The 57,671-nt window shown below is 38.4% G+C and carries 50 protein-coding genes (2 of these 50 cut by a window edge); 24 read left to right on the top strand and 26 right to left on the bottom strand.

The features are described 5' to 3' along the window. The 3 genes from clpB to rluD form a co-directional block, all read right to left on the bottom strand. On the bottom strand, window positions 1-1,437 hold the 5' portion of the coding sequence (gene clpB / locus H5087_RS01280) for an ATP-dependent chaperone ClpB (protein WP_182670902.1). Its footprint begins 1,140 nt before the window's first position; the window shows 1,437 of its 2,577 coding nt (coding positions 1-1,437); its start codon is at window positions 1,435-1,437; its stop codon lies beyond the left edge, outside the window. Window positions 1,438-1,533: 96 nt separating this feature from the next. Beyond that, the gene (pgeF, locus tag H5087_RS01275) at window positions 1,534-2,265 is read right to left on the bottom strand and encodes a peptidoglycan editing factor PgeF (RefSeq protein WP_182670901.1); all 732 of its coding nucleotides are present in this window, start codon (window positions 2,263-2,265) and stop codon (window positions 1,534-1,536) included. Beyond that, complete coding sequence (gene rluD / locus H5087_RS01270) at window positions 2,265-3,242, bottom strand: 23S rRNA pseudouridine(1911/1915/1917) synthase RluD (protein WP_149594281.1); 978 nt, start codon at window positions 3,240-3,242, stop codon at window positions 2,265-2,267. The genes pgeF and rluD overlap by 1 nt, the downstream gene beginning before the upstream one ends. A 141-nt stretch (window positions 3,243-3,383) precedes the next feature. Between rluD and H5087_RS01265 the strand changes: the two genes are divergently transcribed. Then, on the top strand, window positions 3,384-4,148 hold the full coding sequence (locus tag H5087_RS01265; RefSeq protein ID WP_002962210.1) for an outer membrane protein assembly factor BamD: 765 nt from the start codon (window positions 3,384-3,386) through the stop codon (window positions 4,146-4,148). 49 nt (window positions 4,149-4,197) lie between these two features. On the opposite strand, the gene glnB is transcribed toward H5087_RS01265, so the two are convergent. Further along, window positions 4,198-4,536 (bottom strand): nitrogen regulatory protein P-II, encoded by a 339-nt coding sequence (gene glnB / locus H5087_RS01260; RefSeq protein WP_002962211.1) that lies wholly within the window; start codon window positions 4,534-4,536, stop codon window positions 4,198-4,200. A 160-nt stretch (window positions 4,537-4,696) separates the two neighbouring features. On the opposite strand from glnB, the gene H5087_RS01255 reads away from it, so the two are divergent. Together H5087_RS01255 and H5087_RS01250 are read left to right on the top strand one after the other, a co-directional pair. Further along, entirely contained in the window at window positions 4,697-5,248 is a 552-nt protein-coding gene (locus H5087_RS01255; RefSeq protein WP_182670900.1) for a GspH/FimT family pseudopilin, read from the top strand. 79 nt (window positions 5,249-5,327) lie between these two features. Then, entirely contained in the window at window positions 5,328-5,858 is a 531-nt protein-coding gene (locus tag H5087_RS01250; protein WP_182670899.1) for a GspH/FimT family pseudopilin, read from the top strand. 9 nt (window positions 5,859-5,867) lie between these two features. Here H5087_RS01250 and H5087_RS01245 read toward each other — a convergent pair whose 3' ends face one another. From H5087_RS01245 to murJ, 13 genes are all read right to left on the bottom strand, one after another. After that, window positions 5,868-6,284: a type IV pilin protein gene (locus tag H5087_RS01245; protein WP_182670898.1), complete on the bottom strand. Its 417-nt coding sequence runs from the start codon at window positions 6,282-6,284 to the stop codon at window positions 5,868-5,870. A gap of 9 nt (window positions 6,285-6,293) precedes the next feature. Then, window positions 6,294-9,476, bottom strand: a complete 3,183-nt coding sequence (locus H5087_RS01240; RefSeq protein ID WP_182670897.1) for a pilus assembly protein — start codon at window positions 9,474-9,476, stop codon at window positions 6,294-6,296. 1 nt (window position 9,477) lies between these two features. After that, window positions 9,478-9,981 carry a pilus assembly protein PilX gene (locus H5087_RS01235; RefSeq protein WP_182670896.1) on the bottom strand — a complete coding sequence of 168 codons (504 nt, stop codon included), beginning with the start codon at window positions 9,979-9,981 and terminating at the stop codon, window positions 9,478-9,480. Beyond that, window positions 9,969-10,964: a PilW family protein gene (locus tag H5087_RS01230; protein ID WP_182670895.1), complete on the bottom strand. Its 996-nt coding sequence runs from the start codon at window positions 10,962-10,964 to the stop codon at window positions 9,969-9,971. Before H5087_RS01230 ends, H5087_RS01235 begins: the two co-directional genes overlap by 13 nt. A 1-nt stretch (window position 10,965) precedes the next feature. Next, window positions 10,966-11,526 carry a type IV pilus modification protein PilV gene (pilV, locus tag H5087_RS01225; RefSeq protein ID WP_182670894.1) on the bottom strand — a complete coding sequence of 187 codons (561 nt, stop codon included), beginning with the start codon at window positions 11,524-11,526 and terminating at the stop codon, window positions 10,966-10,968. A 185-nt stretch (window positions 11,527-11,711) separates the two neighbouring features. Further along, window positions 11,712-12,413 (bottom strand): LytTR family DNA-binding domain-containing protein, encoded by a 702-nt coding sequence (locus H5087_RS01220; RefSeq protein WP_182670893.1) that lies wholly within the window; start codon window positions 12,411-12,413, stop codon window positions 11,712-11,714. Beyond that, the gene (locus H5087_RS01215) at window positions 12,410-13,444 is read right to left on the bottom strand and encodes a sensor histidine kinase (RefSeq protein WP_182670892.1); all 1,035 of its coding nucleotides are present in this window, start codon (window positions 13,442-13,444) and stop codon (window positions 12,410-12,412) included. The genes H5087_RS01220 and H5087_RS01215 overlap by 4 nt, the downstream gene beginning before the upstream one ends. 29 nt (window positions 13,445-13,473) lie before the next feature. Next, window positions 13,474-14,403, bottom strand: a complete 930-nt coding sequence (gene ispH / locus H5087_RS01210; protein WP_002958232.1) for a 4-hydroxy-3-methylbut-2-enyl diphosphate reductase — start codon at window positions 14,401-14,403, stop codon at window positions 13,474-13,476. Continuing rightward, entirely contained in the window at window positions 14,403-14,843 is a 441-nt protein-coding gene (gene fkpB, locus H5087_RS01205; protein WP_002958231.1) for an FKBP-type peptidyl-prolyl cis-trans isomerase, read from the bottom strand. Before fkpB ends, ispH begins: the two co-directional genes overlap by 1 nt. After that, window positions 14,840-15,340, bottom strand: coding sequence for a signal peptidase II (gene lspA, locus H5087_RS01200; protein WP_182670891.1), 501 nt, complete (start codon window positions 15,338-15,340; stop codon window positions 14,840-14,842). The genes fkpB and lspA overlap by 4 nt, the downstream gene beginning before the upstream one ends. 12 nt (window positions 15,341-15,352) lie before the next feature. Then, on the bottom strand, window positions 15,353-18,181 hold the full coding sequence (gene ileS / locus H5087_RS01195) for an isoleucine--tRNA ligase (protein WP_182670890.1): 2,829 nt from the start codon (window positions 18,179-18,181) through the stop codon (window positions 15,353-15,355). Between the two features lie 5 nt (window positions 18,182-18,186). Beyond that, entirely contained in the window at window positions 18,187-19,137 is a 951-nt protein-coding gene (gene ribF, locus H5087_RS01190) for a bifunctional riboflavin kinase/FAD synthetase (RefSeq protein ID WP_182670889.1), read from the bottom strand. An 84-nt stretch (window positions 19,138-19,221) separates the two neighbouring features. Beyond that, on the bottom strand, window positions 19,222-20,760 hold the full coding sequence (murJ, locus tag H5087_RS01185) for a murein biosynthesis integral membrane protein MurJ (RefSeq protein ID WP_404936089.1): 1,539 nt from the start codon (window positions 20,758-20,760) through the stop codon (window positions 19,222-19,224). A gap of 295 nt (window positions 20,761-21,055) precedes the next feature. Between murJ and rpsT the strand changes: the two genes are divergently transcribed. Beyond that, entirely contained in the window at window positions 21,056-21,316 is a 261-nt protein-coding gene (gene rpsT / locus H5087_RS01180; RefSeq protein WP_002958225.1) for a 30S ribosomal protein S20, read from the top strand. Between the two features lie 108 nt (window positions 21,317-21,424). Here rpsT and H5087_RS01175 read toward each other — a convergent pair whose 3' ends face one another. Continuing rightward, the gene (locus tag H5087_RS01175; protein ID WP_002958224.1) at window positions 21,425-21,808 is read right to left on the bottom strand and encodes a response regulator; all 384 of its coding nucleotides are present in this window, start codon (window positions 21,806-21,808) and stop codon (window positions 21,425-21,427) included. Window positions 21,809-21,921: 113 nt separating this feature from the next. Between H5087_RS01175 and H5087_RS01170 the strand changes: the two genes are divergently transcribed. Both H5087_RS01170 and H5087_RS01165 read left to right on the top strand, forming a co-directional pair. Then, window positions 21,922-22,365 (top strand): hypothetical protein, encoded by a 444-nt coding sequence (locus H5087_RS01170; RefSeq protein WP_182670888.1) that lies wholly within the window; start codon window positions 21,922-21,924, stop codon window positions 22,363-22,365. Window positions 22,366-22,471: 106 nt separating this feature from the next. After that, the gene (locus H5087_RS01165) at window positions 22,472-22,717 is read left to right on the top strand and encodes a hypothetical protein (RefSeq protein ID WP_002958222.1); all 246 of its coding nucleotides are present in this window, start codon (window positions 22,472-22,474) and stop codon (window positions 22,715-22,717) included. 187 nt (window positions 22,718-22,904) lie between these two features. On the opposite strand, the gene H5087_RS01160 is transcribed toward H5087_RS01165, so the two are convergent. Together H5087_RS01160 and H5087_RS01155 are read right to left on the bottom strand one after the other, a co-directional pair. Then, window positions 22,905-23,051 (bottom strand): hypothetical protein, encoded by a 147-nt coding sequence (locus H5087_RS01160; RefSeq protein ID WP_182670887.1) that lies wholly within the window; start codon window positions 23,049-23,051, stop codon window positions 22,905-22,907. Window positions 23,052-23,147: 96 nt separating this feature from the next. Further along, complete coding sequence (locus H5087_RS01155; RefSeq protein WP_182670886.1) at window positions 23,148-24,068, bottom strand: glyoxylate/hydroxypyruvate reductase A; 921 nt, start codon at window positions 24,066-24,068, stop codon at window positions 23,148-23,150. A gap of 129 nt (window positions 24,069-24,197) precedes the next feature. Between H5087_RS01155 and H5087_RS01150 the strand changes: the two genes are divergently transcribed. Together H5087_RS01150 and H5087_RS01145 are read left to right on the top strand one after the other, a co-directional pair. Then, the gene (locus tag H5087_RS01150; protein ID WP_182670885.1) at window positions 24,198-25,904 is read left to right on the top strand and encodes a lysophospholipid acyltransferase family protein; all 1,707 of its coding nucleotides are present in this window, start codon (window positions 24,198-24,200) and stop codon (window positions 25,902-25,904) included. 411 nt (window positions 25,905-26,315) lie between these two features. After that, window positions 26,316-26,969 carry an OmpW family protein gene (locus H5087_RS01145; RefSeq protein WP_002958218.1) on the top strand — a complete coding sequence of 218 codons (654 nt, stop codon included), beginning with the start codon at window positions 26,316-26,318 and terminating at the stop codon, window positions 26,967-26,969. 80 nt (window positions 26,970-27,049) lie between these two features. Here H5087_RS01145 and H5087_RS01140 read toward each other — a convergent pair whose 3' ends face one another. After that, window positions 27,050-27,583: a thioesterase family protein gene (locus H5087_RS01140; protein ID WP_002958217.1), complete on the bottom strand. Its 534-nt coding sequence runs from the start codon at window positions 27,581-27,583 to the stop codon at window positions 27,050-27,052. 106 nt (window positions 27,584-27,689) lie between these two features. Here H5087_RS01140 and H5087_RS01135 point away from each other — a divergent pair, with 106 nt between their 5' ends. Then, window positions 27,690-28,184: a hypothetical protein gene (locus H5087_RS01135; protein ID WP_024596632.1), complete on the top strand. Its 495-nt coding sequence runs from the start codon at window positions 27,690-27,692 to the stop codon at window positions 28,182-28,184. A gap of 28 nt (window positions 28,185-28,212) precedes the next feature. Here the strand turns inward: H5087_RS01135 and tyrR are convergent, their stop codons facing one another. The 3 genes from tyrR to bcsE all read right to left on the bottom strand — a co-directional run bounded on the left by tyrR (window position 28,213) and on the right by bcsE (window position 33,330). Further along, a complete protein-coding gene (gene tyrR, locus H5087_RS01130) occupies window positions 28,213-29,769 on the bottom strand; it encodes a transcriptional regulator TyrR (protein WP_002958215.1) in 1,557 nt (518 codons plus the stop codon). Between the two features lie 188 nt (window positions 29,770-29,957). Beyond that, the gene (gene bcsG, locus H5087_RS01125) at window positions 29,958-31,538 is read right to left on the bottom strand and encodes a cellulose biosynthesis protein BcsG (protein ID WP_182670884.1); all 1,581 of its coding nucleotides are present in this window, start codon (window positions 31,536-31,538) and stop codon (window positions 29,958-29,960) included. Window positions 31,539-31,707: 169 nt separating this feature from the next. Further along, window positions 31,708-33,330 (bottom strand): cellulose biosynthesis protein BcsE, encoded by a 1,623-nt coding sequence (gene bcsE, locus H5087_RS01120; protein WP_182670883.1) that lies wholly within the window; start codon window positions 33,328-33,330, stop codon window positions 31,708-31,710. Window positions 33,331-33,444: 114 nt separating this feature from the next. Here bcsE and bcsR point away from each other — a divergent pair, with 114 nt between their 5' ends. The 12 genes from bcsR to H5087_RS01060 all read left to right on the top strand — a co-directional run bounded on the left by bcsR (window position 33,445) and on the right by H5087_RS01060 (window position 53,431). Then, window positions 33,445-33,624 (top strand): BcsR/BcsP family cellulose biosynthesis protein, encoded by a 180-nt coding sequence (gene bcsR, locus H5087_RS01115; RefSeq protein WP_182670882.1) that lies wholly within the window; start codon window positions 33,445-33,447, stop codon window positions 33,622-33,624. A 32-nt stretch (window positions 33,625-33,656) separates the two neighbouring features. Beyond that, window positions 33,657-34,373, top strand: coding sequence for a cellulose biosynthesis protein BcsQ (bcsQ, locus tag H5087_RS01110; protein WP_182670881.1), 717 nt, complete (start codon window positions 33,657-33,659; stop codon window positions 34,371-34,373). Between the two features lies 1 nt (window position 34,374). After that, window positions 34,375-37,044, top strand: coding sequence for a UDP-forming cellulose synthase catalytic subunit (bcsA, locus tag H5087_RS01105; RefSeq protein WP_182670880.1), 2,670 nt, complete (start codon window positions 34,375-34,377; stop codon window positions 37,042-37,044). Continuing rightward, window positions 37,037-39,283 carry a cellulose biosynthesis cyclic di-GMP-binding regulatory protein BcsB gene (gene bcsB / locus H5087_RS01100; protein ID WP_182670879.1) on the top strand — a complete coding sequence of 749 codons (2,247 nt, stop codon included), beginning with the start codon at window positions 37,037-37,039 and terminating at the stop codon, window positions 39,281-39,283. Before bcsA ends, bcsB begins: the two co-directional genes overlap by 8 nt. Beyond that, a complete protein-coding gene (gene bcsZ / locus H5087_RS01095; protein WP_182670878.1) occupies window positions 39,283-40,413 on the top strand; it encodes a cellulose synthase complex periplasmic endoglucanase BcsZ in 1,131 nt (376 codons plus the stop codon). Before bcsB ends, bcsZ begins: the two co-directional genes overlap by 1 nt. Further along, complete coding sequence (locus tag H5087_RS01090; protein ID WP_182670877.1) at window positions 40,404-44,222, top strand: cellulose synthase subunit BcsC-related outer membrane protein; 3,819 nt, start codon at window positions 40,404-40,406, stop codon at window positions 44,220-44,222. The genes bcsZ and H5087_RS01090 overlap by 10 nt, the downstream gene beginning before the upstream one ends. Before the next feature lie 246 nt (window positions 44,223-44,468). Next, complete coding sequence (locus H5087_RS01085) at window positions 44,469-45,962, top strand: peptide MFS transporter (protein ID WP_149594253.1); 1,494 nt, start codon at window positions 44,469-44,471, stop codon at window positions 45,960-45,962. A 146-nt stretch (window positions 45,963-46,108) separates the two neighbouring features. After that, window positions 46,109-48,853 carry a metallophosphoesterase gene (locus H5087_RS01080; RefSeq protein WP_182670876.1) on the top strand — a complete coding sequence of 915 codons (2,745 nt, stop codon included), beginning with the start codon at window positions 46,109-46,111 and terminating at the stop codon, window positions 48,851-48,853. 303 nt (window positions 48,854-49,156) lie between these two features. After that, window positions 49,157-50,203, top strand: a complete 1,047-nt coding sequence (gene hppD / locus H5087_RS01075; protein ID WP_149594251.1) for a 4-hydroxyphenylpyruvate dioxygenase — start codon at window positions 49,157-49,159, stop codon at window positions 50,201-50,203. Window positions 50,204-50,338: 135 nt separating this feature from the next. Continuing rightward, on the top strand, window positions 50,339-51,652 hold the full coding sequence (fahA, locus tag H5087_RS01070) for a fumarylacetoacetase (RefSeq protein WP_182670875.1): 1,314 nt from the start codon (window positions 50,339-50,341) through the stop codon (window positions 51,650-51,652). A gap of 143 nt (window positions 51,653-51,795) precedes the next feature. Beyond that, window positions 51,796-52,959, top strand: a complete 1,164-nt coding sequence (locus tag H5087_RS01065) for a M23 family metallopeptidase (protein ID WP_182670874.1) — start codon at window positions 51,796-51,798, stop codon at window positions 52,957-52,959. Further along, window positions 52,949-53,431 (top strand): polymer-forming cytoskeletal protein, encoded by a 483-nt coding sequence (locus H5087_RS01060; protein ID WP_002958196.1) that lies wholly within the window; start codon window positions 52,949-52,951, stop codon window positions 53,429-53,431. The genes H5087_RS01065 and H5087_RS01060 overlap by 11 nt, the downstream gene beginning before the upstream one ends. 21 nt (window positions 53,432-53,452) lie before the next feature. Here H5087_RS01060 and H5087_RS01055 read toward each other — a convergent pair whose 3' ends face one another. Then, window positions 53,453-53,926, bottom strand: a complete 474-nt coding sequence (locus H5087_RS01055; protein ID WP_182670873.1) for a hotdog fold domain-containing protein — start codon at window positions 53,924-53,926, stop codon at window positions 53,453-53,455. A gap of 183 nt (window positions 53,927-54,109) precedes the next feature. Here H5087_RS01055 and H5087_RS01050 point away from each other — a divergent pair, with 183 nt between their 5' ends. From H5087_RS01050 to H5087_RS01040, 3 genes are all read left to right on the top strand, one after another. After that, the gene (locus H5087_RS01050) at window positions 54,110-55,309 is read left to right on the top strand and encodes a multidrug effflux MFS transporter (protein ID WP_182670872.1); all 1,200 of its coding nucleotides are present in this window, start codon (window positions 54,110-54,112) and stop codon (window positions 55,307-55,309) included. Continuing rightward, window positions 55,306-55,950, top strand: coding sequence for a LysE family translocator (locus H5087_RS01045; RefSeq protein WP_182670871.1), 645 nt, complete (start codon window positions 55,306-55,308; stop codon window positions 55,948-55,950). The genes H5087_RS01050 and H5087_RS01045 overlap by 4 nt, the downstream gene beginning before the upstream one ends. A gap of 66 nt (window positions 55,951-56,016) precedes the next feature. After that, window positions 56,017-56,481 (top strand): methylglyoxal synthase, encoded by a 465-nt coding sequence (locus H5087_RS01040; protein ID WP_149594245.1) that lies wholly within the window; start codon window positions 56,017-56,019, stop codon window positions 56,479-56,481. Between the two features lie 19 nt (window positions 56,482-56,500). Here the strand turns inward: H5087_RS01040 and yegD are convergent, their stop codons facing one another. Then, window positions 56,501-57,671 carry the 3' portion of a molecular chaperone gene (yegD, locus tag H5087_RS01035; RefSeq protein ID WP_182670870.1) on the bottom strand. 194 nt of this gene lie beyond the right edge of the window, so the window shows 1,171 of its 1,365 coding nt (coding positions 195-1,365); its start codon lies off the right edge, out of view — the gene reads right to left on this strand; it ends in the stop codon at window positions 56,501-56,503.

Here is a 57,671-nt window from a genome sequence, read left to right as displayed (position 1 = left end):
AAGCTCGGCTTTAATTACTTGTGTACCTTGAAGCGATGCTTTTTCAGCATTCCAAATTTCGTCTAGCTCACGATATTGCCCATCAAGGTCGGTGATCAACTCTTGCATTTCGGTGCGACGTTTTTGACTCGCCTCATCTTTTTCTTTAGCAAGTGCATTATCTTCTAATTTTAATTGGATAATACGACGCTCAAGCTTATCTAACGACTCTGGTTTTGAATCAATTTGTAATCGAATCGAAGATCCAGCTTCGTCTATTAAATCAATTGCTTTATCTGGTAACTGACGATCGCTAATGTAGCGGTGAGATAACTGCGCCGCAGCAACAATCGCGGGATCAGTAATTTCTACTGAATGATGTAGCTCATATCGCTCTTTTAAGCCACGCAATATTGCAATGGTATCTTCAACCGACGGCTCTTCAATGAGTACCTTTTGGAATCGACGCTCAAGTGCTGCGTCTTTCTCTATATATTTACGGTATTCATCAAGCGTGGTTGCGCCAACACAGTGTAACTCACCGCGTGCTAAAGCAGGTTTTAGCATATTACCCGCATCCATTGCGCCATCACTTTTGCCTGCACCCACAATAGTGTGTATTTCATCAATAAATAAAATGACTTGGCCTTCTTCTTTAGCCAATTCGTTTAACACTGATTTTAAACGCTCTTCAAATTCACCGCGATATTTAGCGCCTGCAACTAGTGCTCCTAAATCAAGCGATAAAACACGTTTGTTTTTTAATCCTTCAGGTACTTCACCATTAATAATACGCTGTGCTAAACCTTCTGCTATTGCTGTTTTACCAACACCTGGCTCACCGATTAATACAGGGTTATTTTTAGTACGGCGTTGTAGTACTTGAATCGTGCGGCGAATTTCGTCATCACGACCAATAACAGGGTCAAGCTTACCTTGCTCCGCTCGCTCAGTTAGATCAATCGTGTACTTTTCAAGCGCTTGGCGTGTTTCTTCGGCATTTGGGTCATCAACTTTTTGACCACCACGAATCGCTTTAATCGCTGTTTCAATTTTAGTGGAGGTAATATTTAACGATCTGAATATATCGCCAAGTGGACCTTTATCGTCGCATGCTGCCAGTACAAACAATTCACTTGAAATGTATTTGTCTTTGCGTTTTTGTGCATACTTGTCACATAGGTTAATAAGTGAAGCCATATTATTTGATAGCTGTACGTCGCCACCTACGCCTTCTACTTTAAATAGTTTTTCTATTTCTTGAGAAAGCTTGGTGTTAAGTTCATCTGCGCTAACCCCCGTTTGTGCAAATAACGCGCGCACACTGGAGCCGCTTTGCTGCAGTAATGAATACATTAAATGTACGGGTTCAATAAATTGATGATCGCGGCCAAGGGCTAGCGATTGCGCATCAGAAAGCGCAGATTGAAATTTACTTGTAAATCTATCTAAACGCATGGTGTTACCTATTAAATAATCTAATTGCTTAATTAATGGGTATGTTTAGGTGTTTGTTCAAGGTATAGAGAGAAATATAATAGCTAAAGGTGCTAATTACTTGCGCCAGATCAAACTTGCCATGCGTCCGGTTTGTCCATCTCGCCGGTAAGAAAAAAATAAGTCACTTTGAGAGACTGTACAATAGTCGCCGCCTGTAATATTTTTAACGCCTTGCTGGGTAAGTAAAGTACGCGCAATGCCATAAATATCAGCAAGATATTTGCCATTAGCTTGTGGTGTAAATGCTTGAACAAATGAAGAAGACCTTTTTTGAAATAACTCAAGCACTTCAGCCCCAACCTCAAATTGAGTTGGCCCAATTGCAGGCCCTAGCCAAGCATTTATATTTTCATACTTTGAGCTAAAACATTCTAAAGTATTTTTAATAATTCCCTGCTCAAGCCCTCGCCAGCCACCATGTATAGCTGCAACTTCATTCTCATCATCACTCACTAATAAAATAGGTAAGCAATCGGCAGTCATTATAGCCAAAGGTTGGTTTAATAACTGAGTATAAAGCGCATCAGCATTATGTAACTTTTTAGAGTCAAAATATTCATCAACAATAACAACATCAGAGCTATGAACTTGATTTAGCCACACGGCAGGTTTAGGTAAGAGCTTGGTTAATAGTGAGCGGTTTTTTGATACATCACTTTTATTATCACCAACATGGTATCCCAAATTAAAACTTTTAAATGGGGTTTTTGAAACACCACCTCCACAAGTAGTACTTAACGTTCCTACTTTATGAAGGTTTTGCCATGTCGCTGACAATAAGTGCATTATCTATCGATATCAGGATTAGCTTTAGTATCTTCACGTAGTGCATGTGTCATAGCAACCATATCGTCAGGGATAGGAGCTTGCCATGTCATCATTTCACCGGTGATTGGGTGCGCAATACTTAATTTTACAGCATGCAGTGCTTGGCGTCTAAAGCTACGGAGTAACTCAAATAACTCAGGTGTTGCACCTTTAGGTGGACGCGGACGGCCGCCATAAGATTGATCGCCAATTAGCGGATGATTTAAATGTGCCATATGCACACGAATTTGGTGAGTACGACCTGTTTCTAAACGCAAACGTAAACGAGTATGAGCACGAAATTTTTCAGCAACACGGTAATGTGTAATTGCCGGCTTACCCATTTCATGTACGGCCATATGCGTACGCTGCGTAGGATGGCGGCCAATTGCTTTTTCAACCATACCACCAGCAGTCATGGTGCCATTACACAGTGCTTCATATTCACGAGTGAAATTTTCGCGCTTTTGTAGTGCTTTTACCAAATGCGTTTGGGCCTGAATCGTTTTAGCTACAACCATTAAACCGGTCGTGTCTTTATCTAAACGATGCACAATACCTGCGCGAGGCACGTTAATTATTTCAGGGTAGTAATGTAGCAATGCGTTTAGCACTGTTCCATTAGGGTTACCCGCACCAGGATGAACCACTAGGCCCATTGGTTTATTAATTACCAAAATATCATCGTCTTCATAAACAATGTTTAATTTGATATCTTGTGCTTCGTATTCGCGTGGTGCTTCAATTGTTGTTTCAACACTTACAACTTCACCGCCTAGTAGTTTTTCGCGTGGAGTGTTGAAAATTTCACCGTCTACAGTGATTTTATCATCCAAAATCCACGTTTTTATACGAGAACGTGAATAATCAGGGAACAATTGTGCTAATACTTGGTCTAGACGTTTACCACCTAATTCGGTTGGAACGTCGGCTTGAAGAGAAATTTGCTCTGACATTAGTAACTTTACCCAATTTACCAGTGCAAGCTTTGCTCGACTGGGTTAGAATCGCTTTTAATAAAAGCATAATATAATACGCATAGTTTACTCGGTTTTACCGACTTGGCCTAGCCGAAGACATCGAAGGTAACAAATAAAATGATAAATAAAATAGGGAAACGTGCATTTGCCATTGTTTTTTCAGTTTCTGTACTTAGTTTAGGCGCTTGTTCGTCTGCTCCAGACCAAGAAGACATTCAACGTGTACCGAATAAGTCTGCACACGCTTTATATGAAGATGCAAAAGAAACGCTAGATTCTGGTTTATATGCTCGTGCAATTGAACTTTTGAGTGCAATAGACTCTCGCTACCCGTTTGGCCCATTCTCTAAGCAAGTACAAATGGACTTAGTCTATGCACATTATCAATCAGGTAATACTGAACAAGCACTTGCAACCATTGACCGCTTTATTCGCTTAAACCCAAATCATAAAGATTTAGACTACATGTATTACATGCGTGGTTTAGTAAACATTAAAGCAGATAAAAATGCGTTCCAAGAGTACTTTGGTGTAGATAGAGCCGACCGTGATGCTAACCGTACTCGTGTTGCATTTACAGATTTATCGACATTAGTAAAACGTTTTCCTAAAAGTGATTACGCGCCTGAAGCTAAGCGTCGTTTAGTTTGGCTTTTAAACCGTATGGCACGTTATGAATTAAAAGTAGCAACTTACTATTACGAACGTGAAGCTTATTTAGCTGCTGCTAATAGAGGTAAGTTTGTTGTTGAGCATTATTCACAAAGCAGTTACTTAGATCCCGCGCTTGAAATGATGGAAAAAAGTTACGACCAATTAGGTTTAACTGAGCTTAGTGAGCACGCAAAGCAAACACGAAAACTAAATAAAAGAACTAAATAAATAAAAAAGGCGCTTACTAAGCGCCTTTTTACTACATAGAAAAACAAGCTTAAATCGCTTCTTCATCTTCCTCTGCAGTACGAATACGTATTACACGCTCAACATCTGTGACAAATATTTTACCATCACCGATTTTTCCTGTTTGCGCCGTTTTTACAATAACTTCAATTGCACGGTCTACATCTTCATCAGTCAATACAATATCAAGTTTTACTTTAGGTAAAAAATCTACCATATACTCTGCGCCACGATATAGCTCAGTGTGACCTTTTTGACGCCCAAAGCCTTTAACTTCGCTTACCGTCATCCCCGTAATACCTACATCAGACAACGCTTCACGCACATCATCTAACTTAAAAGGTTTAATAATTGCTTCTATTTTTTTCATATTGATTACTTTTGAAAGCTCCAGTTGCCTCGATTTTAGACAATCATAGTGTTCATAGCAAACAAAGCAATTGAATTACGGTGATAAAACAACCGATCATGGTATAATTTATTATATAAAAATAGCTATACTTAAATGACTAGCAGTAAATGAGATTAATATGAAAAACAAACAAAACGGGTTCACCCTTTTAGAACTCATGGTAACCGTTGCTATCGTTGGCATTATTGCATCAATTGCGATTTGGAATAGCAGCGATATGCTAGAAGAAAATAGAGCTGAGAATTTTTTGTTGGAATTAAAAAGAAATATTAGCTACGCACGCTCTCAAGCAGCGAGTACAGATGAAATAGTCGTTATATGCGCCGCGCAGCATGGTGAAGTAAAAAATCAAAATGATACAATGCAATGTCGTAATCGATGGGACAGAAATAAAATTATCATTGTATTCATTGATGGTGATAATAGTGGTCAATACAACAGCTCTACAGACTCTTTACTACGTGTCATGGAAAAAATAAGCCTTAATGACAAAATAAAATATACTGGTAATGATAGGAGATTACGATTTAATACCAGTGGTCGAATAACAACGAAACCCGGTGATTTTGTATTTTGTCCTAATAATGGCAGTGAAAATAATAAAGCTTTAACAGTATCTCAATCTGGTACTTCTTTTTATACTGGTGATACAGCTCAGACTTGCGGTTAAAAAACATACAAATTCATCTTGTCATATTTGTATCATTTACTAGACTCAGTTAATCATTTATTAACTCAGGTCTTCAAGGATGAGATTATCAATATCAAAAAACAAGGGAGTGACACTTCTTGAATTAATGGTATCGATGGCTGTTGTCAGTATTATCAGTCAATTGTCGATGTGGTTTTATCCAGATTTCTTGGCTAAAAACCGATTAGATAACCATGTGAATCTGCTACACCGAAATATAAATTATGGCCGCCTTTACGCAATTGAAAATGGGACTTACGTCACACTTTGCGCACTAAAAGGCAGTCAATGTACAAAGGACGAGTGGGATGGTCAAATGTCACTCTTTATCGACAAAGATAAATCAACGACTCTAGATGATGATGAGTTACTCTTAAGCACTTTCGAGGATGCTCATGACGCTGATACTTTAGAGTATCCGCGCAACGCCATTACGTTTCGTCCAGATGGTTCTTTAAATGGCTTTCAAAATGGGACTTTTATATATTGTCCCAATAGCAATAAAGCCAATCTCGAAGGATTGGCTTTATCTGTAAGTCAAACGGGTAGAATTCGCATCAAATCAACTGATAAGTGTCAAAAGAAGTAATCTAGGCTATTATCGACCCCAACAATAATCAATATCAGAGTTACCTTTACTTCCTTTTGCACCTTTAAGACCTGTGTCAGTAATTGTAAGCTCTTTACAGTCATTATCCCCCTTTACAGGACCATCTATAGGCTTAGCTGTAATAGTGAAGGTATTGCTATCGACTACCTTTATAGATAGCTCAAAGTGACCATTTTCGGTCTTACTTTGCAATCCTAAATCAGTAAATGTCTCTGTATATTCCCTATTATCGACAAAATACTGCTCCTCCTTATTTGCAGCATCTAGCAATGCTGCAGCCGCTTCAGCGCGCGAAGCACGCTTTACATATTCAGTATAGTTAGGCAGCGCAATTGAAGCGAGTATGCCGACGATAGCAACAGCTATCATCAGCTCAATTAAGGTAAACCCGTATTGTTTCTTCATTTAATTTCCTTAATTATTAACTTCGTCATTTTCTTCACGTTTATAGATATATGTTTGTTGGGTTTTGAAGCCAAACCCTACTGCATTGTCATTAACCAATACAACTTTACCATCGACAACAGTTAAACCAGGACCTTTTATTTCTACAGGTTTCATTGGATTTTCCGCATTTTCACCTTTAATACCAGGGCCAATTAAATAAAACTGACTTTCTTGTATTACGTCAACTGTTGGGTCGTCATCACATTTACCATCGCCATTACCATCTACACATGAAGCGCCTTCACCAAAGTATAACTGAGGTGTATCTGGTACATCGTAGCTGGTTGTAAATTTAAGCTCGTCATACACTTTAGTACCGTAATGTAAGTGAAAAGCGTATAAAGAACCTCCACCACCACTTAATGAACATTGGTTTTCAGTCGATGTATCTGATGCAGGTGTGAAACTTGTAAAATAAGCAACACCGCCAACAACTGTAGCAGCAGCTAGTGATTTTTCACCCGTTCCTAACTCATATCTCCAGCCATTAAATTTAGCCAAGTCGACTTCTAAGTCAACAAAATCATCAACGTCATCTAGAGCATTACCAAATGGGTCTGAATTCATTTGCATCAAATCGGCAGGTACAATAGTATCTGGTGCATTCGTTTTATACGATTTAGTAACTGTATTTTCATCTCTGATCATAAACAGTTGATCTTTCTCATTGGTACCGGTTGGTTTTGAGCGGTTACCACTACCAATAACTATTGCATCATACGGCGTATCTAAGCGTGTTATAACGGTACTACCATCAATTGTTGTCTCGCTTACTTTACTATAAATAGTTCGTGCAACGAGTGGTTTGTAAAAAAAGCGTCGGTCTTCAGTTGCTTTATTACTGCCAAGTTCAGCTAATTTAAAGTGACTAAATTCGCTAGTACTAGTGCCTGGCATATCTATACGCCAAATATCTCCACCAGTATCTGCCGCATAAATTCGGTCTATATACCCATCATAATCCGAGTCAAGCGTGGTAACATCTGCAGCAATGCTATGCTTACCTTTAAAGCCATTAATATCGGGTGTTAATGCCCATACTCTTTTACCTGTTTCGGCTTCAACAATATAAATACCTCGCCCTATATTATCCTCACTACGAATAGCTGCATCTTTATTTGTATCGTATCCAGCACCAAAAATTAATAAAGGCTTATCACCAAATGCTTTAATATAGGCTATTTGTGGCTTTGACCATGTTTGCGCAAGCTCTTTAAAATCGCCTTTTCCGCCCTCTATTGGTGCGTCCCATAATTTTTTTGGTATGTTTGGGTTTGTTATATCAAGTCCGTAATAATTTTTACCACCGCGACGCATTCCTGCAAAAGCCCACACTCTATCGTCGCCACTCGCATCAATAATACCGTCGTTTAAACCATCACTATTTAAGTTTTTATTATCAAAATAAATACTAATAGGGCCATCCATACCATATACTTTCGTATCGGCCTGATTTTTACGTAGAGGTTCAATAATGTCGTATAAAGCAGACGGTATAAATGCCCAACTTTCACTTACGCTATCATCAGAATCCTTGAACATATGCAAAAAGCCTGCATTAGTTCCTATTAAAACTCGAATATCATCATTACCATAATCGATTGCGACAGGTTTAGAATGCAGAGGATCACCAAAAATATCTTGACGCTGGTCAACGTTAGACCCATCAGCATCATCATCATCAACATCAACACCCATCGCCCATTTAATATCATCGCTCGATAAGCTCAGAGGATTATTATCGACTAAATTAAGAATATCACTGACAACTGAGGTATTAAAATTTACTATTGCTCCTTGATTGTCAGTGTATAAATTACGGCTATCTGAATCTAATGTAGTTAAATGAAGATTTACACCACCTTGTGCAACTAAGTTACCATCAGCTGGCTCCCCGCTTGGCAACCAAAATGTTTCTGCATTTTCGTCAATCAAGCCATTTTCATCAAGTGCCGATAATCCTTTTGAGTCAACAATTTGACTCCCTGATACTTTCAGCTTTTTTAGGTTTCCACGCCAACGAGCACCTGTTTCTGGGTAAAACATGGCAAAATAAACAGCATCTCGACTACGAGTTTGATCTACATTATTACTTGCAACTGAAGGTGATGAAAAACTATCATTTACTTCTCTGATTCTTGAAATCGTATTTTTTAATGCCTCTGATAAAGCCTCTGAAGTTCGCGCCTCTAAGTACTGCCCTCCACCAACCGATGCCGCTTTCTCTAGTAAGTCAATACCGCCATCACTCATTCCTGTGCCAAAGCCAATGGTAAAAACTCTACCCGTATCTAGCACATCGCTTGTCTCAGAGTATAAATCTACTTTTGTATTATTTGTTCCATGTATTATTTTTGATAGAGCAACTAAATAGCTATTAGAATAATCACCACTCACAAAAGGGATTGAATCATTAAATAAATTATTATGTACACTTTTAATCTGATCATCACGGCCATCATCGTTAGTGGGATCTCCATCAGTCATCAAAATAATATTAATTGAGTTATCGCACCTGAGAGGATCTCCTGACTCCTTTTTAAATGGTGACTTATAAGTTCCATTAGCATCAGCTGCTTTATCTCTATTGTTAATACCATAACCATAGTAAAGACTTTGCCCAGTAATATATCTATACGCCTCCCATAAGGTTTCTGTTAAGGGAGTTGCTCCACTTGCAGGCAAATCATCAATTTCATTAAGTAAGGTATTTTTGTTAGAACCAAGCCTTGCTAATACATAGCCACCTGAACTTTCTCTAAATCTCATTAAACCAAAATCAATATCATCATTATCAGTAACTAGTTGGCTAACGGCGTTTTTTGCTACTAATAATCGGCTATCTTCACAAATAGCTTGTGCATATCCATTTACAGACTTGTAACACTGCTGTGTGTAATTAAAGTAAGTCTGACTTTTAAAACAATCAGATTCATAGAACTGTCCATTTTGATAACGACGATAACACCTGCCTCCATCTACAACATCCCAAGCCATACTTCCTGAAGTATCAAATATCATTAACACTCTTGGATTTTCGTCTGTCTCTACATCATGATTTACATAAAGCTCAATATCCTCTGCAAATACCGACATACTTATTGTTAAGCCAAGCAAAGAGGCTAACACTTTGTTTAATTTAAATTTCATCTTAAATCCCCTTGCTTACGCTGGCCATTTCTTGTGCTATACCTGTAACAATAGTTAGTTCATGCTTACTTTTAGAACCATATTCTATCGTAGTGGCGACCTGTAACATATTGCACGATATACCTGCTGTAAAATTAAAGCGTCGAGGGCATTCTAAATCTAGCTCCCCCTTGTTCAGGTTAGTCATTTTGCTTTGCATATCTGCATGATTTGCAATCACCATACCTTTGTCATCACCATCCGCGATTGCAGTTACTTCATCGGGAGTCAGGAAGAAATGATTATCAGCGCCTTGATTTGCCTCATCAGAGATCATGCGTTGCACTTCACCAATGAGTTCATTTTCGGCTACTTCGCGCTCTTGTGCTGCATTGGTAATTTTAATATCAATACTACTACTGCTCATAAGTGTCACAGCAATACCGGTCACTGCAATAACCATTATTAAAGCTGTAATTAGAACTACACCTTGCTGTTTTTTTTGTAATTGTTTTAAATACGCCATAAATTTGATCCAACATTATTTAATCGAATAGTCGTGGTAAACACTGTGCGTCTGAAACTATCGGTAAATTTCAATTCACGCTTGTCTTCATCTTCACCTAATGTGTAAGTTTGGTTTTTAATTTTAACTCCTGGGTCTGGCTGCAATGCGCGTATTAATAAAAAAACCTGAACAGTTAAAATACCTTTACGATTTTCCCAATCTGTATGCTTCATATCTTGAATACTTCGGTAGGTATCTACGCGATTATCACTGTTAGTATCAAGACCAAAAACAAACCGCATATTCTCAACACCTTCCATAATAGTTTCTGTGTTGATATTTCCACCAACAAGGCGCTTTCTCATTAATGCAGGTACAGTTAAATTCTTATTATTAACTTTATAAGTTTGTTCTGATAGATAATAAACATGATGGCTATAAGGCCAAACAGTTGCATTAACATTAAGAGAAGCAGCGTTAACCGTTCCACGGAAAAATTGAGCTTTCTCTTGCTCAGCTACAAAGTAGTTTTCATCGGCCTGAGTCTCATTAGTTACTGCATTAACTGTTAAACTCTTGCCTTGTAAAAATTTTAATTGAATAATGTCAGTGCTTTTAATCGGATTATTTAGACAGTTAAGCTCTTTTGATTCGCCTGCAACCTTTGCGTAAATAGTTCTAAAATTACTAGCTGTAGCAAAATCAGGGAAACTCCCATTATTTAATCCTTCAAAGCAGTCTGTTCCAGGGTTTGCTAGTGTATCTGTGTTTATTGCGGTGAACGAATCGTCATAATAAGTTCCCCAAAAGCCAATTTGTTCAATATCACGTTGCATAATGTTAATTGCAAGGCGCCCTGATTCTTGAAGCTCACCAATAGTCATCGTATCTTTAGTGGTTACTTTCATTCCTATATAGGTAAACATAACGCCACCTAGTATTAATCCACCAATAAATAATGAAATCATCATTTCTACAAGTGTAAAACCTTTTTGCTTCATGTTAGCTCCTAAGGTAAATATAACTAGTTAAAACAACTAAGCGGCGCTTTTTGTCAGCCGTTCCACACTTTATAGCGCCAGTAGCATCATTTGCATTGAACTCTTGTCGACCTTGCCACGAAACAATTACTTCTAAATTAAATGCTTTACCACCCGAACCAGCAACTGCGGTAGGTGCAATACATACGGTAGCACCATCTAAAGTTCCCGTATTTTCTCGAGCTCTTATAGCTCTTTTCCACTGCTCAAGATCTAACGCCGCAACTTGCGCTGCGCTACAAGTGTTTGTAAAGCACGCCTGCGAGGTTGTAGTAGCAGTTTCACTATCAAATGTCTGTGTGTACAGTCCGGCTATTTGCGGGGTATCGTTAGCACGGATACGCTGCACAATATCATTACCAAGTGCAACTGCAGCAGCACGCTGCATAGAATCAAAGCTTGCTTGCTTTGCTTTTGCTTGCAAAGCAACTGCGCCTAGAAGGCCAAAACTAAGAATAATAAATGCAATTAGCACTTCAATCAGAGTGAAGCCTCTTTGCACTTTTATGTGAGGTGATTGCATAATAAAACCAAATAAAAATTATCTGATTATAAGTTTATGTTATTTATTTGAGGAATCAATGAGGACTAAGACAAGCGGTTATATTTGTTGATAAACGGTTAATTAAATCTGTTTATTCAATAACACCGTTGATAATTAAAGCTCAAATGTATTTAAATCAGGGGGGAGTTAATTGCAAGGTAAGCCTAAAGCGAATTTTTAACTAATTTAAGCTCACGGCGGCTCACTGGCAATAGCTCACAGCCCCCTTGTAGCTCAATCATATGATTGCCATTCGCTTTTGAATGCAAAGCAATTACTTTTTGTTTATTAACCAATGTATTGCGATGAATTCGCAAAATATGTGTAGGATATTGTAACTCTAATTGTTTTAGACTTTGTTCAAGTAAAGCTTCTCCACCACAGAATATCATTTTGGTATACTTTTCTTCGGCACTAAAATACAAAACATCATTTATATCAACACTGCGTAGAGTACCAGCGAGCTGATAAGAGATTTTTGCATTTTGTTGTTTTTGAATATGTACTTTATTTAAGCGCCCAACTTGCTTAAGCACCTTTTGCAATGATTGCTCTGAAATAGGTTTAACTAAATAGCCTGCAGCGCTTAATTGTAAAGCATCGAAGGCATGCTCAGGGTGAGCAGTTATAAAAACAATAGCAGGAGGTAGAGTTAAACTATTGAGCTCATTAGCAACTTGCAAACCATTCATACCAGGCATATCAACATCTAAAAAAATCAGATCCGGCGTTTGCTTTTTAGCAAGTACTAGGGCTTCATTACCATTACTTGCCTCGCCTTGTACAACTATACTTTTATCATGAGCCAACAAACGAATTAAGCGCGATCTCGCAAGAGGTTCATCGTCAACAATGAGTACGTTCATACACTACCCTCAATAAGCTTAGGGATCACGACCTTGACCCTAAACACATCATTTTTATTAGTAATTGTTAGCTGCGCTTTATTTTTATAATAAATATTTAATCGCTGGCGGATATTTTCAAGCGCCATGCCGTTATTAGGCCTAGTTTGAGCATTAGAAATTGTTATTGGGTTAGAAACAATCATGGTTATATAGCCGGTAGTAATATGTAGCTCTACTTTTATTTCTGCACCACGCTCACTTGTTTCAACACCGTGGCATACTGCATTTTCAATTAATGGCTGCAGGGTTAAACAAGGAATGCTCAATGCAGGTAGTTCATTGGGTATTTGCCAATTAACTCTTAAGCGATTACCGAAACGCCATGTTTCAAGTGCTATATATTGCTTACTCAGCGTTATTTCATCGTCAAGAGATACATTTTTTCCTGAGTGCATTGCAGCCTGCGATAAGGCGGCTAATGCTAAAATAGCCTGCTCTGCCGCATCGGCATCATGATGAGTAAGCTCTGCAGCAGTGTTTAAACTATTATATAAAAAATGAGGACGTATTCTAGCTTGCAAGGCATCAAGTTCAGCTCGAGAAAGCGCTTTAGTTTGCTGCTCTTTTTCAAAATGAATTAATAAAAATTGGACGAATAAAGCCGCCAGCAAAGCCACTATAATGCAATTGCGAAGTGTGAAATAAATTAAGTTATCTGTATCATCTATATCAAAAGCAAAATGGGAAAATAAAATACTAAAAATGCACGTAGATAATAAAAAAAAGATAAAAAACAAACTTAACTGAAAAGTTTGAGTGCGCGTTTGTAAGAAAAATCTACAAAAATATAAAGAAGAGGTACCGACTAAAACAATTAAATGAATAAACAAACTAATGATCCCAAGTCGAAGCCAAATATCGCCTTCTACATTGGGTGCAAAGGCTAAAACAATAGCAATAACTTGAGAAACAATAAGCGAAGCTAGTACGCCTCGCTCATTAAAAAGAGCCGAAAAAAGCAAACCATCATCTTTTAGTGACTTGCTCATAACGACTCTCCTATAATCTAAATTTTAAATTAACGTAGCTCTACAGGAACAGCAAATACGATATTCTCTTCTTCGCCTGGGTTTTCAACAACCTGCGTACCACCAAGATCTTTTAATCGGCTTATAACTTGTTGTACAAGTACTTCTGGCGCAGATGCACCCGCAGTTACACCCACTGATTTAGAACCTGAAACCCACTGCTCTTGCACATCAGTTGCATCATCAATTAAATAAGCAACAGTGCCCATTTTATCTGCAAGTTCACGTAAGCGATTAGAGTTAGAGCTGTTTTTAGCGCCAACAACTAATAGCACATCAACTTTGTCAGCTAAGTCACGAACAGCATCCTGACGATTTTGCGTTGCATAACAAATATCATCTTTACGAGGTCCGTCAATTGATGGAAACTTATTGCGTAGTGCATCAATAACATCAGCAGTATCATCAACTGATAAAGTCGTTTGACTACAGTAAAAAAGATTTTCAGCATTTTTTACATTAAGTGCAACAACATCATCAACGGTTTCAACAAGATAAATACCACCGTCTGAGTTATCATATTGTCCCATTGTTCCCTCTACTTCAGGGTGACCATGATGTCCAATTAAAATACACTCAATACCTTTGCGACTCGCACGTGTAACTTCCATATGCACTTTAGTTACAAGCGGACACGTTGCATCAAATACTTTTAAATCACGACGTTTAGCCTCGCTGCGAACCGCTTGCGATACGCCATGTGCGCTAAAAATAACAATACTGTCGTCAGGTACTTGATCAAGCTCTTCAACAAATACCGCACCACGGCTTTTTAGTCCATCAACCACATAGCGGTTATGTACTACTTCGTGGCGAACATAAATTGGCTTTTCAAAAATATCTAAAGCGCGCTCAACAATACTAATAGCACGGTCAACACCAGCGCAAAAGCCGCGAGGATTAGCTAGTAATATTTCCATTAACCTTCCACCTCAATAATATCAACTTCAAACGTTAAACGCTGGCCAGATAAAGGGTGATTAAAATCAATCGTTACCGACTCACCTTGCACTTCGCGGACTAAACCAGGAAGCTCAGTGCCATCAGGTTGAGTAAACGCAATAATTGCACCTACCTTAGCTGGTGTTTCTGGACCAAACTTACTACGGTCAACGTAGTAAATATTATCTGGGTTTGGCTGACCAAAAGCATCTTCAGGTTCTAATTCAAACGTTTTACTTTCGCCTGCAGTTAGCCCTAATAAACACTTTTCGAAGTTTGCCGTTAAGCTGCCATCACCCATTGTTAATTTAGCAGGTTTGTTGTGCACCTTGGTAGAATCAGCGGCAGAGCCATCTTCTAATTTAATAGAAAAATGGAAAATAACTTGCGAGTTTTCACCAATTACAGCTTGGCTCATGCTTTATGCTCCTTTGGACTCTCGCCGGTGAAGGCGTCAAATAACAATAATGCTGCGCCAATACAAATAGCGCAATCGGCAATATTGAATACAGGAAAATGTGAGTCTTTATAAAAAACGTGAATAAAGTCGATTACATAACCATACGCAATACGATCGTATAAATTACCAATAGCGCCAGCAAGTACCAATGCATAAGCACCGCATAGTACTTTATTTGTAGCAGGTAAGCGTTTTAGCCACCATACAAGCAAGGTACTAATAGCAACGGCAATTGCACTTAAAAACCAACGCTGCCAACCACCCGCTTCACTTAAAAAGCTATAAGCCGCACCATAGTTATGTACATAAGTAATACTAAAAACAGGGAGTAAGTTTATAGACTCTTGATAAGCCATAGTCCCTACAACAAGTGTTTTACTGGCAAAGTCTATTACTAAAAGTAATAGACTCAACCAAAGCCACACTAAACCACTTTTTTGGGCTAGTTTGCTCACTAAGAATAACTCCTAAGCGAATTGACGCTTTTCACCTTCGCCGTCAACATTACTTACACAACGACCACAAATTTCAGGATGAGCAGGCTCAACACCTACATCTTCGCTGTAATGCCAACAACGCTCACATTTAGCAGCATCTGTTGCAGCAACGCTAATGAACAAACCTTCAATCTCGGTAGCTTGTGTATCTGCAGGCTGGCTATCAACTTCAGTAACATTCACGGCTGATGTTAACAATACAAAACGCAGTTCATCTCCAAGCGCGTTTAATTTAGCGGCAAGCTCTTTACCCGTAAATAAATTCACCGTTGCTTGAAGTGTTGCACCAATTACTTCTTCTTTACGTGCAGCTTCTAATAAGCGGTTTACTTCGTCACGTACAGTTAAAATCTCTAACCAATCATCGTTACTAAATTGGCTATTTGTTGGCGCTTGTAAGCCATCGTACCAAACTGATGTAAATACGTAGTCACTACGCTCACCCGGTAACGCTTCCCAAATTTCTTGTGCGGTAAAGCTCATAATAGGTGCCATCCAACGCGTCATTGCTTCTGCGATATGATAAAGCGCAGTTTGACAAGAACGACGTGCATGGCTATCACTCTTAGCTGTATATTGACGATCTTTAATAACATCTAAATAGAACGAGCCAAGCTCACCCGTACAGAAGTTCATTAGCTTTTGAGTTACTAATAGCATTTGGTAGCTGTCGTATGCGGCTAAAATCTCGTCTTGCAACTGAGCTGCGCGGCCAACAATCCACTTATCAAGCTCAACCATATCATCAACAGCTACTTGATCTGTTTCTGGGTTAAAACCATTTAGGTTAGCAAGCAAGTAACGGCTGGTGTTACGAATACGGCGGTAACGATCGGCTGAGCGTTTAAATATTTCATCCGACACAGTCATTTCTGCCGTGTAATCGGTAGAAGCCACCCACAAACGTAGAATGTCAGCACCTAGTTTATTCATCACATTTTGTGGTGAAATAACATTGCCTAACGACTTAGACATTTTGCGGCCGTTTTCATCAACAGTAAAACCATGAGTCAATACTTGGCGGTAAGGCGCATGACCATTAATAGCCACAGATGTCATCATTGATGACATAAACCAACCACGGTGCTGATCAGAACCTTCAAGGTATAAGTCAGCTGGACCAACCAGGTCTTCACGTGCATCTACTACACAAGCGTGTGACACACCTGAGTCAAACCATACATCTAGCGTATCTTGCACTTTCATGTATTGCTTGGCGTCTTCTTCACCAAGTAGAGTAGCTGGTTCTAAATCGTACCATGCTTGTATACCAGACTTTTCAACAAGCTCTGCTGCTTGAGCAATTAACTCTTGTGTATTTGGGTGAAGTGCACCGGTGTCTTTATCAACGAACAATGCAATAGGAACGCCCCAAGTACGCTGGCGAGAAATACACCAATCTGGGCGGCTTTCAACCATGTTAGAAATACGGCTTTCGCCCCACTCTGGTAACCACTGCGTGTTTTTAATCTCAGCAAGAGAATCTTGACGTAAGTTAGCCTGATCCATACTTACAAACCACTGCGGTGTAGCACGGAAAATGATTGGTGTTTTGTGGCGCCAACAATGTGGGTAACTATGCGTAAGCGCATGGTGATGCATAAGCGCACCACGCTCTTTTAACACTTCAATTACGCTCGCATTCGCCTTAAATACGTGCTGACCTGCAAAAAGTTCGGTATCTGGTAAATAAACACCATTTGCACCAACAGGGTTAGCCACTTCAAGGTTGTAATTTAAGCCTGCCACGAAATCTTCTTGACCATGGCCTGGGGCGGTATGTACAACACCAGTACCTGAATCAGTAGTTACGTGTTCTGCAACAATCACTGGTACATTAAAATCATAAAAAGGATGGGCTACTTGCAAGTTTTCAAGCGCTGCACCTTTTACATACCCTAGTACGTGAAAATGATTAAAACCAAAACGGTCCATAGCATCTTTAACAAGCTCAGAACCTAAAATTAGGCGTTGTTGTACGCCTTCATCTTCAACCTGTACTAACGCATACTCTAAATCGGCATGCACAGCCACAGCGCGGTTTGCAGGAAGCGTCCACGGTGTTGTTGTCCAAATAACAGTACCAACACTGCCTTCACCTTTATGACCATCAGCCAGATCAAAGGCACTAACAACAGCATCTTGATCAACAAATGTAAAACGCACATCAATTGCTGGTGACTGCTTATCTTGGTATTCAACTTCTGCTTCTGCTAATGCAGAGCCACAGTCTGTACACCAATGCACAGGCTTGGCGCCTTTATGCAAATGACCTTTTTCAATAATTCGACCAAGCACACGAATTGCATTCGCTTCAAAGTCAAAGTTCATTGTTAAATATGGCTTATCCCAATCTGCAAATACGCCTAAACGTTTAAAATCAACTTTTTGACCTTCAACTTGTTTTTTAGCGTATGCACGGCATTTTTCACGAAACTCACTCGCAGTAACTTTTACACCCGGCTTGCCTACTTTTTTCTCAACCATTAACTCGATTGGTAAACCATGACAATCCCAACCTGGAACTAATGGTGAATCAAAGTCAGATAATGTTTTAGACTTAACAATAATATCTTTTAATATCTTATTAACTGAGTGGCCTAAATGGATATCGCCATTTGCATACGGAGGGCCGTCATGCAAAATAAAGGTTTTTTTACCTTTCTTAGCGCTGCGAATTTGACCATAAAGGTCGTCCTCATACCATGCTTTAAGCATTTTTGGTTCACGTTGTGCCAAATTGCCACGCATTGGAAACGGTGTTTCCGGTAAGTTCAAAGTATGTTTATAGTCGCTCATTTATCCTACATTCCGTCTCTATCGGCTACCTGATTTAAACCAAAACACTGCTTAGCGGCAGCAACATCAGTTGCTATTTGCGCCGTTAATTGTGTTAATGTCTCGAATTTTTTCTCATCGCGAAGTTTTTTTATTAACTCCACATGCATAAATTGTCCGTAAATATCCTGTGCAAAATCAAAAAGGTGAACTTCTAATAATGCACGAGTTCCATTAAATGTCGGTTTATTACCTACATTTGCAACTCCAAAAATCTGTTTTCCTGCAATCGTTGCTTGCACTGCAAACACTCCGTTGACAGGACACACTTGGCGTTTTAGGGCTATATTTGCCGTTCTAAAACCGAGTTCACGTCCTCTTTTCCAGCCATGTATAACACGCCCAGAAATAGCATAATCGTGACCAAGCATTATTTTAGCACTTCCTAAGTCACCGGATGCTAAAGCATCTCGTATTAAAGTGCTGCTTACTCTAGCATTTAATTGACGAAAGCTCGCGGTGCTTTTTACATCCATGCCCGCTTGCTCACCCATGCTAGTAAGTAAGTGAAAGTTACCTTGGCGTTGCTTTCCAAACTTAAAATCATCACCAACAGTAAGTGCTTTAACACCTAACTTTTTAATCAAAATCTCATTAACGAATTGCTCAGCATGCATGTTTGCAAATTGCTGATTAAAGCTAATGCAAATAACTCGCTCAATACCTAAATCACTCAATAAACGTAACTTATCTCGTAAGCGCGTTAACCGTGCAGGGGCATTGTTTTTAGCAAAAAACTCTTGTGGCTGGGGTTCAAACAGCATTACAGTGCTAGGCAAACTATGCGCTTTAGCATCGCTAAGTAAACCTTTTAATACTTCTGCGTGGCCTAAATGAACGCCGTCAAAATTACCAATAGTTAACACACAACCAAAATGGTGTGGGCGAATATTGTGTATACCTCTAATTAACTCCATGCCACCTAATGCCTTGTTTAGCGAGCTATTAATTACGGCTAAAAAATGATTAAAGCCGCAGAGTTGCCGATTATAATCTTTTTTTTAGTTTGATTCAGTAATTGCTACACTTTTTATCGTATTTAGTCTAACGCCCATCACAAATAGCATTGCAAAGTAGCTAATACCAGCCAAAGCCACTAGCGCTACTAATAATATTACTTGCTGCGTAAAGGCCCATGTAGCCCAATAATAGTAACTGCTCACAAACCATGTGACAGCTCCCATAACAATACTTGCAACAACACATTTAAGTGTAAAACGCATACTCATTGATGAGAACTGGTATACATTTTCTTTTTTAAGCTGTCTGTATAATAAAAATGCATTGCAGCTAGCCGATAACGAAGTAGCAAGTGCCAACCCTAAATAACCAATGAAAGGAGCCAGCATAATGTTAAACACCATATTAAGTACTAAGGTAATAATACCAATACGCACCGGTGTTTTTGTATCTTGACGAGCATAAAAACCAGGAGCGAGTACTTTTATTAGCATAAAGCTTACAAGTCCGACCGAATATGCGACTACGCCTAAGCTTACAGCTTTGACATGATCAATACTGTCTTCTTTAAATGCACCGTGGTCGAACAATACGGTAATAATAAGTGGACTGATGATCATTAAACCTATCATTGCTGGTAGGCCTAAAAATATAACAAAACGAACTCCCCAATCGAGAGTATGCTGAAAATCGCTACTTTTTTTACTGCTATGTAGTTTAGAAAGCGCCGGTAAAATAACTGTCGCAATACCAATACCAAATAATCCCAACGGAAATTCAATTAAGCGGTCAGAATAATAAAGCCACGCAATTGAACCCGTCATCAGTAATGACGCAATCATGGTATCTAGCAACAGATTAATTTGACTAATAGAGACACCAAACAAAGCCGGTAGCATAAGTTTTCGTACTTTTTTTACGTTTTCGTCTTGCCATGCCCAGCGCGGACGCGCCAACATTTTAGCGCGATACAAGAACGGTAGTTGAAATAGTAGCTGCACTACACCACCGAAAAATACACCTATGGCAAGTGCATAAGCACCTACTGAAAATTTATCATGTAAAAAAATTGCACACGTAATAATAGAAACATTAAGCAAAACTGGTGTAAATGCAGCAACAGCGAAACGGTTATACACATTCATAACCGCACCACTAAGTGCAACTAAGCTTACAAAAAATAAATAAGGGAATGTAAGTTTAAGTAGTGAACTTGCAAGTTCAAATTTTTCGGCATTAGGTCCGCCTTGCCACCAATCTATAAACCAACCGGTACCAAATAGTGCTGCAATAACAGGGGAAGCAACAACACCTATAATAGTGACAATTAGTAAAATGGTTCCTAATGTGCCTGCTGCTTGTGCAACAAAAAGTCTGACCTTGTCGTCGCCTTGCTGTTCTTTAATTTCACTTAGCACAGGTACGAATGCTTGTGCGAAGGCACCTTCTGCAAATAAACGGCGTAAAAAATTAGGAATACGGTTAGCAAATAAAAAAACATCAGCCGCTGCACTTGCGCCTAATAAATTGGCAACGACAGCATCTCGAACGAGCCCTAAAATACGCGATATCATAGTCATACAACTAACAATCATACCAGAGCGAAATAAACCTTTTGACACCTTAAACCTACTCAAAAATCCTCAAGATAGGCGATTATGCCACAGTCTTTTTTATAAATCGCTTTAAAGCACTAGGCTGGGGGTCTGTGCTTTGTTACAATGTCTATATTAACTGCTAAAGCGGCAAATTGATGCTCGTTATATGGTGCAGTTTTTCTTGGATTGTTAAATTTAAATTGACATCCATGATAGAAACAGGCATATTCCACGGCCTTTAATTTAAGCTTTATTTTAAGATTGTTAGGAGCAAACCTTGGCTAACATCAAGTCTGCAAAAAAACGCGCTATCACAAGCGAAAAAAACCGTCAGCACAACGCAAGCCGTCGTTCAATGATGCGCACTTACTTCAAAAAAGTAATTGTTGCTATTGAAGCGGGCGATAAAGAAGCTGCACAGCAAGCTTTTTCTGTTGCTACACCTATCCTAGACCGTTACGCAACTAAGGGTCTAATTCACAAAAACAAAGCAGCTCGTCATAAGAGCCGTATAGCAGCTAAGATTAAAGCTCTATAATTTGTTTTTGACTGAATATAAAAAACCGGCTTTTGCCGGTTTTTTTTTATCTAAGATTTAATCTCGTACTTTAATAACAGTCGACATAAATATTTAAACAGATTAGTGTCATACATTTTCCAAGTCTGGATAAAACTTCTTAAGCATTGCCGCTATTTTTTTAGGTGTAAACGGCTTCACTACAAATCCTTTAGCGCCTTTATCAATTGCATCCTTAACATTTTCAATACCTGAATGCGCAGATACCATTACAACATTTGTCTCAGGGCTTAATTCATTGATTTGTGCAATCAAATCTTTGCCATCGCCGTCCGGCAGTTCTATGTCTAAAAAAATGATATTATAATTTGCAGCCTGGCACTCACTAATACATTGTGAGGCAGTAGATGCTTCCTTTACGTTATCTATCCCTAAGTGCATGAGCGTTTGGCTCAAAAAACTACGCACTGTGCTAACGTCATCTACAATTAAAATTGATAGCTGCGTATTCATCTTTATTCCTCGTAGGCTATAAGCTAACTTTAAGTTATCATAATAATTAGCTTAGTATATAAATTTGCTCATTTAATTATAGAGACCTACGGAAAAAAGGCCAGATTTGCTTTATGTCTAAAACCCCAAATAAACAGTCGTTGCTAGGTAAAACACCAACAAGAAAAAAAACAGCGCAAAAAAGAAAGCCGCAACGCCCTACTCAGCGCTCTATACCCGCAGAGGAAAAAACAAACACAAACAATGGCACTAGCCAAAAAACAAAGTCAAAAAAGGGGCTATTTATATCTCTGGCCATTGTTATTGTAATAATTTTAGCTTTTCCAAAACCAACCTTGCTCACCTATAAAAAATTAGGGATGGTAAGTGAGAGTGTATACTGGCCTGGACTTTTGGGTTACGGAGCTACTTTAATTGATTCCAACTTGCACCCCAACTATGATTCTAGCCGTGAATCCCTTTATTTATGCAGTGATTTACAAAAACCACAGAGCTGTCAAAAGTATCAAGTAATTGCTGACAATGGTTTGTTTTCGGCAATTGGCAGTTACTTTTAGCATTAAAAAAACTAATCTGAAAATTTAAAATTACTTGGTTGAAAGGTGTGCAAAAGATCAACATAATGGCGCTCCTTTTTTCAACAACTGAACTATTGAAACGACCATGCTAAACGAGCTAGATTGGCTTTTAAATACTACACTACTTGCACTAGGTTTAGGTGCATTCTTTATTAACCAGATAACACTGCTGCGCGTTGCCGCCATTAGTGCATGTGGTTTATTGTTCTTATCATTTAGCCTAGATCTTATGTCGTCGAGCGTTATTTCAAATATGAGTTTAGTGTTGATCAACACTTTTTACTTGTTTAAAGTTTATACATTCGGGCAATTTAATGTAACCCAAAGTTAACAACTTTTCCTTAGAATATTTAATAGCCCAGCATTGCTGGGCTTTTTTATTGCGAATTTTTAAAATATTAGAAACACGTTGGATCAGGACAGTATTGAACGCCACTAAAGCACCACTACAATAATGGTGCTGAGCATGTACTGTTGAGAGAAACGAGAAGAAAGACGAAAATACCTAATAAGCTAGGTTAATCTAATGTTGTTAATTCACTTTGGGTTTGTGTTTTAGATGGACTATCTTCAGCGTTAGCCTGATTAAACCAAGCTGAAACACCTAGCACGATAATTGAAATAACAACGAGGCTTAATTTAGCCCCACTTTGACTGGATTTCATAACACCCTCTTTATATTTTTATTAGTGAGAATATCTTTCACACTAATGAAAATTACAAATGTTAACAAGCTGTTTTTTAAACTAATTAGCTATCAGCTAATAACCTTTTGTTCTATCCACTGAATTATTGAGTGCTAAGCCCTTATTCAAACGTTCAATATTATCGGCTATTTGGTCTATAACGCTATTTAAATCAGATAGCGCTGCACAATGTGGTGTAAGTGTTATTTTGGGGTTTCCCCAGTAAGGGTGATTCTGCGTTAAAGGTTCTTGGTCAAAAACATCCAAGGTAGCTGCGCGTAAGCTATCGTTATTTAATGCATTTAATAAATCTTGCTCAACCACATGAGCACCACGTGCCACATTAATAACAACAGCATGTGAAGGTAGCTTAGCGAGCATTGAGTGATTAATAATACCCTTCGTTGCCTGCGTAAGAGGTAATAAGCACACGAGATAATCAATCTTACAAAGCATATCGCTAAGTCCTTCATCGCCATAATAAACCTCGACATTAGTCGTGTTTTTATTACTTTGCGCCCAGGCACTTACTTTAAAACCATTAGTTACAAGTTTTTGCGCACATGCTTTACCTAATTCGCCAAATCCAAGTATACCAACATGTTTATTACTAAAAGCTCGTTTTGGCTTCCATGTTTGCTGTGTTTGTTTAGTGTAATACTCTTTTAAGCGTAATTTTTGAGCTAAGACATGTGTAAGTACATATTCCGCCATATCTTCAGCTAGTTGCATGTCCACAATACGTACTACTTCGACATGTTCAGGTAATAATGTTAAATCGATACTGTCTACGCCTGCACCAAATGACGACACAGCTTTTAAGTTAGGCAGCTGCGGCCACAGAGACTCAGGAGCATTCCACGCAAGTACAAAATCCACATTATTTGCGTTTTTGCAATCAGGCCATTGCTCTATCAATGTATTTGGTAATCGCTCTTGTAACTTCGTTATTAGCTTTTCGTTGTTGCGCCCCGTTATAGCCACCAATACCGACATAAATTCTCCTAGCAATTCACAGTTTATAATTTAGTACTTTAAAAAGTCACACTACTGCAAAGTAACTGTCACACCCTTTTTTTAATCTTACATGTATAGCGAATAGACCAAACGGAATATGAGGTTAATATGATAAGTGTTGATAAAGTAATTGCAGCAAACTTACCACAACTAGAGAACTCTCCAAAAGTAAAAGGTTTAGTAAAAAAGGGCTTAGGTTACTTATTGCATGAACAAGAGTTTATCACCTTTGGTAATACGTACCCTCACCTACAAGGGTTAGAATTTGTTGAGCAAGTACTTGATGAACTCAATTTTGATACGCGCTATAAACCTAAGCAGATAGAACATATTCCTAACGAGGGTAAACTTGTTATTGTTGCTAACCACCCTATTGGTTCATTAGATGCTTTAGCACTTATCAAAGTACTCTCTACAGTAAGGCAAGATTTAAAAGTAGTCGCAAACCGCATGTTAATGTCGGTCAGCGCAATGCATTCTCTTTTACTCCCTGTTGATAACTTGTCTGGTATGAGTAAAAAGCAAGAGCTTAGTAATATACAAAACCATTTGAAAGGTGGAGGTGCCTTACTTATATTTCCTGCAGGGGAAGTATCGCGCCTAGGACCAACCGGCATTAAGGATTGCAAATGGAATAGCGGTTTTTTACGTATGGCAAAAAAAGCCAACTGTCCCATTTTACCTATTTTTATTAAAGCCAAAAATAGTCCACTTTTTTACGGCACATCAATGATTTATAAGCCTCTGGCAAGTTTACTATTAGTGACAGAAATGTTTAAGCAGCGCAAAAAATCTTTAGAGTTTGAGATTGGTGCTTCTATCCCTCCTGAGTCCTACTTAATAGAAAACCTTAAAGATAAAGAAATTGTAAACCTCATACGTAAACAGCTTTATAGGCTTACAACTAAAAAAACACTGCCGCTAAAAACACAAACACCTATTGCTGTTCCCGAGTGTAGAAAAGAACTAAAAAAAGCAATTGAGCAATGTCAGCTTCTGGGTAAAACACACGATGGCATGCACATTCATCTATATCAATATGTAGGTAGTTCACCTATTTTTAGAGAGCTAGGACGCCTCAGAGAAATAGCATTTAGAGCAGTCGGTGAAGGTAGTGGTAAGCGTCGTGATATAGATAAATACGATATGGATTACCAACACCTTGTACTGTGGGACCCTATGCAACTAGAGCTGGTAGGTGCTTATCGATTAGCCTGTGCACAACAGATAATACAAAAGCATGGACGTGAAGGTTTATATACCGATAGTTTATTTTCTTACACCGACGCTATGACGCCCTATCTGCAGCAAGGAATTGAGCTTGGTCGAAGTTTTGTACAACCTAAGTATTGGGGACGTAAGAGTCTCGACTATTTATGGTACGGTATTGGTGCCTTTATAAAAAACTACCCACAGTATAGGTATTTATTTGGGGCTGTAAGCGTGTCCAACGCCCTACCTGAGCAAGCCAAAGCCATGCTCGTTTATTACTATCAACATTATTATAAAAGCAGCATAGAACTAGCTACGCCCAATAATGAGCTCAAATTAACTGAGCAACAGCTAACGCAATGCAATATTCTTTTTAATGGAAACGATGTTAAAGAAGATTTTGTAGAGTTAAAACATGTGTTAGCTAATATGGGCGCTCAAGTCCCTACTTTATTTAAACAATATACTGAGCTTTGCAACCCTGGCGGTGTACAATTTTTAAGCTTCAGCATTGATCCCGATTTTAATAATTGTATTGATGGATTGGTATTAGTCGATCTTAAAAGTGTGAAAGAAAACAAAGCTAAACGTTACTTAGAATAACTATTGATAAGTAAAGTCAGTGCACCGAGTATTTTATGCCTTATAAAATACTCGGTTTATATTTCATTATACAAACCGACTCAATCGCGTTTGAGTCTTCCAATTCTTTTTTAAGTATCCGTTGTTTTAATTATTTTTGAGCCCTGCTAAAAACATATTTTCTTGTTTATTAAGACCCTTGGTTAAACACGAGATTATGACAAAGCAGTGCCTGCCTTAATATATTCATGTGACTGTTAATTAAATAAATATGTCAATCTTTACAAAAGCATAACGACACTAAAATTAATCTAAATCAATAAAATATTTTATAAGCTTCAAATGCTTTTTAAACTTTGATCTAGAACAGGTTTTCATATTTATTGCTCGGTAATAATAGCGCCAATCAAACAGTAGTTCTTGGAGAACAACATGAAAACTCAAATTAGCATCGCATTATTAACCTCTTTATTAGCACTCTCTCCAGCTGCACACGCTAACTTTAGTGTAAATGTTGGCGCCATTAACGTAAACCCTGATAACAGTAGCTCAGCGATTAATGAAGCACCTACGCTAGGCCTTAAAGGTGATTCAGATACTCAACTAGGTATCACCGTAGATTATGCATTTAACGATCAATGGGTGTTAGAGCTGATAGCAGCAACACCGTTTTCACACGATGTAAATGGCGCAGGCGGCTTAGCAGGCAACAAAATTGCAGATATAAAACAACTTCCACCGTCATTGGTTGCACAATACCACTTTTTAGATACAAGCTATGCGCTAAGACCTTTTATAGGCGTAGGCATAAACTACACTGCATTTTTTGATGAGCAACCCTCTCAAGCACTTAAAGCAACACTAGGAACAGACGATGTAGAAGTAAAGTTAGATGATTCGTTTGGCTTTATGGCTCAGGTAGGCGCTAACTATAAAATTGATGCAAACTGGGGTCTACACGCCATGGTATCAATTATGGATATTGATACCGATGCCACTGTTTATGCTAATGGTGCAAAAGCGCTTACATCAACTGTTGAGCTTGACCCTGTTGTGGCTATGTTTGGTGTTAGGTACAGCTTTTAAAGCAAATATAAAGCAGTACCTAGTTACCCAATTACAATGTGTGTTAAAAGGCCGAAAGGCCTTTTTTTCATTTGTAGAGATTAGGGCAGGTTACTTAACTTTTTCTGCTCTAACATTTCTTTCCAGTGCATTACTTCACTTGGCAATATAGGTGTTTGCCCATCAAAACCAGCAACTTCAAGCATTTCTTCAATACTTATAATACCCTTTTTACTTTTAAATACACCGCGTACATAAGCAATAGCATGTAAGCCTCGCTCTGAGTGAAACTTTTGCTCAATATAAAAGTATTTATGATCCCAGCCAACTAACTTAGTACTTATTGTATATCGCTGCATAGGTTTAATATCGCGGATATAAGTAATAGCAGTTGCGTTAACAATCGGAAACCAACGACGCTTCATTATTTGTTTTAGTAAGCCAACGCGCTCCGTCATCCACGTGCGAGATAAATCCATCATCGCAAGATAGCGTGAGTTCGTTAAATGTAGATTAATATCACAATCAGTCGGCAAAGCTTTGTAATCAATATCTACTGTATCAAGTAGATTTTGATATTGCTTATTGCGTTTAATTTTGAAAAATAATAATAAAAGTCGAATATATAAGTTCACAAAAAAGGTCTTACCAGTTAAATTTATTCGAGTGTAGCATAGCCCCTTGCGAAGACGAATATTCTACTTTAATCTTAAATCATTATTACAATAAAAAAGATAGCTAATGAAATCAAAACTAAAAATTATCGCTGCACTGGCCCTATTAGTCCCTAGCTACAATGCTTTTGCCGATTTCTCGTTACCAGGTAAAGGCTCAGTAACTTACCCTACCGGTGTAGTTAAAGAATTTAAATTTGGTTTTGAATGGCAGCAAAAAGCTGAGAAATTCACTATTGGATCTAAAAGTTACAATATGGAGCAAATTCCTAGCTCTTATTCTGTCGCCATCACGCTTTCAAAAGATGACAGCCAAGTATGGGTTCAAGAATTTAATAATGGGTTTATTGAGGAGTTTGAATGGCAAATTGGCGAACATACAGTCACTCTAAAAAAGCAGCAGTTTAGCGATCCGGTGAAAGGTGACTATGTTATTGAGCTAAATGGCCGTAGCTATTTTTTCACTCGTAATAACGCCAGTATCGTAATGAACTTTAACGAAGAAGGTATTGAGACGATTGCAATTGATGGGGTAACAAAAAATATGGGCACTAAAAATTAGTCCCCATATTTTAATTTCTTTATGTCAATTACACTTTTACTGTTTTTCGATTAATTCCGTAATCACGTAATTTATTAGCTACCGCGGTGTGACTTAGACCCAATCGCTTAGCTAACTGACGTGAGCTTGGGTAAGCAGGGTAGAGTTTGCGAAGTAAAGTCGCTTCAAAACGTTTAACAGCTTGATCTAGTGAGCCTTCAAAATCAGACTCTAAATACCCTAAATCATGGGTAAAAGTTGGTAACTGTAAATGCTCTACGCGAAGCTCGCTATCATCTAGTAATGACACTGCACGGTAAATTGCATTTTCCAGCTGACGCACATTTCCAGGCCACGGATACTCTTGTAAAAAGCTTAAACATTCTTGTGATAAAACAGGAATTGCATGACCATTTTGTTGCGCATATTTTTGAATAAAATGCTCTGCAAGTGGTCCTACATCTGCTTTTCTATCTCTTAGTGGCGCTATTTCTAAAGTAAGCACGTTTATACGGTAATATAAGTCTTCTCTAAAAACCCCTTCTTGTACCATTGCAGGTAAGTCTTTTTGAGTAGCGGCAACAATACGTACATTTACTTTAACTTCGTTCTCATCGCCTACTTTTCTAAACGTACCATCTTGTAAAAAACGTAGTAACTTAGTTTGTAGTTGAGTCGACATTTCGCCAACTTCATCTAAAAATACAGTTCCACCATCAGCTTGCTCTAATACACCACGCTTTGGCGCTGCGTTTTCTTCGTACCCGGCATAACCAAATAATTCAGACTCAGCAACATCATCAGGAAGTGAAGCACACGATAGCGCAATAAAAGGCTTAACAGAGCGATTAGATGCGTAATGGCACGCCCTAGCTAATAACTCTTTACCTGTACCAGTTTCACCAGTAATCAAAATAGGTGCTTCTAGTTGCGCCATTTTGCGTGCTTCGCGCACAACTCGGCGCATTGCCGTACTAAAGTTATGAATAGTAGCAAAGCTTTCTTGACCGTAGCGTCTAAATGCACTGACCTGCTGCCCTAAGCGGCTTTGCGATTTAATGTTAATAACCGCACCCGCAAGCACGTCACCTTCACTACCTTGAGGGACTGCAATTGGTAAAATGTCTGCAATAAAATCCTCACCCGCCACTTCAACACGTGTGGTTTGCCCGAGCACTTCTTTACCTTCTAGCCAACGTGTAAAGTTAAAGCCTTTAAGTAAGTTATTAATATTTGCACCAATAACTTCTTTTTCAATTAACTGTAAGTCCTTACATGCTGCATCGTTGCATAAGCGTACCCAACCTTTAGCATCAATAGAGATAACGCCATCAGGCAATGCGCGTAGCAAAGTATTTAATTCGTTGTGTTCACGCTCTGATGGTAAAAACGCAGTGGTACGCACGTCATGTACGCCGTCGATTAAACGTATCGATGGCATAATTTTTTGAAATTGTTCAAATTCTATTTCGGGAAAACTAACGTACATACGACAATTTACAGAATCAACTTCAATTCCTTTTAGATCAACGCTGTAGTTAACTAATATATTAAGGATTTCTTGAGCAATACCAATTCGATCAGCACAGTGAATATCTAGACGCATACATCCTCAAAGAAGGAAAAACTATATTAGCTGAATAATACGCTAAGTCGCTTTGAGAAGGTAGCTTATTGTAAACATTTTTGGACGAAACAGACTGCGAAAGCGATAAGTTGAAGTGTAATTAAACGAAGAGAAACAGCACTGATATTTAACTATACCAGTGCTATTTGTTAAATCTTATTATGTGACTACTTACCTTGTGGGTAAGCAGACCAATCACCACCATCTAATTGTATAAATGGTCTTTGGTTAACATACATCATTATTGTGCCTTCGTTTTCAGCAACCTTAGGTGCTGTAGGTAGGTTTTCAAGCAAATTAGCAACACTATTATTCCCACCAAATACATCAGTTTGCAGCGCCTTACTTACCAGCTCTGAAAGCGCAAAGTAACTTGTTGAATCATCAACCACAATTTGCGAGTAGTTTTGTACGTCTGGGCCTATAAATTTAATTGCTACAGGTACCGACACAATCGCTGGGCTTGGGATTTCACGTAAACCTGCAAACTGTACTTTGTCACCTTTTAAATTAGCGCCGTGTTCAGGCACTATCATTAACATAACGTTGCGACCGCGTTTTTCTAATTTTTTTACAAATTGGTTAATATCAGCAAACAAGTTTTTATGTCTGATTGGGTATGTCTCTTTACTATTAACCCTTGGTTGATTCTCTAGCTGATTACCATCATGTAAACTTGTGGTGTTGTAGTACATCGCACACGGCTTACAATCATCAGCTTGCTCTAACCAACCATCCAGCACAGCTTCATCTGAGTAAATAGGACTATTATCAAAACCTCGTAGCGCCACTGGCATTGAATCGATATTAAATGGCGTACTATCTAGGCCACCGTACTTATTTATTAAACCTTTAAACTCATCAAAATGTCCGTCGTGATTCATCACAACATTGTTTTGATAACCTAGTTTCTCTAGGTTTTTAAACAAGTGACATTGTTCAGGTGCCTCTTTAAATAATGCTGTTTGACTCGTTTGCCCACAACTAGCGCGCAGCAGTCTTACCGCAGCGGGTCCACTGTATGACGTAGCCGAGTTAAAGTCTGAAAACACCACATCAAAGTCTTTATACATATCAGTAACACTTACACCAATAGCATTTAAATCAGCAACAGCCATTGAGCATATGTTCAAAATAATTACATCAAACAGCTCACCATTCACTTGGTTTGGAAAGTGGCTCATTAGTAAGCTTTGTTGTTGGTAAAAATCAGCTAATTTTTGATCAGGAGATTGCGCTGCCTGAGTGATCACTTGCGTTTGAGAATTACTTTGATTTTGAGTAACCGGTTCAGGGTTAGCCACATTATTAACGAATTGTGATTGTGAGTTATCTCCTTGCCACCCTACAACTAACAGCCCAACAATAGTCACGGTTGTAAAGCGTATCCATTGCGATGTATACCAAAAACACACACTAATTACGAACAAAGCCAACAACATATCAACGCTAATAACTCGGGTTAATAGCTCGATAAAGTAACCAAAACTAAAATCTTGAACGTTACCTGCTTGTTTAGTCAACCTGTTTATTGGTGGCAACCATGAGTCTTGATAAAGTAATACCAAAGCAAACACAGCACCTAGTATATGTTTTGCCTTCTCTATTAATGGCTGTTTAAATTTAATCGCAAGCAATGCAGCAAAAGCGGCATTAGTTAGTACGTTAAAATCAATTGCACCGTAATAAAACAGAGCAAACTTAACTAAAAAATAAAGGTTCCAAACCCCTAAACCTGATAATTTCACTGCTTATCCTTTTTTACTGTATTTGGTGTATAAGGCTCTAGTACTTCATGTTTAAAAGTAAGCTTATAATAATATTTTGTTATTTGAGATAAAATGTATTTGCCTAGCATACAAAGCACCGCGCCAAGCACCATTGCAAGAAACACGGTAATTAAAAGCTGATTCATACTCATAAGTTATCTCTTAGTTTCATTATAAAAGGCTTAGCATCTGGGCGGCTTTTACTAGAAAATTCTGGGGTGTTAATATTTTCAGTAACACTATTTGCTATATCAGGTGCAAATTTATAGCTATCATTCTCAGCAAGTTTTTGCGAGAAATCTACAACACTCTTACTTTTATAAAATCGCCTTAACTGTTTACATTCTTGTTGAATGTAAAAGTGGTCAGAAATTATATTTTGCTGTACAAAAAAATCACTCGTTTTTAATTTAAACAAATGCTTAATTGCATTATCAACGTCATTTTCTCTACAAGCATGCAAATATAAATAAACTGTATTATCTGCAATGCTAAATACATCACCTTCGCGCTTAATATGAAATAAATGCAAAGGATGAATAGGGTCAATTCTTGGTAGTAGCTCAAGTTTCACTAGCACACCACTAACACCTAAATTAACGGCTGAGTCACTATGAATTTCTACTTGTTTCGTAAACTCGATGAAAGGTAAATATCCTTTCGAAAAGGTATTTTCAGTGTATTTTAAAACATCCTCAACTGAGGAAGGTAAAGGCCTTGAAAACTTAAAACCTTGAATAGATTGCACTTGTGAAAGCAAACGCGAAGGCTCTGAAAAGCTATACAAAATCAGATTTACACCCAAGGTTAAAAATAAGCACTCATCTTGATGGCGAATAACACCATCAACATTTTGAATAACAAGCTTTAACCATCGTCCGCAGTTTTTTCTAAGTTCAAAGCACTGCTTACCTAATAGCGCCAAGTCGGTGTAACGCGTAACTGCAAAAATTAGCGTAGCTGCTTCTACTTTTGGGCCTTTATTAAATAAATCATTATTATCTTTTACACTTTTATAGTGCATCGGTAACTTAGTACCTTCGGGCACAGCACTTTGCACGAGCCAAACATCGTCTTCATCGGAAAAGTCTGAGTGTTTAAGTGTTTTACTTTCGCTTGGCGTTCCAGTTTGAAGAACAAACTGATTACCACTTAATAATAATTGGTAATGTTCACCAGCAATAACCCCCCTACTGTGACGCCAATAATCATATTCAAGTACTCGAACCGCAGAGTCGTTATCAACAAATACCAGCCCATCAAATACATTGTTTAATCGTCTAAATAAAAAGCGATAATTTGCAATATCAGGTCCCGAAATTAAAAATAATAATGTAGCCCCCGTACTACGAACAAAATCGTTGTACTGCCTCATCATCAGCTCTAAGCTTTTCTCGTCAGTACTGCTTAACTGTGCTGTATTAAAATGAACAAAAATAAGCGCTTTGTTTAGGCGTTTATAAGCACTTATTTCTTTTATAATACCTGAATTAATTTTCTCTATAGAATGATTCTGTGTTTCTGAGGCCAACGAAAAAGGGTGTACTCTATTATGCTTATAAGCATAATTTAACGATGCAGAAAAAGAAGAATCAAAAAATGATTCAACCTCTTGGGAAACTATATATATATCATTAACCAAGCTTTGGTTAATTGAATGTAACGCCAATTCGATTACAAAATTGTCTAAAGGGGCTAAAACAGCATAACTTGAAGCCGATTTTAACTCTTTTGCAGCAGGCTCTAATCCCGTTATGTTAAAGTTATGCACTTAAAACGCCCTATAAAAAATACTTTTTTACTAGTTTTAACCGTTATTCTATATATAATAGCCAAATATTGTCCACTTTTAATCAAAATAATTAAAGTAACTGTAAAGGGAAGAATGAATAACTTGACGCCTAAAAACTCACAAACGTTAACATCAAGTGACATAGAAAACCTTGCACTACGTTTTGGTGGAAAGAGTGATGACTACATAGAAATTGTAAACAAGCAGCAAAATAATAATACAATTAATAAGTACGCATTACTTAAAGAAATAAACAACGAACTAAACATATAAGTTAGTTCAATTAAAGATAGGTAAAACATCCGTTGCAAAGAGTTTTCGTTAAAGGTATCAAAGGCGGTTTAGGCACTACCTCTGTGGTTGCAAATTTAGCGTGCGTGCTAAAAAAGTCTGATGTTGACGTTATTGCAATCGATCTAGATGCAAAAAGTGACCTAGGTTTACATTTTGGCTTGCCATGGAAGTATACCAAAGGCTGGAGTAATGAAGCGAGCTTTGAAGATGCACTTGTGCATTTTCATCAAGATGACGATGGCATTATATTTTTACCATATGGTGACAGCACTGATACTAGCATCGATAACATCACTAAAATGGTAAATAGATGCAAAAACCTAAATTATAGCCAAGAAGCGTGGATAATTTTTGACTGCCCTGCACATATTAACCTTCCCCACTATCCGTTAGAGAAAAACGATATTGTAATTGAACTGGTTAATTGCGACGCTATTTGTCACAGCTTAATTTATAGACGCCTACAAACACTCAAAAATTCAGATACTGATTGGAAGCATTACTTTTTAGTTAACCGCTATAATTCTGCATCTTCGCTAGAATTTGACTTGTTTTCTCTTTGGCAATCTACGCTCCCCCTTATGGCTCCGTTTTTTATCAACAGTGACGAAGTTATTAAAGAGTCAACCGCATACAGAAATGTAGCGCTTAATTGTGCGCCATATAGTGTCGCAAACGATGACTTTGAAACACTAGCTGGTTGGCTAGTTAGTAAAGCGACCTTATAAAATGAGCATTACATTATTTTATCAGCGCCCTATTCACAGCACTTTATACTTGCTGCTGAGCATTTTATTTACTGATAAGTTAGTCCGGTACATTTTATTTAAGTTTCATAGCTACTTTAATCAACATAAAGTAAATGTTATTGAAGCTTTTTTAATGCCTTTTATTACGCTTTTAAGCTCACTGTTTATAAATATTAAAAAGCACAAAATCAGCTTTGAATATACCCTTTATGACTACTACCCTCATTTAAGGTTGCCTTACCGAACCTACATTTACTCAAATATATTACGCTTTATTATACAAAGTGTTTTTTTAGTGTTTTTTAAAAACCAGCTTAAATCTAGTTCTGTAAAAGATGATGCTGTTAATTATTTTTATGATGGTGTTAGCTACCTTTTAAGGCAATTACGTTGGTTTGATTTAAAGCTAGGTAGATTGTTAAAGCGCTTACTATCAAAAAACAAAAAAGGCCCTAAAAAAAGTGCGTTTAAAACCATGGCGGATGCGCGTGTATGGCAAAATAAACTAGTCAAATACGTTATTATCGCGTTTATTCTATTTTTATTAGCAATATTTATTACAATTCCTTTTAGCTTGGAAGCTCAAGCCGTTTTTATAAGCTTTATTTTGCTAGTTGCGTATGCGCTTAAACGAGTAAAAGGCCAAATGGCAACCATTGTCATGATTACTCTGTCAGTAACTACGTCTTCTCGTTACTTGTGGTGGCGTTACACTGAGACTTTAAATTGGGATGATCCACTTGCACTTGCACTAGGTGGTGGCTTATTACTTGCTGAAACGTATGCCTGGCTTGTACTGATTTTAGGTTTTTTCCAAACAATTAACCCGCTTGAGCGAAAACCAGTGCCTTTACCAAAAAACACTGACTTATGGCCAACAGTAGATGTATATATTCCAACTTATAATGAGCCATTAAGCGTTGTAAGGCCCACTACTCTGGCTGCTTTAAGTATCGATTGGCCTGCAGATAAACTAAATGTTTATATATTAGATGATGGTAAGCGCCCAGAGTTTAAGGAATTTGCAGAGGAAATTGGAGTGGGCTATTTAGCTCGTTCGGATAACAATCATGCTAAAGCCGGCAATATGAATAGCGCTATGCGTTATACCGATGGCGAATATATCGCAATTTTTGATTGTGACCATGTCCCTGCTCGCTCATTTTTGCAAATGACGATGGGACAGTTTTTAAAAGATAGTAAAGTGTGTTTAGTGCAAACACCGCATCACTTTTTCTCTGCAGATCCGTTTGAGCGCAACCTTAACAACCATAGTCAAATTCCTAACGAAAACATGTTGTTTTATGGGCTTATTCAAGACGGAAACGACATGTGGGATGCGACCTTCTTTTGTGGCTCTTGCGCCGTATTAAAACGAGCTGCGCTTGATGATATTGGCGGTTTTGCATTTGAAACAGTAACGGAGGATGCTCACACGGCACTTCGTATGCAGCGCGCTGGTTATAAAACTGCTTATATAAATATTCCACAGGCAGCAGGTCTTGCAACCGATAGCCTGTCAGCGCATATAGGTCAACGCATTCGCTGGGCGCGTGGTATGGCGCAGATATTTAGACTTGATAATCCATTAATGGGTAAGGGTTTAAGCATTCCTCAACGATTATGCTACATAAACGCAATGCTGCACTTTTTATCGGGTATTCCTCGTATTGTATTTTTAACAGCCCCTTTAGCGCTAATATATTTTAATGCATACATAATTTATGCCCCATTTTTAGCTATTTTTATTTATGTAGTGCCGACATTAATTCAAATAAAAGCGACTAACTCACGTATTCAAGGTAAATACCGTTACTCCTTTTGGGGTGAAGTGTATGAGTCAGTACTTGCTTGGTACATATTAAAACCAACCACCGTTGCTTTATTTAATCCTAATAAGGGTAAGTTTAACGTAACCGAAAAAGGTGGTTTAAATGATAAAGAGCATTACGATTGGGGTATTTCTAAACCGTATTTAATTCTCTTACTTATTAATTTACTTGGTATATTAGTGGGTGTATTACGTCTATTTTTAGGTGACCCAAGCCAGATTGGCGTACTTATAATAAGTATGGGTTGGGCATTTTATAATATTATAATTTTAGGTGCTGCGGTTGCTGTTGCAGCTGAAGCTCGTCAAGTGAGGCACTCGCATCGTATAAAGGCAAACTTTCCTGCCGGCGTTCGTTTAGCAAATGGTCATACTTTGAAAGTAAAAATAACGGATTATTCAGATAACGGTGTAGGTATAGAGACTGAACACGCACATTTATGCCGCGTTAACGATAAAATTGAATTATTAATGAGTCGCGGGAACAAGCAATTTTCGTTTACAACGTATGTATGTAATACCCGTAAAAAACAAATTGGCCTTACACTTAAAGATTTATCTCTCGAAAAGCAAAGAGCTTTTATACAATGTACTTTCTCCAGAGCAGATGCTTGGCTAGATTGGCAAAATAACTTTAGACATGACCGTCCATCGTATAGCTTCAAAGAAGTACAAAAAACCAGTTTACGGGGCTTTAGTAATTTATTGTTTCATGCCCCAAGAGCGTTACAACCTATAATTAAGTTTATGACTAATACTGTCATTTACATAAATTCATTTACTCCAAAAAAACCGATAGTGCATAATAATTATGATTAAAAAGTTACTTAATACATTTCTAACATTGTTACTTATTAGTAGCGCATATCAAGTGCTCGCTATCGAGCCTATGCACGACAAAAATATGTTTGTAAATGGCTACCCTGAGAGCGCTCAGGTTTCTAGTTTACGTCTTAGCTTTGAAAAGTTAGGGTTCAACGACTATAAACTCGACGGCGTGAATAATAATTCTCGAGTCGATTTCACAAATAGAATTGATAAATTAAGCACTAATCTAAAGCTTAACTTTTCGTACACCAACTCACCTTCATTGCTGGCTAATGTATCGCATTTAAAAGTTTATTTTAACGATAACTTAGTTACTGTTTTACCTATTAATGAGCAATTAAGTATTGTAAAAAATACGGTAAGTCATAGCCTAGACCTAAATGCTAAATACATTCAAGACTACAACCAAATTCGCTTTGAACTAGTTGGCTACTACGACTTACGATGCCAAGATTACTTTAGCCGCTCAATTTGGACTGAAATAAACAAATCAAGCCACATCACGCTTGATCAAAAACAGTTAGCAATTGATAGCCGCCTTGAATATTTACCAGAACCATTTTTTGATGCTAAAGATTACAACAAATTAAACTTACCTTTTGTATTTGCAAGCACACCTAATACACAAGCAATAGAAGCTGCAGCCACTTTATCTAGTTGGTTTGGCGCACAAGCTGACTGGCGTGGCGCTAACTTTCCCGTAGTTTTAAATAAAGCACCAGAGCAGCATAGTGTGGTGTTTATTACTAATGACTCAAAACCTGATTTTTTAAAAGATTATCCAGATGTTGAAAAGCCAACCGTCGAGCTAATTTCTAGCCCTATTCACAGATACAATAAAATGCTGTTAATTTTGGGGCGTGACGAAAAAGACTTAAAAACAGCGGTCACTGGTCTTGTATTTGGTCATAAAATTATGACTGGCCGAAGTGCAAGCATCGAAGCAATTAACAAACTCCCACTGCGTAAAGCTTATGATGCGCCGAGATGGCTCAGAAACGATCGTCCCGTGCACTTTGACGAGCTTATTGACTACCCGACTCAGTTACAAGCTGAGGGTCTTAACAACGGCCCTATAAAATTAAATGTTCGTTTTGCACCGGATTTATTTACTTGGCGTGAAAAAGGGATTCCTATTACTTTGCAATACCGTAATACCCCAGAGAGCGAAACATTAAATTCACGTTTGAACATGCTAATAAACCAAGAATTTATAAGTGGTTTTTTACTTGATAAAAAAGACACATCGTTAACTACCGCAAAAACGTTGCTGCCTTTAATTGCTAATACAGACACAACGCAAAGCGCTGAAGACTTTTCATTAGACGGTATTAATCTTGCCAGCCGAAATGAGTTAAATTTTGACTTTAGATTTGCAGTACTTAAAAAAGGCGAATGTGCCGTTGCTCCACCTGGTGGCGAGTACGGGGTAATTGATGGAAACTCTAACATTGATGTAAGTGGGTTTGATCATTACATGGCTTTACCTGATTTAAATGTATTTGCAAACAGCGGATTCCCATTTACAAAATACGCAGACTTACAACAAACTTTAGTATTGATAGATGAAGTTCCATCACCTAAAGCACTATCTGTATTGTTTAATTTAACAGGCCACTTTGGTGCTATTACAGGCTACCCCGCTCATAGAATAAGTGTTGCTCATTTAAACGAAGATGCCAACTTAGATGATAAAGACATCTTAGTAATCGCAAAACCTAATAGCATTGCTAATAACTTAGATGAAGATGCGCAAACCAATATCCTGCTTGATAATAATCAGCGCGCTATAAAACAAGCCATATACAATGGTGCTTACGATGAGCAGACAACAGATAAAGTCCAAGTAAGTATAAAAAGTAGTGGTGATATGGCCGTTATTACTGGCTTTCAATCACCGTTTGATTCAGAGCGTTCAATTGTATCGCTTAGTGCAACATCACAAAAAGCCTTTACTCTACTTGATGATGCGTTAATGAGTTCAGAAGCTCTTGCGCAAATTAAAGGCAGTGCTGCGGTCATAAATTCTCAAGGCATTAAAACAATTAAAACTGATGAGCAATATTTTGTTGGTCACATTCCTGTGCATACCCTAATTTGGTTCCATTTATCGGATCACCCATTTGTACTGGCACTATTGTCTATTTTAACACTACTGTTGATCTCATTTATAATATGGCGATTACTGCAAGCATTAACATACAAGCGATTAGCTGAAGGAGATAAGTAATGAAGTCACTCATTAATGTATTTTTTACCGTGATTGCATTATTTACCTTTAATGCCAATGCACAAATAGAGCAATGCCAACCATGGGATGCATGGCAAACGTTTAAAAGTAACTTTATAAGCCAAGATGGTCGCGTTATTGATTTGGGGAGTGAGCAAAAAGTCACAACCTCTGAAGGCCAATCTTATGCCTTATTTTTTGCTGTTGTAGCAAATGACAAAGCAATGTTTGACTTAGTGCTTGATTGGACGCAAGAACATTTATCAGAAGGTGATTTAAGCACTCGTTTACCGGCATGGCAATGGGGTGTTAATAATCAAAATGTTGGCGGAATTTTAGATTCAAACCCTGCGTCTGATTCAGACTTATGGATAGCATACAGCTTATCGCAAGCTGCTATTCTTTGGGATGAGCGCCGCTACAGCATATTAGCAGCTGTACTTGCACAGCGAATAATGCGTGAAGAAACCGCTTATATCTCGGGCCTAGGTTTATCATTACTACCCGCTCCTACAGGTTTTGAATTTGATAATAAACGTTTTAAGTTAAACCCGAGCTACTCACCATTATTTATTTACCAGCAGTTTAAAAAGCTCTACCCACACTCGCCTTGGCATCAATTACACGAAGGCTCAGCAAAGCTAATTTTAGATACAGCAAAGCAAGGTGTTAGCCCTGACTGGGTAATGTTTGATGCGAATAATGGCTTTTACTACGATAAAAAAACGAGCGACTTGGGCAGTTATAACGCTATTAGAGTGTATTTATGGGCAAGTATGATGGCAGACAACGCACCTTATAAAAAAGAGCTATTAGCGCAATTCAACCCTTTTATAGAAACAATTAATAAACGTGGTTACGTGCCTTTAAATACCTTTGCTAAATCTGGAAAATCTGAAAAAAGAGGCCCTTTAGGCTTTAATTCAGCTTTGTTACCTTTACTGGCGACTAATAACGATAACTCTACGGTAATGGCGATTCAGCAAAAACTAATGATTGATAAATCATTTACCCAGACTCGTTATTACGACAGCGTGCTTAACTTGTTTGGTACAAGTGCTTTAAATAAGCGTTTTTCAATTACTGCAGATGGGACGCTACAACCGGTATGGAGCACTGAATGCCGTTAAGGTTTGCCCTCGCTTGCACATTAGCGCTTAGCTCTGGATTGAGCGCTAACACAGCCAACGATATTGATACGCAATCTGTTGATTGGTTATTAAGCCAAATAAGTATTGGTGAAGCACAGCAAAATAAAAAACTAGTTGAAGATAGCTTACGAAAGCTAGTCGCCATTGCCCCTGCCCGGATAGAAACACAGTGCGCAGTAGCGCGTTATGATTTTGCCAATGGCGAATCTGCGAAAGCCAACCAGTTATTAAATAAAATAGATAATGGGCTTACCAAACAAACCCCGTGCGTTGAAAAACTAAAAGTACTTTCTCGTACTGAAGGTAAAGATAAATCTTCAATTCAAGAAGCTAAATTACTGGCTCGTGCGGGTCGTTATAAACAAGCTCGCGAAATCTATAATAATATTTTTAAAAACGTTTACCCTACATTAGATTACGAGCTTGAGCATTTAAGTTGGTATGGGCAAGACAGCGGCCAATGGGAAAGCGTTAAAAAAGGCTATGAAAAATTAGCTCAATACTACCCAAGTATCGCGCAAATAGAAGTCGCTTATGCACGCCACTTACTTAGGCGTAATCTGACAGATAAAAAAGCGATTGATATTTTAAGTAAATATGGCGCAGGCCCTACTTTTATTAATGAAGTAGAATATATTTGGCTTAGTGCTTTGCTAGAAATGCCCTTAACAGATGATACAGTTAAGCAGTATCAACGCTATTTCACGCTTTACCCTTTTAGTAGTAAGGGCGAATTACAATATCAAGATTTTCTAAAAGATTATAAAAAACGCCAAACACTGCTTGCCGATCCTGCCTATCAGCTTTGGGTTAGGGGCGATAGATTACTTGAGAAAAATAAACTTGCCGCCGCAGAGCCTCTGCTTTTAAAAGCCTTAAGAGGTCGTCCGCAAGACGGCGCTATAATGCGAAGCCTTGGCACACTCTATTTACGTCTTGGTGAAAACCAAAAGTCGTATCAATATTTTACTCGTGCGCAAAAATTTACAGCTGAGTTCGCCGAGCGTGAAACACTGCAAGAATTGGCAAAAACAGCTAAGCTTTGGCTTTATATTCGCGAAGCTAAAAATGCTATTAATAATAAAGAGTTTAAAACTGCTAAACTTAAGCTAGATTTAGCCGCTACCTTAGGGCAAGAAACTAATACAGTAATATATAACAAAGGTTTATTACAATTTGCTCAAGGGCAATATTCACAAGCTGCTCTTACATATCAAATTGTTTTAAAAAGTGATCCACTTAATAGGAGCGCTTTAATTGGTCTGCTTGAAATAGCTGAATTAGAACAAAATGAACAAGCCTTAACTTCTTTTTATAACAGCTTATCGTTTAATCAAAAAAAATTAGTTAAAGATTCATATTCTGTCTCTTTAAGCAGTCAGTACCGCGCAAAAGCTGATGCATTAACGCAGTCAGGCGACTTAGAGCTAGCCGAAAAAGTATTAAAAGATGCAATTGAAATAGCGCCTGAGCAGCCTTGGTTATATTACGATTTAGCCTTTATATATCAACAAAAAGGACTCACAGAAGAGGCCCGTACTTTATTTAATAATGTGCTGTGGCAGTTTCCGCTAAATCCTCAAATTCGTTATAGCCACGCGCTTTTTTTACGATCCCTTGATGATTATCAAGGTGCTATTAAAACATTGCAGTACATTCCATTTAAATCCAGAGATAAAGATATTATTGCGCTTGAACAACAGCTGCAACTTAATGAGTCTTTAACACAAAGTGAGCGCCACCTTGACGCTAAAGATAAAGCCACTGCAATCTATCATTTAAGTAACTTAGAAGCACAAAGCTTAACACCTGCCATGCAGGCTGAGTTATCGCGAAGCTGGTATCGAATCGACGAAAAAAAACACGCTATAAGACTTATAAACAAAGCACTGAAAGCTGAGCCTTCGCTTTCTCCTTATTGGCATACACTTTATGGTGAATGGCTTTTAGATCAAGGAGATGAAAATAAAACGAAGCAATGGTTTGAAAATTACACGTTACCAGAGAGCGCTACTGAAAACGAAAAAACTCAATATGTACAGCTACAAAATAGCTATATTACCGAGTATTATAATGGCAGTGATTTAATCGCTAAGCTTAACCAGCTGGATCAAAAATATAAAAATACTCCAGCAACAACAACTGCCCTTATTAATGCAAACTTAGCACTTGAACAGCGCGAAGCAGCGGTTATTTTGTATCAACAAAAAGTTCAAAACAAACAAACCATAGAGCCTCAAGCGCTTCTCGCTATTGCTAATGCATACATAGAACTTGGAGACGACTTTCAAGCAAAAGAAGTTACGCAAAAAGCGATTACGCAAACCACGCCGCAAGATGGTTACTTACAACGCCAAATCATGTCATCTCTTAATGAGTTTAATTACTCAGGGGATGCACTTTATTTAGCTAAACAACTTATTGAAAAGTCACCAAACGATCAAGAGTTACGTTATTTAGGCGCTCAAGTAGCCAGTAAGTTTAATGAAACCGAACAAGCACAATTTTGGTATGCACAAACCCTGTCACCTAATCGTACATTGAATGAAAAAGAGCTTTACGGAGCGCTTTTAAAAATAAATGAAAGCGATGAATGGTATGTAAACGGTGCTAAACGTGAGCTAATAAACGAGCAAAATAAAAACCAAGCCTACATTGCTATTGGTGTTAACTTTAGTGGGCAAACAAGTACCGAAAGTGAAGCAACACTTGGGGCAGGCTTAGTCCCGATTGAAGCTTACTTTCCGCTTTGGCAAGGCCAAGGGTTTATTAAAGTAGACCCGACTACTATTAGCGCACAAACAACTCGCTTTGATGAGCAGTTCGCTGGTAGTCGCTACGGACAAGGTGCTTTATGTATTTTCACTTGTTCAGTCGATGAAGTGACACCAGAGGAAAATGGTGTAGATATAGGTATTGGTTGGCAAAACGAAAACTGGCGTGTAGATGTAGGCACTACCCCACTTGGCTTTTTAATTGAAGACTTTGTGTGGGGCGTAAATTACGCAGACAGTTTTGGCGACTTTGGATATAGCCTAGAACTTGAAAAACGCCCAGTTACGAGCTCAGTACTTTCTTATGCAGGCTTAAAAGATGTAAATACAGGTGAAGTTTGGGGTGGCGTACGCTCTACAGGCCTAACTGCTAATGTATCGCATGACTTAGGTGGAAAATGGGGTTTTTGGTCAAGCGCCGACTTTACCCTTTATAAAGGCCAAAATGTAAAAGACAACCAACGCTACCGTATGATGGGCGGTACTTATTACCGTGTAATTAGCAATCAAGAGCGTGAATTTACCGTAGGCGCTAGCTTATTACATTGGGCATACAAGTATAATTTAAGTGAAGAAACATGGGGCCATGGTGGTTATTACAGTCCACAAAACTATGTAGGCTTATCTGTGCCACTCACTTATGACGCGCGTTGGGGCGATGATTTTGTCTATCGATTAAAAACAGGTATTTCTTACTCGCAAACAAAAACTCAATCTATTGATTTCTTCCCTAACGATAGCGATTTGCAAATAGCTGCATATGATAGAGAGTCAATAACAGGTGTTGATCCTGTTTTTGAAGGTGAAACAAGTTCTGGTGTTTCATATAATCTTGAAGGTAGTTTTGAGTATAGAATAACGCCGAATTGGTTTTTTGGTGGCTACTTAGCCATCGATCGTTCTGACTTTTACGAACCAAACTTTGGTCAGCTTTATATACGTTATTACTTTAATCCTGTGTACGGAACACTTGAGTTTCCAGGCACTCCTATTGTTCCTTATGCTGAGTTTTAACTTGGCATAAGGTGATACACCGCGAATACTTCCCCTAGCACTAAGGTATATGTATACTTGTGCCCAATTGTAACTAGGATAAGGGTGTGTCTCTTACCTTGTGGTGTTACTGCCATATAGCAAATCATTATCTTAGCTACAAATACTATACTGATGGTCGAGCATTTTAGTGGTTACAAATTCTAAAATAGCTAAAGCAAAAAATTATAAGGCCATCATAACAATACTTAAAGTTAGGAAGTAAATATGAGTTCAGCTCCAGATAGTGGCTGGTTTGGCCACCCTAAAGGACTTTCAACATTGTTCTTCACTGAAATGTGGGAACGAATGAGTTATTACGGTATGCGAGCTATGCTCGTATTATTCATGACAGCAAGCTTACAAGAAGAAGGCCTTGCCTTTACTGTTGCCTCAGCTGCTGCAATATATGGTTTATACACAGGTGCGGTATACTTTTTAGGTTTACCAGGTGGCTGGCTAGCAGATAGATTGTTTGGCGGTCAAAAAGCAGTGTGGTATGGCGGCATAATTATTATGATTGGCCATATTATTTTGGCTATTCCACATGATTATTCTTTTTTCATTGGCTTAATATTTGTAGCAACAGGTACTGGTTTACTAAAACCAAATATCAGCGCAATGGTTGGCCAATTATACAGTGATGCTGATGAGCGTCGTGATGGCGGTTACGCTATTTACTACATGGGTATTAACATGGGTTCTTTAATAGGTTACTACGTTTGTGGTTACTTTATGGAGAACGTAGGCTGGCACTGGGCGTTTGGTGCAGCAGCTGTAGGTATGGCCATTGGTTTAGTGCAGTACAAACTTACACTTAATAACTTACCAGAGCACGGCGCATTACCAGCTAATCCATTAGGCCCTAAAGGCACTTCTCGCGCTTGGGGTGGTATTGCTGTATTTATAATTGCAGCAGCAGCAGTTACTACGGCTGCAATGACCGGCGCAATTGTAATCAATCCAACAGTGGTTGCTGGGTACGTAGCTATTGTATTTACTATTATCTTTTTTGTTTATTTTGGTGTTATTTACTTTACAGGTAATTTAACCGATGCCGAAAAACAAAGAATGTGGGCACTATTTTTAGTCTGTATTGCATCTGCATGTTTTTGGTCTGGCTTTGAACAAGCGGGTTCATCATTAAACTTATTTGCTCGCGACTATACTGACCGTCTTATTGGCACTTTTGAAATCCCTACAACGTGGTTTCAATCATTAAACTCACTGTTTATTATTGCTTTATCGCCATTTTTTGCAGCGCTTTGGATTAACTTATCTAAAAGCTTAGTATCACCTAGCTATAGCGTTAAGTGTGCAATTGGTTTAATTATCATGGCATCAGGCTTTTTAGTTATGTTTATGGCGGCTCATTACGCAGCTGAAGGCTTAAAAGTAGCGCCTTACTGGCTTGTTACTACCTACTTTTTACATACTGTGGGTGAGCTTTGTTTAAGCCCTGTAGCATTAAGTGCGGTAAGTAAGTTATCGCCTAAACGTTATACAGGTCAAATGATGGGTGTGTTTGTATTAACATACTCAATCGGTAACATCATCGCAGGTTTACTTGCTGGTAATTTCGATCCGAATAATGTCGAAGAAATCCCTAACTTATACTTACAAATTGCATTATTTAGCATTGGTGTTGGTGTTGTTTTAGTACTAATGACCTTTAAAGCTAAAGTATGGGAAAAACAAGGGTTAGAAGAGAAAGCCTCTTAGTTGTTGTTTATTTTAAATATAACAACATAATCGATACATTCCTCCATAGCGCCTATGGGGGAATTTTTTTATTCAACTTTGCCCCACTCTCGTTAACTGATAATATGTCCTGATTGATTATTGAATAGACTCAGGGATAGCAGTATATGCATTTATTAACGTTATCACGTGCCGCTCGACTAGCATTTCTCCTCATTTTTTTATCTGCCTGTGGTGGCGGTGATGAAGTAACAGTAAATCCAAATGATCCTGTAGAGCCTGAGCCTAGTGGTTTAATTATTACCAACGCTAATGGCTTACAAACGTCATTAGATGAAGGTAACTTTACTATCAATGCCCCTGGGCAAGCCGTGACCAACGATACTGACATAACCTACGAAAAATTAGTCCTTGATGAGAGTAATCAAGCAAAAAATATCATTTCAGATATACATACGCTTACCCCAAGTACAGTTCAACTTTCTAGTCCAATGACAATCACTATAAAAATACCTGACGACTATGTATTAGGCGGCCAATTAACTCTTGCTCGTTTAAGCGGAGACTCTTGGTCAAGTATTACTAATTCAACGGTATCTCAAGGCTTTGTCAGCGCACAAGTAAACCAACTAGGTAGCTATGCAATAGAAGTGCAACGTACTGTTGCATTTTCTGATATTGGCCCAACCTGTGATGCTAATGCAACAGAGCAATCTGTGCGGTTTGTTCACGTTGCCGACATGCATTCTCGCTTTGGGTATCAAGAACAATATTTTAGCCGCATTAAGGCCTATTATAAAAAAGCGCTAAGCGAATCACCGCATACATTATTCACCGATGGTGGCGATGATTACGAAAAAGGGACCGTTGCAGAGCAAATATCACAAGGCTTAGCCTCTGATGAAACCGTAAAGCTAATGGCTTTTGATTTACGTGTTTTAGGGAACCATGACTATGCGTGGGGCCCTGAAAGGCTAATTGAGTTTTCACAAGACGATAATGCCATTGTACTTGCAAGTAATACCCGCTTTGAGGGAGAGCAAAATAAAAGCTTTGGCGGTGTCGACTTTGCTAAAGTACAGGTTGGCTGCATAACATTGGGTGTGTTTGGGATGACGTCAGTACCATGGAATGAACTTGACGAGCCGATTGAAAATGACCCTATTCCTGACTTTATAAAACAATTTAAAATGAGTTGGCAATGGCAACAAATCGCACAAAGTATTGTAAGCCAATACCGCGAGGATGTTGATTACATGGTTATGTTAAGCCATTTAGGCAAAGGAACTGATGTTGAGATAGCAACCAATGTACCCGGCATAGACTTAGTACTTGGCGGGCATACTCATGGTGGTGAGGATTTTATAGAGCTTGAGAATAATGCTTTAGTTATTCAGCCCGACTTTTATGCACGCGGAGTCACCGACTTAAATTTAGTATTTGATACAGCCGATAAAACACTAAGTCGTTACGATTATCAACATGTGGATACGCGAACATCTATAGAACCTGACGAAGAAACCAAGCTCGCTATCGATGAAATAATGGGCAGATATGCACCCGATGCTGATACAGAAATTGCCATTTCAGAAAACTACCCAAGTAGCTTTGAAGTTGCAGAAATAACAGCACTTGCAACTAAACATTCAAGCTCAATTAACGCAGCGCTGCTTAACCCTGAACTTGTACAAAAAAGATGGACGCCAGGAACTGTTACACAAGAAGATTTTCACAAAGCATTTTATGTTGAAAGACAGCCTTCAAACACACCAGGCTTTAATTCACTGTATCAAGTAACCGTTACAGGCAATGATTTAAACACGATGATTGCCAGCCAACCCGATTGGTTTGTGTTAAAGCCAGAAGATATTCAAGTAACGACAAATTATAATGTCGCTTTATTTAAAGGTGCGGCACTTAATCCAGATTTATTTTTTAGCAGTGTTACTTTTAATGATGTAAAGCCAATTGCCGAAGCATGGTGGCTACTTGATCAGTACGCACGCTTTAGAACAACTCAATGTCTTCACCTTGATACAGACACACAGCTTAATGCTTGCCAAAATGTTGCAAATATAACAACTTGGAACTTTGACGATCCAACAAACCCACTAATTCCAGACTCAGGTCCATCGGTTTTAAGCTACTTTGACCCAGAAAATGACGGTTGGGGCCCAGAAGATACACGCTATGAGACAACCACTGATCTTAATATTGCCGATTTAACTGATGGCCCTTCTGGTGTAATGGCTTTTACTCGTCACTCTCCAACAGAAGGCCTATTAATTACGTTAAACACAGCTGCAAATGGTGATTTTAAAGATGACGGATTAGTGTCGGACTACACAATAGTTATGGACATAAACTGGCCATTGGAAACAAACGACATTTACCGCGCAATAATCCAAGCCGATACCGAAAACTACGATACAGATGACGCAGATATATTTGCAAGCCCAGACGGTGGGTACGGTGAAGCAACCAGCAGTAGTGGATACTTTGGTGATACTCAGCCAGGTAATTGGCATCGTATTGCCTTTGTATTCTATGCCGCACCAACAAATGGCGTATTTGAAATATACGTAGATGGTGAACTCGAAGGTGTCAAAGAGGAAGGCGAGATAAACCGTCGTTGGGCACTTGATAAAACAATCCTGTTATTTACAGATAACAACTACGAAACCCGACCTGGTTACTTAAATGCATTACTCTATGCAGGACGTGCTATGACCAGAAATGAAATTAAAAGTATGGGCGGCGCACAACAAAAGTTGTCCTTTGAGCAACCGACGCGAGTGTTAAATCAAACGATTGAACGTCACTATCAAGCTGCGCCAGCGATAAAAACAAACCAATGGATTGAGCAACGTAACAAGTTCTTTGGTAGCAACTCTAAAAGTGTAAATAATTAAATACAACTAAGCTTTTACTCGTTCATTCTAAAAGGAGGTTTAGCGCAGGTCAAACCTCCTTTTTAGTATTTAAATACAATAACTTAAAAACAAATGATCCCACTTGAATTTATACCATATAACTTCATTTTACTTAACTGTATTACAAACACGTAACTTTATAATAACCGTCCTATAAAATTTACACATGCACTACATACTAAATAACGCCCCCCTCTTCCCCAAATTAAAAATCTGGTTGATTATCTACTGCAATATGACAACAACACATAATCGCAGTGCTTAATTGCGGGAGTAATAATAATGAGTGAAGTAAATAACTATTTGGGTTTAGTCGGTATTGAATTTACCGAGTACGCAACACCTGATGCTGATTATATGGATAAAGTATTTACTGATTTTGGCTTCTCTAAGCTTAAAAAATTCAAAGGTAAAGACATTGTTTATTACAACCAAAACGATATTCACTTTTTACTGAATAACGAGCGTGAAGGTTTTTCTGCAGAATTTGCTAAAAGCCATGGCCCTGCTATTTGTTCAATGGGTTGGCGTGTTGAGAATGCGCAAAAAGCATTTGAAACTGCAGTAGAACGTGGTGCAAAACCAGCGACCGACTCAACGCATAAAAATATGCCTTACCCTGCAATCTATGGTATTGGCGACAGCCTAATTTACTTTATTGAGCAATTTGGCGACAAAGGCACTATTTACGAGAGTGATTTTGAAGACTTAGAAACGCAAAATGTTGTAGAAGATAAAGGCTTTATCCGAATCGATCATTTAACCAATAACGTTTATAAAGGCACCATGGAAAAATGGGCTAACTTTTATAAAGACGTATTTGGTTTTACTGAAGTACGCTACTTTGACATTAAAGGTCAAAAAACAGCGCTTATCTCCTATGCACTAAAATCACCTTGTGGCACCTTCTCTATTCCAATAAACGAAGGTAAAGGTAACGATAACAACCAAATTGATGAATACCTTGGTGAGTATAACGGCCCAGGCGTTCAACATTTAGCATTTTTAACAGATGACTTAGTAAGCTCTCTTGATAAGCTGGATAAATCAACAATTGCCACACTCGATATAATCCCAGAGTACTACGATACTATTTTTGACCGTGTACCTTGGGTTGCTGAAGATAAAGAAAAAATTCGTCAGCATCAAATACTCGTAGATAGCCAAAGTGAAAATTGTTATTTATTACAAATTTTCTCTAAAAACTTATTTGGTCCAATCTTTATAGAAATGATCCAACGCGTTGATGATGGTGGCTTTGGTGAAGGTAACTTCCAAGCACTATTTGAATCAATCGAACGTGACCAAGAGCGTCGCGGCGTTTTATAAGATATTTGAGTAAATTAAAAGCAGCGAACTTCGCTGCTTTTTGTCGTTTTAATATTTAAAAAGTATGGCGCCAAGTACAAGTATGATTAAATAAACTATACCTGTCGCCATACAGTAAAATCCAAAGGAAATGTAATGAGCCTAATTAACGAAACCCATGATATTAATTTAACCAGCTGGGTAGAATCAGCTAATGTTGATAATTGCGACTTCCCGATTCAAAACTTACCGTTTGCAGAATTTCGTCGTAAAGGGTCTGATGAGGCCTTTCGTGGTGGTGTTGCAATTGGTGACCAAGTAATCGATTTAGCAAAACTAAGTAAATTAAACGTTTTAACAGGTGACGCTAAAACAGCCGCAGATGCAGCAAGTGAAGCAACCTTAAATACATTTATGGGTTTAGGGTTGCAGTATTGGTCAGCCCTTCGTCTAGCCCTTTCAAAAGCACTAAGAGCAGGCTCTGAGCACCAACAAGCGCTTAGCGATACATTGGTTGCACAAGCCGATATAGAGTTTTCTTTGCCTTGTCGCATCGGTGATTACACCGACTTTTACACTTCTATTTATCACGCTACAGCTGTGGGTAGTTTATTTCGCCCTGACAACCCATTATTACCTAACTATAAATGGGTACCTATTGGTTATCATGGTCGCTCTTCATCTATTGACGTATCGGGTCAAACATTTCATCGCCCTAAAGGTCAAACCAAAGCGCCAGACGCAGAAGTGCCATCATTCGGTCCTTGTAAACGCCTTGATTACGAACTAGAGCTGGGTATTTACTTAGGTAAAGGCAATGCACTGGGCGATGCAATCGCTATCGAAAATGCTGAAAACCACGTATTTGGCTTTTGTGTATTTAACGATTGGTCAGCACGTGACTTGCAAGCGTGGGAATATCAACCGCTTGGTCCATTTTTAGCTAAAAACTTTGCCTCAACGGTATCGCCTTGGATTGTAACAACCGAAGCATTAGCGCCTTATAGAACAAGCTGGACACGTGATGAAAACGATCCACAGCCTATGGACTATTTAGAATCAAAAGCGAATCGCGACCAAGGTGCTTTTGATATTCAAATGGATGTTAAAATTCAAACGCAAAAAATGCGTAGCGAAGGCCATAACCCAACGCGCGTATCAACATCTAGCTTTAAGCACTCTTACTGGACTGTGGCACAAATGGTTACTCATCACACAGTAAATGGCTGTAACTTTATGCCAGGTGACATGCTAGGTTCGGGCACTCAGTCGGGTCCAACGCATGAAGAAGCAGGTTCATTACTTGAGCTTTCTCGTGGCGGTAAAGAAAAAATCACGCTAAGTAATGGCGAACAACGTAGCTTTTTAGAAGATGGCGATAACGTTATTATGCGTGGCTGGTGTGAAAAAGAAGGCTATGCACGTATAGGTTTTGGCTCTGTAGAGAGTACTGTACTGCCGGCAAAATAATACGCATATTAAAAAATTTATTAAAAGGGCTGCTTACTAAAAGCAGCCCTTTTTTATTAATTTTTGAACAGTTACAATTTTTTTCTAGCTTTTTTAACTCAAATTGCTATCTTAATTCGGTTAATAGCCAGTGTTTATATGCCATGTCAGTATTTATAAAGTCTTTTTATCATAAATTTTTCCCTGCTCGTCAGCTACTTATTCGTCAAAATGGCGAAGTTAAGCATGTTGTTTTAGCCTCTTGGTTTCAACTTCTTGTAGCATCGCTTATTTTAGCCACTTTTATTTGGCTGAGTATTTCAAGCTTTCGTGTTTATACACAAACAAATAAAATATCTGACATAGAACAAAATCAAATAACCGAGCAAACGCTGTGGCAACAAAAAGTCAGTGAGCAACAAGCCCTTCAAGCAACGCAGCTAGAGCAACTTGCAATACTTGAACAAAAGCAGGCGCTACTGCAAAGCATGATAGAATCCCTTCCTGCTTCAATTAGCAAAGATGTTATTAAGCTTGATACAGAACTTGATGTACCAATTAATGAAAATGGCAATGAATTTCATGAGCCATTAGTCGATGAAAATCAAAAAGGTAAACAATCACAGTTAATCGCTCCAATCACATTCGCAACAAGAGTGGCCAACTTAAATAATCAGTATGAGCAAAGCTTTACCTATTTAGATAACCAAATTAGTGAACGTCACCAAGCCATTTTAGCTATGGTCAAAGGCGCAGGAATTGAGTCTGCGCTTGAGCAACACCTAATATTAAGCGCCCAGACAACTGCGCAAGGTGGGCCACTTGATATATTTAACGAAACAAAAATTCCGAGCCACTTTTTAGCCATCGTTGATAAGTTATTAATATTAAATAATTTAGAAAACTTTTTAACTGAGCTACCAAATACCCTGCCTTTAGCTAAAGCTAAATACTATATTTCGAGTAATTTTGGCCTTAGAAAAGATCCCATGAATAGTAATCATGCCTTTCATAAAGGAATTGATTTAGCCGGTTGGCATAAAACCGAAATATTCGCTCCAGCAGACGCTGTAGTGCTTCGTGCCGGTCGTAATGGTGGTTATGGTAACTTTATTGAGCTTGAACATAAAAATGGCTTAGTGACTCGATTTGGACACTTAAATAAAATTAAAGTAAAGAAAGGTCAATCAATCACTAAACATGATGTAATCGGCCTAATGGGCAGCACCGGCCGAAGCACAGGCACGCATTTACACTACGAAGTATTACTTAATGGTAAACAAGTCAATCCTCTAAAAATAACAAAGGCGCTTTCTCGTGTTTGGTAGAAAAAAACAAAAAACAGTTAGCTCTAATTTAAAAAGAGTGAATCACACACCGTCTATTATTTCTGAAGACGTACGCCTTACAGGCACTTTAGTTAGCCAAGGTGAAGTACAGCTTGATGGCCGTATTGATGGTGACATAAAAGTGGAGCATTTAGTTATTGGCTCAGCGGGAGTTGTTGAAGGTATTGTTGAAGCTAAAAGCGTTATTGTTAAAGGTAAAGTTATTGGGTCAATTAATGCCAGTGAAGTAAAAGTACAAAGTGGCGCTCATGTTCATGGCGATGTATTTCACGATACATTGAGTATTGATGCAGGCGCAGTAATTGAAGGCAGTTTAAAGCAACGCTTTGAAAAAGAAGAGCCGGAACTAATTTCGAAAGAACTAAAACCCGCAAAAGAAGTTAAAGCATTATTGAAAGAAGATGGCAGCGACTTATCATTTGTAAATAAACAAGCCGCTGATAAAAGCTAAGTCAAATTAGCTTTACGTAAATTAATTTTTCTCAGTAATGTACATAGTAATATCTGCAGTGAAAACAAGCTCATTGCGGGTATTATACAGTTTAACCGGTACTACTAAGTCTTCTTTATCAATCCACTTATGTGGTAAATCAATTTCAGCGACTGCTCGTACATCTGTATCTACTTTAGCCAAATACCTAACTGTCATCCCTTTTGGGATCCAACGATGCGTTTTAACTGGCACTGTTGCATCAACCATTACACCTGCACACAATTCAGCTAAGTTACACTGCGCAATAGCATGAATAGTTCCAATATGATTATGAACGCTTCGGCGGTTTTTAACCACCGCACTACAATGGCCCTCTCTCAAATCGAGTATGTAAGGTTTCATCGAACCAAAATATGGCGCTTTAAAGCAAACAGCTTTAGTAAAAAGCCAATTCCCAAAAGGTAGGCGCTTAAATTTATGCCATGTTTGTACAAGTGCAGATTTATTACTCATTATTATTTTCCATCAACAGTTACTTTTTTTAAATTAACACATCAGACCAGTTTTAAAAAGTGCATTTATGCTGGCTTTTTAGCTTAATCCAATCAAAAAGTAAGAATGACGACCTATGCAGGGGTCATAAGCCCTTTCTTTTTTATGAGTGCCCACCTAAAATACTCGACAAAAGGAGACTCAATGCAAACACAGCCCGCTAAACCTAATATGACTTTGTTACTTATCTTAGCGTTACTCGTTATATTTTGCCCTATGGCAATCGATATTTACCTACCTGCTTTTCCAACTATTGCAGAACAATTTGCAGTTACTGAACAACAAGTACAGCAAACCGTTGCTATTTTTATGCTAACAGTGGGTTTAGGCCAATTAATTGCGGGCCCTTTGGCTGATAGATTTGGCCGAAAACCAGTGGCAGTAGTGGGCATTAGTTTGTATGCAAGCTCTGCATTACTCGCATACTACTCGCCTTCTTTTGAGATATTACTAATAGCACGTGCTTTTCAGGGGTTTGGAGCGTGTGCCACATTTGTTGTCGCATTTGCGATAGTGCGTGATAAATATGGTAGTGAACGAAGCGGACAAATGATTACCTACCTTAACGGGATTGTGTGCTTTATTCCGGCAATGGCACCTATTTTAGGGGCTTGGCTTACCGTACAGTTTGGCTGGCGTATGAACTTTATGTTTTTAACCGCGTTTGCTATTTTGGGCCTTATTGTTACCCTATTCTTTTTTAGAGAAACTCGTCCTGCTGATAGTTATTATCAGGGGCATATTTTAGATTTACGTCGCTTTACACCGATTATTAAAACACCGGTATTTTTGTTTAATAGCCTAATTTGTATGGTCTCAATGTCGGCCATATTAGTGTATGTAACGCTCGCACCAGGCTGGCTTATTACACATTTAGGCGGCACCGTAGCCGACTTTACTTTTTGGTTTACGTTAAATGCCCTAATAAGTATTGTCGCAAGTTTTATTTTACCAACCTACATTAAACGAAATAGCCAACGCGCTTTGCGTGTCGGTGTGAGTGTACTGGTTTTTTCAGGCATTTTAATGTTAGCCCTTAGCGGTATAGAAACAGCATTTGCGCTTATGCTACCTATCTTAATTGCTGCATTAGGGTTTGCTTTAAGTTTAGGCTCTGCAGCAGGAATGTCTCTGTCTAGCTTTCCTAAACAAGCAGGCACAGCCTCTGCATTACTCGGTGCAATGCAAATGAGTGGCGCGAGTATACTTGTTGTTTTAACCCAATATTTGGGGTTAAGTACACCGTGGTTAATTGCTTTTCATTTATTATTACTAGTTCCGCTTTGGCTTATTTTAATGAGCAAAAAAGCACATACTTTACACCCGGCTAAAAGTACTCAATGATCAATCCTGACTTTCTAGTCTCATTTTTATTAGCCAGCTTTTTAATGGCAGTAGCGCCTGGGCCATCAAATGCATTTTTGATGGCACAAACATTTGCTAATGGTCGAAGTGCTGGTATGCAAAGTGCTGTTGGTTTTGCATTAGGTGGGGTTGTTCATACGCTATTTGCTGTTGTAGGCCTAAGCGCAGTACTGAAAGCTTCCTCTAGTGCCTATGCCGCAGTGCAATATGCAGGCGCAGCATACTTATGCTATTTAGGGTTTATGATGATTAAAGGCACGCTAAAGCAGCCAGAGCCGACACCTGATGACAAGCAAACCGATAAACCACATATAAGTACCAGTAAAAAAAGTAATGTCATGTTTCAGGCAATGATGACTGAAGTACTAAACCCTAAAGTAGCATTATTCTTTATTGCATTTATTCCGCAATTTGTAGATCCAACGCTTTCATCGGCTACTTTTCAGCTCGCTTTTTTTGGCTTACTTTACCCTCTTTTTGCTTTTCCGATTGACTGCACGTATATTTATTTTGGCGACAAAATTGCACAGTTTTTTAGACGTAACCCAAATAGCCAACTTTGGATTGATAGGATCACTGGCATTGTATTTATTGCCCTTGCTATCAATCTATTATTTTAACTAACCTGCACTTTGGTTAAGAGATTTATTCTTCCGAGTTTAGGTTCACCAATAAAAAGAATTAGCATGGAACAAAAAACACAATCTCTTCCCGCACAAAAAAATATTGCTTTAGTGGCACACGATGGTAAAAAAGCAGCATTAAAATTATGGTGTGAAAAACACAAAAAAATACTAAGTCAGCACACTTTATATGGCACAGGTACTACGGGGCATTTAATTCAAAAAACCACGGGGCTTGATGTAGTTCAGCTTTTAAGTGGACCTATGGGCGGCGATCAACAACTTGGCGCTAAAATAGCAGAACATGAGATACATGTTTTAATATTTTTTTGGGACCCATTAGCATCACAGCCTCATGACCCTGATGTTAAAGCACTGCTGCGTTTAGCCGCTGTTTGGAATATTCCGGTGGCGTGTAATGAAGTGAGTGCAGATATGTTATTAAGCTCACCGCTTATGGACGTAGAGCTTGAACGTACATTGCCAGATTACGAAAAATACCTCGCAACCCGACAAATAGATCTTTAAACCTCAATTGTAATCTAGGTTACTTATAAAGCATGCTGGCCCATTTAGTCAGGCCAGCGGTTACACTACCAAAGTGATCCCCGTTAACCATTTTTATATCGCCTAAGTGCTCACTTAAAGCCGCTTTAATCAATGGTGATTGTGCACTACCACCTGTTAAGTAAATAATGTCTGGCGTGGTCGCAGCGTCGCTGATTGCTTGTTTTGCTAAAGTAACTATTTGGCTAATACTACTCTCAACGGCAACAGCTAAATCGCTTACTGATACATTTTTATTCAGTCCACTATCTAAAAAGCTTAAATCACAATCAAACGCACTAGCTGATGAAAGTGCTATTTTGGCCGCTTCACCTTGTTGCACTAACTGATGGCCTTGCTTGTTTTGCTGTAAATGTATTAAACGCTTATAAAGTTCAGGTGCACTTACATCACGTAATTGTGCATTTAGCTCTCGGGTATGACTTTCACTATAAAATTGGCTTTGTAAGTTTACATCGTTAATTTTACACGCTTGCCAAAACGCTTGATTAGGCAAAGGCAAACCCGATTTAAACGTACTACCTAAACCCAATAACGGCATTAAACCATGAAAGCTCAAAGCAATATCTAAATCGTTTCCGCCAACACGTTTACCACTGTGAGATAAAAAATCGCTATCGCGCTGACTATTTCCTCTAAAGCTTGGGCCCATTTGTACAAATGAGCAGTCACTTGTACCACCACCAATATCAATAACGAGTACTTTTTGATCCTGAGTTAAATCACTCTCGTAGTCGATACCCGCAGCAAGTGGCTCATATAAAAACTCTACGTCTTTAAAACCAGCACGTTTAGCAGCACGCTCTAAAATACCGACCGCTTGTTGATTTGATTGCTCACCACCCACAGCTTGAAAGTTTACTGGGCGACCAATTACTGTTTGTGTAAGTGTTTTACCTAAAGAGAGCTCAGCGCGTTGCTTAATTTTTAAGATCATCGCGGTTGCGATATCTTCAAAAAAGTTAATTTGACCTTGCTTTAAACCTGTTGCACCAAAAAATGATTTAGGAGACTTAACAAAATAGCCTTCTTCAGGAAACTGCACGTACTCGCGAATCGCTTCACGACCAATAAATAGGGTTTCATCTGAAGGTTGTAAATCAAGGTCTGACTTAATACGAGGTAAGGTATTTAATAATGCTTGGCGCTGC

The organism is Pseudoalteromonas sp. SR43-7 (assembly GCF_014163785.1).
Taxonomy (GTDB): Bacteria; Pseudomonadota; Gammaproteobacteria; order Enterobacterales; family Alteromonadaceae; genus Pseudoalteromonas; species Pseudoalteromonas distincta.
This window is presented reverse-complemented; position numbering and strand designations above follow the sequence as displayed.

What these genes read in the sequence shown, in the direction of transcription:
- pgeF (WP_182670901.1), bottom strand. Translation starts at nt 2,265, where the DNA reads ATGCACTTATTGTCAGCGACATGGCAAAACCTTCATAAAGTAGGAACG.
- rluD (WP_149594281.1), bottom strand. Translation starts at nt 3,242, where the DNA reads ATGTCAGAGCAAATTTCTCTTCAAGCCGACGTTCCAACCGAATTAGGT.
- H5087_RS01265 (WP_002962210.1), top strand. Translation starts at nt 3,384, where the DNA reads ATGATAAATAAAATAGGGAAACGTGCATTTGCCATTGTTTTTTCAGTT.
- glnB (WP_002962211.1), bottom strand. Translation starts at nt 4,536, where the DNA reads ATGAAAAAAATAGAAGCAATTATTAAACCTTTTAAGTTAGATGATGTG.
- H5087_RS01255 (WP_182670900.1), top strand. Translation starts at nt 4,697, where the DNA reads ATGAAAAACAAACAAAACGGGTTCACCCTTTTAGAACTCATGGTAACC.
- H5087_RS01250 (WP_182670899.1), top strand. Translation starts at nt 5,328, where the DNA reads ATGAGATTATCAATATCAAAAAACAAGGGAGTGACACTTCTTGAATTA.
- H5087_RS01245 (WP_182670898.1), bottom strand. Translation starts at nt 6,284, where the DNA reads ATGAAGAAACAATACGGGTTTACCTTAATTGAGCTGATGATAGCTGTT.
- H5087_RS01240 (WP_182670897.1), bottom strand. Translation starts at nt 9,476, where the DNA reads ATGAAATTTAAATTAAACAAAGTGTTAGCCTCTTTGCTTGGCTTAACA.
- H5087_RS01235 (WP_182670896.1), bottom strand. Translation starts at nt 9,981, where the DNA reads ATGGCGTATTTAAAACAATTACAAAAAAAACAGCAAGGTGTAGTTCTA.
- H5087_RS01230 (WP_182670895.1), bottom strand. Translation starts at nt 10,964, where the DNA reads ATGAAGCAAAAAGGTTTTACACTTGTAGAAATGATGATTTCATTATTT.
- pilV (WP_182670894.1), bottom strand. Translation starts at nt 11,526, where the DNA reads ATGCAATCACCTCACATAAAAGTGCAAAGAGGCTTCACTCTGATTGAA.
- H5087_RS01220 (WP_182670893.1), bottom strand. Translation starts at nt 12,413, where the DNA reads ATGAACGTACTCATTGTTGACGATGAACCTCTTGCGAGATCGCGCTTA.
- H5087_RS01215 (WP_182670892.1), bottom strand. Translation starts at nt 13,444, where the DNA reads ATGAGCAAGTCACTAAAAGATGATGGTTTGCTTTTTTCGGCTCTTTTT.
- ispH (WP_002958232.1), bottom strand. Translation starts at nt 14,403, where the DNA reads ATGGAAATATTACTAGCTAATCCTCGCGGCTTTTGCGCTGGTGTTGAC.
- fkpB (WP_002958231.1), bottom strand. Translation starts at nt 14,843, where the DNA reads ATGAGCCAAGCTGTAATTGGTGAAAACTCGCAAGTTATTTTCCATTTT.
- ileS (WP_182670890.1), bottom strand. Translation starts at nt 18,181, where the DNA reads ATGAGCGACTATAAACATACTTTGAACTTACCGGAAACACCGTTTCCA.
- ribF (WP_182670889.1), bottom strand. Translation starts at nt 19,137, where the DNA reads ATGGAGTTAATTAGAGGTATACACAATATTCGCCCACACCATTTTGGT.
- murJ (WP_404936089.1), bottom strand. Translation starts at nt 20,760, where the DNA reads ATGACTATGATATCGCGTATTTTAGGGCTCGTTCGAGATGCTGTCGTT.
- H5087_RS01175 (WP_002958224.1), bottom strand. Translation starts at nt 21,808, where the DNA reads ATGAATACGCAGCTATCAATTTTAATTGTAGATGACGTTAGCACAGTG.
- H5087_RS01170 (WP_182670888.1), top strand. Translation starts at nt 21,922, where the DNA reads ATGTCTAAAACCCCAAATAAACAGTCGTTGCTAGGTAAAACACCAACA.
- H5087_RS01165 (WP_002958222.1), top strand. Translation starts at nt 22,472, where the DNA reads ATGCTAAACGAGCTAGATTGGCTTTTAAATACTACACTACTTGCACTA.
- H5087_RS01160 (WP_182670887.1), bottom strand. Translation starts at nt 23,051, where the DNA reads ATGAAATCCAGTCAAAGTGGGGCTAAATTAAGCCTCGTTGTTATTTCA.
- H5087_RS01155 (WP_182670886.1), bottom strand. Translation starts at nt 24,068, where the DNA reads ATGTCGGTATTGGTGGCTATAACGGGGCGCAACAACGAAAAGCTAATA.
- H5087_RS01150 (WP_182670885.1), top strand. Translation starts at nt 24,198, where the DNA reads ATGATAAGTGTTGATAAAGTAATTGCAGCAAACTTACCACAACTAGAG.
- H5087_RS01145 (WP_002958218.1), top strand. Translation starts at nt 26,316, where the DNA reads ATGAAAACTCAAATTAGCATCGCATTATTAACCTCTTTATTAGCACTC.
- H5087_RS01135 (WP_024596632.1), top strand. Translation starts at nt 27,690, where the DNA reads ATGAAATCAAAACTAAAAATTATCGCTGCACTGGCCCTATTAGTCCCT.
- tyrR (WP_002958215.1), bottom strand. Translation starts at nt 29,769, where the DNA reads ATGCGTCTAGATATTCACTGTGCTGATCGAATTGGTATTGCTCAAGAA.
- bcsR (WP_182670882.1), top strand. Translation starts at nt 33,445, where the DNA reads ATGAATAACTTGACGCCTAAAAACTCACAAACGTTAACATCAAGTGAC.
- bcsA (WP_182670880.1), top strand. Translation starts at nt 34,375, where the DNA reads ATGAGCATTACATTATTTTATCAGCGCCCTATTCACAGCACTTTATAC.
- bcsB (WP_182670879.1), top strand. Translation starts at nt 37,037, where the DNA reads ATGATTAAAAAGTTACTTAATACATTTCTAACATTGTTACTTATTAGT.
- bcsZ (WP_182670878.1), top strand. Translation starts at nt 39,283, where the DNA reads ATGAAGTCACTCATTAATGTATTTTTTACCGTGATTGCATTATTTACC.
- H5087_RS01090 (WP_182670877.1), top strand. Translation starts at nt 40,404, where the DNA reads ATGCCGTTAAGGTTTGCCCTCGCTTGCACATTAGCGCTTAGCTCTGGA.
- H5087_RS01085 (WP_149594253.1), top strand. Translation starts at nt 44,469, where the DNA reads ATGAGTTCAGCTCCAGATAGTGGCTGGTTTGGCCACCCTAAAGGACTT.
- H5087_RS01080 (WP_182670876.1), top strand. Translation starts at nt 46,109, where the DNA reads ATGCATTTATTAACGTTATCACGTGCCGCTCGACTAGCATTTCTCCTC.
- hppD (WP_149594251.1), top strand. Translation starts at nt 49,157, where the DNA reads ATGAGTGAAGTAAATAACTATTTGGGTTTAGTCGGTATTGAATTTACC.
- fahA (WP_182670875.1), top strand. Translation starts at nt 50,339, where the DNA reads ATGAGCCTAATTAACGAAACCCATGATATTAATTTAACCAGCTGGGTA.
- H5087_RS01065 (WP_182670874.1), top strand. Translation starts at nt 51,796, where the DNA reads ATGTCAGTATTTATAAAGTCTTTTTATCATAAATTTTTCCCTGCTCGT.
- H5087_RS01055 (WP_182670873.1), bottom strand. Translation starts at nt 53,926, where the DNA reads ATGAGTAATAAATCTGCACTTGTACAAACATGGCATAAATTTAAGCGC.
- H5087_RS01050 (WP_182670872.1), top strand. Translation starts at nt 54,110, where the DNA reads ATGCAAACACAGCCCGCTAAACCTAATATGACTTTGTTACTTATCTTA.
- H5087_RS01045 (WP_182670871.1), top strand. Translation starts at nt 55,306, where the DNA reads ATGATCAATCCTGACTTTCTAGTCTCATTTTTATTAGCCAGCTTTTTA.
- H5087_RS01040 (WP_149594245.1), top strand. Translation starts at nt 56,017, where the DNA reads ATGGAACAAAAAACACAATCTCTTCCCGCACAAAAAAATATTGCTTTA.